We start from the raw sequence: 44,835 nt of genomic DNA, 5'->3' as shown, positions 1-44,835 counted from the left end.
GAAACACCTCCTCCTGTTGGACCCGGCATCCCGCTTTGCGCGAAGCCGGGCCCAAGGCGGCTAGCAATATTGGCGCAGCCAATGTTGCGCAGGCGCGGGAGCCTTTGCCCCGAGACTTCAGGCACCTTTGTTGAGATCATCAAAGCAGCGGTTCTCGGCCACCAGTTGTTCAAGCAGGGGTGCAGGTTGCCAGAAATAGGCATCTTCTTCAGCCCACTTGCGGATATCGTTCAATACGCCCGGCAAACCTTGCAAATCTGCCCATTTCAGCGGCCCACCCCAGTAGCGCGGAAAACCGTAGCCATAGAGCAGCGTAACGTCCACATCCAGCGGTCTACGCGCGATGCCGTCGCCTACCACCTTCGCCGCCTCATTCACCATCGCGACCATATAGCGACGGATGATCTCCTCATCCGTAAACGCGCGTGGAGTTATGTTCTGAGCCGCACGCTCGGCTTCGATCAATGATGTCAGCTCGGGGTTCGGCTCTCCACCCCGCTTGCCATTTTCATATATGTAATAGCCCTTGCCGGTTTTTTGGCCGAAATGTCCGGCCTCGCACAGCTTGTCGGCATAGAAACTGTCGCGAACGCGTGGATCCTGGCCTGCGGCCCGTTTCCGCTTGCGCGCCGCCCAGCCAATGTCCAATCCGGCCAAATCTGACACTGCATAGGGGCCCATCGCAAATCCAAACCCGGTCAGCGCAGCATCGATCTGGAATGGGCTCGCCCCATCCAGCACCATGTGATCAGCACAGTTCCGATATGTGCCCAAAATCCGATTACCTATGAACCCGTCGCACACACCTGCCCGAACGGCCACCTTGCCCAACCTCTTGCCCAACGCGAAACCCGTTGCCACAACTTCGGGCGCGGTGTGATCCGCCACCACGATCTCAAGCAGTTTCATCACATGTGCTGGGGAGAAGAAATGCAGACCGATGACATCCCGTGACCTTTCGGTCGATCCGGCAATTTCGTTGATATCAAGGTATGAGGTATTGGTCGCCAATACCGCACCGCTTTTGCAGACCGCATCCAGTTGCGCAAAAACCTTTTTCTTCACTGCCATGTCCTCGAACACGGCTTCGATCACCAGATCAACGCCACTCAGCGCGTCATAGTCGGTGGCCAGGGTCAGCCGGTTCTGCAGAATATCATCATGTTTGTCCTGGCTCAGCTTTCCGCGCCTCACGGCGCCAGCCAGATTTGCCGCGATACGATCTTTAGCGGACCGCGCTGCCTCGTGTGACATCTCAAGCAGCACGACAGGAAGTCCCGCCAGCAGAACTGAGGTGGCAATCCCTGCGCCCATCGTACCGCCGCCGATGACGCCAACCTGTTGCAGGTCCCGCGGCTCGACCCCATTCAACTCAGGCAATTTTGCAACCGCACGCTCCGCAAAGAATGCGTGGATCAACCCTTTGCGCTGATCCGAGGCCATCAGGTCCATGAATAATTCCCGTTCGCGTGCCAAACCGGATGCAAAATCCTCGGCCTCGCAACTGGCTTGTATTGCCCGCACTGCAATCGCAGGCGACAGTTGGCCCCGGCCCTTCTTCAGCACCGCGTTATAGGCCGCATCAAAATCGATTGGGGCGGGCCGGGCCATATCGCAAACAGGACGCCGTGCTGCATCAGTTGAAAGCAGCTCTCTGACATAGGCCAGGCCGATCTCGCGCGGATCACCATCCTGAACTTTGTCCAGCACACCCATCTCAAGCGCTTCTGGAGCTCGGACGTGCCGCCCCGTCGTGATCATGTCCAATGCAGCCTCGGCTCCGGCAACACGCGGCAAGCGCTGGGTGCCGCCAGCGCCAGGAATGATACCAAGATTAACCTCGGGCAACCCCACCTTCGCAGACGGCACGGCAACGCGATAATGACAGGATAAGGCAACCTCAAGCCCACCACCAAGCGCGGTTCCATGCAACGCAGAAACCACCAGCAAGGGCGACGCCTCAATCCGATCACAGAGTGCGGGCAGCCACGGGTCCTGTGGCGGCTTGCCAAACTCGCGAATGTCTGCGCCTGCAAAATAAGTCCGACCCTCACCATAGATCAAAACCGCGCGCGCGCCCTCTGTTTCGGCACGTTCGATCGCCGACAACAAACCCCGGCGCACATCCACGCCCAGCGCGTTAACGGGTGGGTTCTCAGCCGACAAAACGGCGATATCGCCCACTTTCTCATACCCGATGACTTGGGTCATATGATCGTGCCTCCTCAGACGAAATGCGATGCCAGTAGTAAATCGGGGAATCCCCGAACACGGCGCGATCAAAGACTGGCCCGGTCTGCGTTCGTATTCAACTATATTTTCGACCGATCGTTCGGTTTATTTGATTTTCTCGGATTTAGTACCATAATCACGCGGTTCATGCCCGGAACTAACCTTTTACGTTGCGGTAGAAATTGCTTCGCGGCCTCAGACCAACGAAGCGCAAAGAACTGCAGTGCTTGGTCTGAATTCGCACGGAACCCGAGGGCGCGATCCAAATGGAAACGCAGCTAACAGGGCCTTAGCACTTGTTTGGGAAGTTCTGGTAGCGGAGGAGGGACTTGAACCCCCGACACGCGGATTATGATTCCGTTTACCCTCTAACTTAGCTGGAAGTCTCTCGCGGTCTATGGCCATCCATTATTATCCAGTCCTACCCGATTGTACTGTGTAAAATCTTACCTTTTCATATTGTCCCCCGGGTAATTATTGTCTACAACTATCCATAACGGTCCGCCACAATCCAGTTGATTTTGTCCCCCATGAGTCCCCCAGACCGATGAAGAAGAAATTGACTAACAGATACCTTGAAAGCCTTACCCCGCCCGAGACGGGGCGTCTTGAAGTGTCTGACACAGAGCGCAAGGGGTTGAGATTCCGGCTTTCCTCTACTGGTAAGGCAGTATGGATGTATGAAAAACGGGTGAAAGGCGGGCCAAAGCGCAAACATACGCTTGGCCAGTGGCCCAGGCCCATTGGTCTATCAGAAGCCCGTAAGATGGCGTTGGAGATTGAAGCCGAAGCCGCGCAGGGAATTGACCGCATCGCGAACGCAGAGGAAAAGAGGCGCGAAAAGAAGCGTACACAGGCATCAACGCTGAACGTGTCGCAGGTGCTGGATATCTATGACACCATCCATCTATCCAACCTCAGAACGCGCAACGAAAGGCTGCGCCAGTTGCGCCAATCCCTAACTGAGCATCTGGAAAGCCCAATCACTGACTTGACGCGAAGCGATATTCAAAAAGCCGTGGACGCAAAAGCATCGGCTGGCCGAAAGGCGTACGCTAATCGTATTCGGGCTGCGTTGTCTGCGTTCTCAAATTGGGCATGGGTGCGCGGCTACATTTCCGAGAATATTGCCAGCGGCGTTGCGAAGGCCACGACCGAGCATGCGCGAGAACGGGTTTTATCGATTAGTGAGATACGGGCAATCTGGACGGCTACATTTCAGATGGGTCCTGTCTGGGGTCCGGTGTTTCGGCTCTTGTTGCTTACCTGTCAGCGTAGGGGTGAAATCCTGGGCCTTAGATGGGAGGAAATCACATTCGACACAGCGCGAATGACTAAGCCGGGATCTCAGACAAAGAACAAGAAACCGCACATAACCCATCTATCCAGCCCGGCCTTAACGGAATTGAAGGCGCTTCACCCCGAAGGCACCGATACCGGCTTTGTGTTTACCACAACCGGCGACACGCCTGTTTCAGGGATCGGCAAAGCAAAAGCGCGACTGGACAAACTTTTGCCGGATGAATTCGAGCATTGGCGGATACATGATATCCGAACCGGATTTGCGACAAAGATGGCCGATGTGGGGGAAAATGAGGCTGTTGTGGATCGCATATTAAATCACTCGGCAACAGCATCGGCCCCAACGCTCGTTGGGCGTGTTTACAATCAGGCCCAACTACTGGATCAGCGGGCTGTTGCGCTGGACAAGTGGGCCGAACTGGTGACGCAGGAGAATAGCCAATGATCTTATCCAAAGAGCTAAAGGCTTCTCTTCCTGGTTTGATCCGCGTCATTGAGAAGCATCTGCCGCAATCCATCGAAGAAATGTCAATCGGCGACCCAAAGTCAAAGGTAAGTCGGTTTTATGCAGATACGCTACTGCGTGCCATACGTTCGCCAGAGGAACATTTTGGATTTGTTGGAAAGAACCAAATGGACTCTCTTGCACGAGTAGCGCGGGCAGCGGTTGACCTTGAGAGGTCTTTGTCAATGTTGCCAGAACGAGAAGTCGAAAGACTGCGCGACCTTGTATCGATCCAAGAACATGTTGAACATCCGGTCGTGCAAGAGGCGTACTTCCTGGCCGGTGTAGTTGCGACAGCCGTAAAAAAACGACAAGGCGAGTTGAAATCCATCCCAGAGGCCAAAAAAAATCGCGATTGGAAAATGGCGGCATTAGCCGGAGTTTGCCGGGAGATTTGGGCGCGCGAAGAGTGGCGCATTCAGCCCGAGCGCTATGGCCCGGCTCCAATCCAAAACGCCTTAAATCTCTCATATGGTTCAGAAGGCAATATTTCGACATTAGGCCGATACAGGCACCACTTACAAAACTTCGCTCCAAAAAGCGAAAAGTTGGATGCACCTGGACCGATGGGGCGTTTTATTGAAGACATATTGAGAATTGTTGGTGGCTATGAAGAGGGCGCAGTTCCGTCAGCTCAAAGCGCACTGCGCTCTTGGAAACACGCAGTAGACAATTCTCCGTCTCAACGAAAATAACTGCTTATTGGTAACCACTTAAGGGCAAATGATTTCCTTCCTGACGGGCGAAGTAGGCGTAATCGCATCGTAAATTTCCTCATGTATCCACTGATGCACGAGGGCAAGATGAACTATCAGATTTCCGACATCTCGAGGAAAGAACAGGATTTGAGCATTGGGATTGGTCAGCCGCCAGCCCTGTACGTATGCGACAAACGGTTTTTTAAGATTTCAGAAGCTGTGCACTACAGCGGCCATAGCCGCAGTACGCTATATTGCGCACACAAACGAGGCGAGTTGGTATTCACAAAGTTTGGTAGCGCTACACGCATTGAGAAGGTTGATCTGGACGCCTACCTCGATGCCGTTGGAACTAAAGATGAAGTTGCTGCCTAAAAGAAACCCCCACCCGAGGCACGGGCGGAGGCGAATTCTTTTAGGTGGTACTGAGAGAATAGCCGAATGTCCGATGCCTTTCAACAAAAGAAAGGTAATATCGAATGATTATCGGGAATAACCAAACAACTAGTATCGAACACCCACCGTCAAACGCATTGCGCGTGTATCGCTGGGCAGACCTTCCCAACTTGACAGCCCCGGCGCTCTACAGGATCTCTGATCCGGGTCAGGAACCGCGCGAAATCTATGCATCGAAGCACAAGCGCCAAGTCCTTGAAGGCCTGATGCGGTCGCCGCTCTACGCGGCCAGCTACTGCCGCCTCTCGGATCAAGTGCTGCCCCTGCGGCGCGATGACGACGTGAACATCGAATGCAAGATGTACCGAGGCGATGCAGATACCGGACGCCAGAAGTACGGCATCTACTTCCTCGTTAGCAAGGTCGAGCTGATTCAGGCGAACGAGGTGGCGGCATGAGAACCGTTGACCTCCAGATCCGCACCATTCGCCGTAAACACGGCCTTTCCGAAGCCGCAGCACGTGTCGTTGCCGCCCTTTACTACGGGGGGCGTCGGTCATGATGGTAGTCGTTCAATGTAACGAGCGCGAGGAAATCCGTATCTCTCGCCAGCCAGTGGATGCGAAGCCTCATCCGGGGTGTGACGTTGTTGATTTCCGAGTCTGGTCCAAGACGAAGAACGGATTTCGCCCGACCAATCGTGGCGTCACATTCGATGCAGGTCTGTTGCACAACGTTCTACGGTCCCCGGTGGACATCACCAACCGAGCGCAGGCTGACTGATGGGCAGCGGTTATAAAGCAAACAAGCGTGGCGGCCCTCGCCACGTTCAATTAATGGAGTGGTTCCAGGCGTCACAAGCCTGGGCCACCCTCAAGCCAGGCCCACGTGCGCTGTATGTCGAGCTTAAACGCCGCTTCAACGGCGGCAATAACGGCAACATTTTCCTGAGCCACCGGGACGCTTCTGAGGTTCTGAACGTCAGCCGGAAAACGGTCGCCGGTTACTTCGAAACCCTGATCGAGCGGGGCTTCATTGTAGTCACCCGTGGGCACTGCCTTGGGCCATCTGGTATCGGCCAATCTGCCACCTACCGCCTGACCGAGGAGAAGACATCTGAGGGTTCAGCCACGAAAGAGTTCATGCGCTGGAATCCGGCTCCGAAAAAGAAAAAGCCCCGGGTAAAAACTACCCATTCCTTGGGGGAAAAATTACCCACGGATGGGATAAAAACTACCCATTTGCAAAATCAAAGGCGTAAAAATTACCCCGCTTTTGGCTCCAATCAGGCTTCTGCCGTGGGTAAAAACTCCCCCATATATACATCTAGCCATATACCCCTGAACGAAGTGGACGCTTTTGAGCGTGTCCTATTGGGGCTGGGGCTTTGCGGGCAAGCGACCCGAAGCAACGCGATTGCGGCACCAGAATTGCACCGTGTCGTGAACATCAACCAATCGAATGAGGAACGAGCATGACGGAAGAGTCCGAACGAAAAAACGTGGCCAATACGTACACGGACGAGAACGGCAAGTTTGCCCAAGGCAACCCCGGCAAACCCCGAGGAACCCGGCACAGGGTCACGCGGGCAGTCGAGGAACTACTCGAGGGCCAATCTGAGCAAATCACCCAAAAGGCCGTTGAAATGGCGCTTGAGGGCGACAGCACGGCCCTTCGTCTTTGCCTGGAACGGATAGCGCCCACCAGAAAGGACGCACCAATCAACTTCGAGCTTCCGCCTATCAGCACTGCTAGCGAGGCCTCAAAAGCCTCGCAGGCGGTGCTGAAGGCGGTTTCCGATGGTGAGATTACTCCGCTGGAAGGAGCAACCGTGATGGGGCTCGTTGAGCAGTACAGACGGATTCTCGAGACGACTGATTTGGAGAAACGTATTGCGGCGTTGGAGGCAAAGAAATGAGCATCAAAAACCGTGTCAACAAACTGGAAGCGAGGTCGCCAAACGTGCTCGAACTTCCCATCGTGTTTTATCGGATATGCGGCATCAAGAAGGGTACAGAGCATACCACCCGCACCATTGAAAGAGAGCCTGGCCCGGCGACAATTCCAGGCCTCGGTATTGGTCGGATATATCCGCACGATGGTGAAAGCCAAAGCGAATTCGAGCTGCGTGTTTTTGCCATCAAAGCAGGTGGAAAGCTAATCGAAGACATGACCAAGGAAGAGCGGGAAGCAGCATTCGCTGCGGCGGACATCGAAATGGAAGGAAGCAGTCGTGACGATAAGTAAACACATCAGCAAACTGGAGCAGGACTCATGAGCGTAAAAAGCAGAATTTCCAAACTGGAAGCCAAAAAAGGCACGAAGAAAAAAACGGCTATGATTTACTTGCCGCGAAACATGAAGGATGAGGATGATGTACGCGAATGGGTCGAGCGTCTTACTTCCCACATCACCGAACCTTTCGAGGAGATGGTCATTAACGAGCTAAACACCAAAGAACCAAGACTTGCGTGGTTCGGGGATCTGGATGAATTGCTTGCGTACATCGCGGCCAACAGCAAACGGATTGGTGTGGATAGGTGACCCTGGGACTACGACGCGTCTTGAAGGCTAAAAACGGGAACGGATATCCGAAGATCCCGGCACACTAACTTCGTGTCGGGTTTTTTCTATTCCGGGCATCCATAAGTTCGTCTGTGAACCTGCTTGTCATTGCAACAAGAGTTTCTTCCGTGCCGCGAATGTCGTGCAGCGTCTTGGTCGACTCCTGAATTCTGTGTTGCAGATTGAACCTTGCACCAATCATCGACCCTAAAGCTTGCAGTTGTTCTTCCGTGAATTTCTTGACTTCTTTTCCATGCTTCTCGTACCTGTCTAATTCTCGATGGTATGAATCTCGCAAATCTGATCCAGCCATCCCCGCAAGTGAAAAAACTGCGTCTACTGTTGGCCAAAGTTCACAAACCAATTGCTGGCACCTTCTGGCCCGCGCAGATGCCTCTGCCGCCAACGCCACCGCCTCCAATCGCCATTCTTTGCGCCGAACGCCTGCTGTTTGAACTATCGCGCTGAACGACACTATCAGCGCGAGACACGCAATGAGTATCGAAGCGTCATCGACACTAATCCCGGCGTTCTCCAATGTGGTTCTGAATAGGGACTGTTCATCAGCCATTATCAATCCTTCAAAAGGCCAAACTCAGGTACAATCACACTAGAGCTTAGATTACACTAGGGTGTGAATTGCTGACAGCGCGTCATAGCGGAGCGCTAAATTGCTGGTTGGCCGATTCTCAGCACAAGACTACCGACACGGGGCGGCTAGAACCATTACCCAGGTACTATCCGCCGCCTCGTACAGCGCAAACTCCTGGGCCTTGGATGACAGCATATTGGCACGATGCCCCCGTGACTGCGCCCAAGCCGACATCACAGCGTCCAGACCATTTTGACCTTTGGCAATGTTTTCCGCCACAAAACACCATTCGTAGCCTTCCTTGCGCACCCGCTTACCCACGTCAGAGCCGTTAGAGCCGGTATGCGAAAAGAACCCCTTCTTCACCATGTCTTCAGCATGAGACTTGGCGGCTTTCTCCAACTTCCGACTATAGACTAACCCTTGAAGACCTTGGCTTTTTCGAAACGTGTTCAGTTCGTCAGTCGCTGTGGGGTTTGCAGCGAGTCGCGCGGGCAAAAGAAACGCCAGTATTAACAACAAACGCGTCAGCATTTTTCCACCAGGTTTTTCCTATAATGGTTCACACGGATCCATAGATAGCATGTTGATTTCCCACCGGTCTTGATGAAACAACAATATCGCACCAAGGATTCTATTTGCATAGATAATAGCTTTGCTGGTTGGAGGTACGACGCGCCAAACTCGTACCCCCTCATCGAAATCGCTAATCCCATCACGACGCGCCGCACCTGCTTGGTATCGGTGCAGCGTGTTTGAATTGTGTCTGAGATAAGAAAATAAGGGGTCTACGGGAATCCCCCAATTTCGGACAAGGCGCTAACGGGGTAGATTGGGTTCAACGGAACAACACTACCACTCCGGATACCCCCTCAAGAGAGAGGGGCTGGCTAAGACCCCCTCATCCAGCCCCTCACCACCTTCACTCTCAATCATTTGTGAGACGGTGGGTTCTTCCCCTTCTCCCGAACCGGGAGGCCCGCACAGTATAGCACAAAAAACCCGTCATATTCAGCCCGCCATAAATGGGGGGTGTTCGGAAGACAAACTGTCGGCAAACTTTGAGTTCTGCGCCATCACACCGGTTTAGTCGGATGTCGGCTATTAGCCCACTACTAACGTCTCGGTGAATTTGCGAGCACGGTAGATACGGTGCGCGTCTTTCTACTTCTTGTAATCACGATTGCGCCCAACACTAAGGCACATGCCAAAGCTTGAAGCAAAGAGATGGCTTCTCCAAAGGCAAGAAATCCCACGGCAAACATCGTAGGTAACTCGATGCTCCCGACTACTGCAGTTTGGGAAGCTCCGATGACAGGTGAGCAAATCGTGTAAATTAGCTGGGGCACGAACGCGGTGACTAGTCCAATACCAGCTATGAGAAGCCAATCAGATTGCTCACGCGGGAGAAGCTCTCCGACGTCAGCACCGAGAATGAGCGGAGCGAGGCCAAGAACAGACCCTAGAGAAACTGACGCTATGCGCGCTAATGGCGCAATCCGTGACAACCTGTGCACCAAGACGCAAATTCCGAAGCCAAACCCGAATGGAGCGGCAAGTGATATAAGCAGCGTTGGTACATGCTCTGTAGGGACTGACGCGGGCGAACCAGCAATGACAGCCGCGACCACAATCAGAGCAGCGGCCAACATGGCGCGTCGCGTGGGTGCATCGCCAAACACAGCCCAGGCAATGACTAGGGTGAACACCGGATAGGTCATGTATAGCACACCCACTGTCGATGCGGGCAACTTCTCCAGCGCCGTCACATATCCGATCCAACCAAGTCCCATTATGGCTCCGGCTGACAGGCCCCAAGTTATCTCTCGCCATGCTTTTCGGTGCAGGATGAGAACAGGAAGCAGAAGGAATGCCGCAACAACATAGCGATAAAATGCGACAGCATAAGGCGCGACGCCCTGTTCAGTCAGGTTACGGCTAAAATAGGGAACCAGTCCGAAACAGATTGAAGCAAAAAAGGACACCAATAACCGCAAGTGCGTTAGGGATCGACGGTCGAATTCGCGCAGATGTCGTTGCCATAATCTGGAGCTATCACGCATTTGATAATTCGTCTTTAGATATTCGACGAGCCACAGCTTTGTCCTGCTTTGCAGCCTTAGCTCCGCTCCCGTCTTGCTGACTTCGAATGTCTGCTACGAGCCCCTAACGCCCCTTTTCCCGCCGACGACCTTCATCTGCCAAAGTGTTGACGACTAACAATAGCGCTACAAATGCGGCGCAGGCCAATAAACCAAGAACCTTGCTCCAAGTGAAGAGAAAGACTGAGACAAGCATCGTGAGCATTGCAGCCGTGAAGACAATCAATGAACTGATTACAAGTCTTAAGGTGGTCTTTGTGGCAAATTCCCAAATCCGTGAATTTTCGATGCTGAGACGAACTTGAAGATATCGGTGCAACAAAAGCTTCATCATATGACTGTGATATCCCTGCGACATTTATTCAAGGCAAAGCGGCTCGTTTGGTTTATTCGTCGGTTGTCCGTTTAGTCCGCACAATTGCCGCCAGTCTCGTCGCCAACCATCAAAAAGTTCACCAAACGTTCCCCCTGTTTTGCTAAGCTCACCGAATGTGCGGACGACTCGGCAGACCCGAAATGACGTGGGCGGAGCTTTATGCTCTGCAGAACTGGATCGTGAACGGCGTTCCTATCCCAACTGACCGCGATCCAAACGCCAAAGACCTGTCAATGAGCTGGAACGTCAAGCCAACTCAGATGTTGGATTTGGCGTTCATCCATGAAGAGCGACTGATTAGCTCCACGGCCCGCTGGTGGCTTGTACCGCACTGGTTCAAGGAAGACGTGAAACAGTGGAAGCCAACCACTTTCAACGCGAAGATTGAAACAGCGCATAAGCTAGGTTCATTCCGGGTCGCCTGGAAGAGCAGCAGGTGCATTATCCCGGCCAGTTTCTACTATGAATGGACAGGCCCTAAGGGGGCCAAACAGCCTTGGGTTATCAAGACAGATACCAATGACCCCTGCATGTATTTCGCAGGCCTCTACTCGCGCCTCTCGTCTGGTCTGAACACCTGCACAATTCTCACTCGCCCTGCGTTGCATCAAATCGAACACATACATGCACGGTCACCGGTAATTCTAACGAACGAGAACCTTGTGCCGTGGATGTCAGGCGAGATTGACCACGACGAAGCGCAGAACTTGGGCACGGAATGGGATGGGCGTATGCGTTATCACAAGGTCGCACCGATTGGCCGCGATGATGACGGGCCGGAGTTAATCGACGTTATCGAGGCGTAATGGTCACGCGCAGCAGATCACCGAAGAAAGCAGCGGATGAGAAGTACTTCCCAATCAGAGTGCGGGTTCAAGTTCCCGAAGAAGGGTTCGGCTACAAGCTTAGTGAGATACATTGCTGGCTAAATACTCATGCCGGACGGGGACGCTGGGGTTGGAATGCTGACAACGTGCTTTCTCGCGGCGCTCGGGATGCGGTGTCATTCTATATGCTGGACGAGCAATTGATTGCGCCGCTCATTGAGGCATTCGAACTGGAGCTTGCACAAGGTGAAGCGGACCTGTGCGGCAGCGGCTCATTCAAACTCATGGCTAAAACAAACTCGGAATGGTGTTCGTAGCTTCGCTGTTCTCTACTGTTTTGTCGGCGTCTTAGCGTATTTTCCCATCGCATAAGTTAGCAAAGAAAGGATCATTGATATCCCGATCCTCGCCACCACTGAACCGGCGGTGAAAGTATCACCAGCGCCTGAAAATAGAACTGCGCCGATTATCAAAGCCCCGGCCAATCCACCATAGACCAAGGCCTGCCGCCAACTCTTGGCGAAGCATCCAGCCACAACGGCGACTAAGAGGCCACCCATTCAACTACTCCTCATGATTTTCAACAATAACTGGCCCTCTTGATCCGTGACTTGGCCTCTATGGTTTCAAGGTGTTTGTAGCGGCCACCACTGTATTTTGGGCAATCCAATGCATGACCCGCGGCGATAACTGTTGCACTCAGGTTTTCACCGTCGACAAAGCATGTGCCGATATGGCGGTCTCCGTTCATCTCGCCGGTCAGGTCGCATCGCACGGTTTGACCCCGGAGGTAGTCTATCATCCACTGCTTGCTGACCTGTCCCTCTTGGGTTTCCAGTTCGGGAGCATCGACACCTTCAAAGCGAACAGGCGTCCCTTTCTTTCCAAATAGAACAATCGTATCCGCATCTCGGACATAGATATCGGAAGACACAATGCCGTCTGAAGCGCAGCCGGTTAGCAAGGCAATCAGGCAGATAAAGCGTATCAAGACGGTTTTCCTTGCTTTGCAGTATTAGACCGACGTTCTGCTCGCTGATCCAACTTCTTGTTTACCCACCAGGTAAGCACTTTCCCAATCGAGCTTCCGATGAAAACACAAAGCGCCAAAACTAAGATGAGTTCAATCATTGGCATTCTTTCAATGGCAATCGGCGATATACAGCTACGCCGCTAATCGCGCATGAGCAAGCCATTAGCACTAAAGGAATATTCTTCCTTCTTCCCAATGATAACATGGTCATGAATGACAATGCCCATTGTGTCACAGGCAACCTTAATTCGTTCGGTCATGACAATATCGGAGTTACTGGGCGTCGGGTCGCCAGATGGATGGTTGTGGACGAGGATGAGCGAACTGGCGTTCAGTTCCAAGGCACGTTTCACAACCTCACGCGGATAGACCGGAACGTGGTCAACTGTACCCTTGGCCTGTTCTTCATCAGCAATCAGAACATTCTTGCGATCCATGTAGAGAACCCGGAATTGTTCAACCTCGCGATGCGCCATTGCGGTTCGGCAGTAGGTCACCAAGTCTTCCCACGACGACACAACATCCCGCTTCATTATCTGTGCCTGCGCCATTCTGTGCCCGAAGGCTTCGACAACGCGCAGGTGATAGAAAACCCATTCGTTAGCCCCATCCACCTTCAGAATACGATGCTTTGATGCCGCAATAACCCCGTTTAGGTCGCCGAACTCTGCAAGCAGGCGTTTTGACAAAGGTTTGACGTCGATCCTCGGGATTGCGTTGAACAACAGCAGTTCCAGTAGCTCATATTCGGGCATTGGATCGTGACCGCCTTTGAGAAAGCGTTGCCGCAGTCGCTCTCGGTGCCCCCAATAGTGAGGCCGGTTAGCGCCGTCGTCGTCCTTAATCAGGCCACCACCAGCAGCATTCTTTCGTGAAAGTCGGTCTCGATACACGTATGACGGCGGGTGTGCAGGTTCAGTTATGGCGTCGGGTGGTGGGCTGCGTGCGTACAGCTCATCCAATCCCTTCAATTCTTCCTCAGAAAAGCCACCTCGCCCATCATGCTTAACTAGCTTGCCAAACCTCTTCCTATCGCGGCTTATGACCTCTTTGAGATTGTCCAGTATCGCAGTTTTCTTCATGGCTACCACTCCATGCACCAGTCCCTAGACCATGCTCAAAGGTTGGTTAACGAGTGGTAAAAACGTCAGATGTGGCCTGAAATGGAACCTATGTTTCAAGCACGCTGATTAAAGATAAACTCATCTACTAGCATGAACGGCTTCAGTTCGAACCGCCCGCTATCTGTCGCCCTTTTTGATTGCGATTTCCGGCGCTCAATCTCGTTCAACAGAAAAAAAACGCCAGCAGGCTTACCAACGAGGTCACGTGGAACCTCGATTGTTTTGAGCGTTGACCGTGTCTGAACGCGCTCCGTCAAAACTGCCTCCAGTACTTCGATCCTGCATTGGTTTTTGCGCAGCATCGCGTGTGAATGCTACGCAATTCCCAAAGAAAAAAGCAATGCCAAGCAGTTAGTCACCAAAACCATGCGTTAATTTTGTCGCTGTTGGGGAATTCATCCTAAGAATACCCTAAGGTTTTGACGCGGGTACGATTGCTACGACTTCGACAGGAAGCATAGCAAAACCACGCTCATTGCGTTTCAGCAGAACAACGAAACCGTGTTGCTCCATGAACTCGTTGAAGCGGACTTCTTGGCCTTTTGAAAGCCCCTCGGTCGTACCGAATTTCGTACAACGGTGACATATCGCAATGCCCCATTGGTTCCGTCCGTACCAAGGAGCGTCATCTTGTATCGGGCAATCGCATAGGTGGCATCTGGTATAGTCGGCCATTGGTTTTCTCCTCAGAATTGGACCGCTCACCAATAAATCCGATTGGCTTCCCGCCAAATGCACCGCGTCTTTTATATTCCGCAATGACGGAACGCCAGCACCGAGAATGAGCGATAATATCGCAGGGATACGGTGGTGCTATATTACCTCATACCCCCTATATGTTCCCTTATAATTCTTGTTTTGATCCATGAATTGTAGTACTTTTTCTTGACATTAATGGACGGGAAAAGGCGATGCTAAGCCCAGAACTCAGCGGGATACTTGCCGCAAGCATACAGAGGGCAAACGAGGAACGAGAGGTCTATCGTTGGCTGCACAGCGACCGCTCAAAACCACTGACGCCCGAACTGAAAGCTCGTCTGGTGAAAATGGCGGCTGAGCAATTCGGTGATGAACTTGCGGCAAAAGCCATGGACGAAATAGCAACCCAACATATGCCACAGGTAATGCAATGAGCAGGTTAGACCACTCGATTATTTTAGCGGGCCGACAGCCTAATATCGTCAATGCATTTGCGCAGGGACAGCAAGCCCGAGCCAGAGCAGATGAATACGACAGACGTAACGCACTGAGCCGCGTATTTCAGACGCAGGGAAAGAACATCCTTGCGGGTGATCCCAAAGCGCTTGGGGCCGTAGCCCAATACGATCCGGGTTTGGCCGTGAACATTCAGGGCCAGCATCAAGTTCAGACGCAGCGCGCGCAAAAGATGGACTATGACAGGCGTGAAATGGAGATGATCCTTCACGAGCGCATGGCGAAAATGGAGGCTGCTGATGTTGAGCGTGAACTTGCAGGTCTTCGTCAGGGCGTCGCTCAAGCCACCTTCCTTTACGAGCAGGGTGACTTGAATGGTGTAAACCAGATCCTGCAACGTGCAGAACATCCGCCCCTTCAGTCCCTGCAAGAGTTCCCAGCGGTTGTTGCCAAGTTCGGTGATGCTGAGGCGATTGTTGCTGACTTCCTGAAACCACCAGAGCAGAACTTTGACAACTTCAAGGTTGTTGGAAATCAGCTATATGACCTGTCCACTGAAGGCAGTCCAACAGTTGTCGGCAGCAGCCAGCAAACACCGGGATTCAGCGTAACAACCACTGACGGAACGGTTGTATCTTATGGCGGCGGTCAACAGGGGCCGGGGTTTGGCACAAAGGCCACCAACGAGATTGAGGGCCGCATTCTGGACTCGGGCGCAATGCTGGGGCGGCTGAATGATACTAAGGCTCTCTTCAAACCCGAGTATCTGGAGCTGGCCACGCGCATTGGTGCAAAGTGGGGTCAGTTGATGGACAAAATGGGCAGCGCCACGCCAGAGCAGCAAGAACTTGTCGCCAACTTCGCCCAGTTCAAAACCGAGGCTTTCAACAACCTCAATACCAGCCTGAAAGAGCTTTCGGGTGCTGCGGTCACGCCACAAGAAGCCGAGCGGCTGCTCGAGCAGCTTCCCAGTGTGGGAACTGGTATTTTCGACGGGGATAGCCCGGCAGAATTCCAGGCCAAGCTAGAGCAATCCATTCTGCAGCAACAGCGGGCCGTAGCGCGATACAATCTCTGGCTGGCAACTGGCCGTCAGGGCAAGCCGTGGGAGATGGGTTCACTGGATGACGTGGACAAGATGATAAACGCCCGAGGCGCGCAGATTGAGAAACAACTCAAGGCCAACGGCATTTCTGACCCAGAGGTCTTGCAGCGTCAGGTTTCAATGCAGCTTCGCAAAGAGGTGGGTTTCTAATGGCTGGATATGATTACGCATCTGAGATTTTCGGAACCAAGAAAGCCGCTGCTACGCCGCCCTTGAAGGATTACGCCAGCGAGATATTTGGCATCAGTCCGAAGCCTGAATCCGAAGGCGTTCAGCGAAATGCAGACGGCACCTACGGCACACCGCCTGAAGACATGATTTACAACCCAGATACGGGGCAAATGACCTCTCGTGACCTGCTGACGGAACACCACCGACAGACTGGCTCTCAGGGCGAGGCAGCGCTGCGTATGGCCCCGCATGGTGCAACTCTGGGCCTATCAGACGAAGCCGTTGCACTTGGCTCAATGGTTCGCGGTAAGGACGCTGCAAACTTCGCGCTAGAGAACGAGCGCGCCAAGATTGAGGCCAACCGCAGTGAGTACCCCGTTACGTCTATCGCTTCAGAGGTTGCGGGCGGGCTGGCTGTGCCTGCAACCATTCTCAGCAATTCGGGCAAAGCAGCTACGTTTGGACAGGCCGTCAAGCAGGGTACGAAGGCAGGGGCCGGAACCGGCGCAATATACGGACTTGGGGAAGGTGAAGGCGAAGGGAGACTGCGTAGTGCTGGCTTCGGCCTTATCGGCGGTGCTGTCGGTGGCGCTGCATCCGTGCCGGTTGCAAAGGTTGTTGGATGGGCAGCGAAAAAGATTGGCAAGCCTGTCGCCCGATTGCTCCGGGATCCCCGCTATTATACTGAGGAAGGTGGCATATCCCCGGCTGGCAGCGATGCTCTGAAACAACTTGGCTATGACGTTGATGAACTGAGTGATGCATTCGCCCGTGAATTCTCCAAAGGCATCGATGACGGCGTTGATCCCCAACTTGCAGCCCGTGCCGCAGAGATGGAGGAGTTCGGGATCCCAGCATTCAAGCACAATGTCACTGGCGATGTGAACGATTTTGCGGACTTCGAACGCGCCCGCCGTGGTGTTGGCCCTGATGCTGTCGTCTCCAAAGCTCAACGATTGAGTGACGGGCAAGAGCTATCAGCCCGCAGAGCCGTTGACGGCGTGGCTAAAGAACTGAGCGACGGAATACCCGCCGACCAGTTGGACGCCTCGCAGGCTGTAGCCGCCCGCCTGCAAACCATGAGCGCAACCGAGAAGGCCGCTGCACAGGCCATGTACAAGGCCGCAGACGATGCCGGGGTGTCTGTGCCCGGAAACGTGGCTAAGGGCGTCGTACAGCGCGTACAGAGCCGTCTAGCGGCGGAAGAAATCGACCTCACCAGTGATATCTACTCAAACGCCCGTGCCTACATGTCACGGCTGCAGAAACGCGGTGAGGGAGATGGCGGTGTATCGCTGCGACTGATTGAGACATTCCGTAAGGATTTGAACCAATCCCTGTCCAGAGCCAAGCCCGAGGACAAACGCGCTCTGTCCATCATCAAGAACGAATACGACTCCTGGGTTGATGATGTAGTTACGGCCAAACTCTTTGACGGCGACGAGGCTGGGTTCGGGGATCTGAAGGAAGCCCGCAGGCTGTTTGCACAGTATTCAGCAAAGTATCGAGGCAAGGATGCTGGCTCGCGGTTCCTGCAGGACATGATTGACGCAGATGCCAGCCCGGATCAGGTCATGCGCTGGATGTTCGGTGCGTCTAAACTGGGAAGCGGCAAGATGAACGCCCCGCTGGCGGCAAAGCTTAAGCACACACTGGGAAAGAGTTCGGATGAGTGGAATCTTGTCCGACAGGCGGCATTCCGTCAGTTAACCCAGAAATCCGGTACAGAAACTCCTGGTGCAACCGGGCCGATCCCATGGGGTCCGCAAAAGGTGTCGGAGAACATCCGCGCCTTCTTCAATAGCCCTCAGACAAAGCCCCTGGCTAACGTGTTGTTCACTCCGAAAGAACGCGGCCAGATGATCCGGTTATCAACTGCCTTGAACCGCATGGTCCCGCCTAAGGGTGCTGTGAATCACTCAGGCACGGGGTACGAGAACGCCCGAGTGGCAAAGAAGATGTGGGAAGGCGCGCTAATTCTTATTGGTTACAAGGCCGGTGGTCCTGCTGGTGCTGTTGCTGGCCGTGCCGCAGCCAAGGGTACTGAAAAAGGCGCAGGTTGGCTTCAGGCAGGCAAGATTGGTCAGAAAGTCAGAGGGCAGAAACCAATCGGACCTGTTGCAACTGGTGCGATACCGGGGGCTTCGGCTGGTATGTTCGTAGAAGACATTACTATGGGATTACTATTCCCAGGCCACCAAGAATGAGCGTCCCTCCAATCAGCACAGTAGCAGCGCCGATGAGAACGGCCATGTTTCCCTCCTCTCGCTGCCAATGTGCAACGGCACTCTTGGCAAAGAACACCACGCAGTAGGCAATCAATATGCCTGCTGCCACTTCCAGAGCTAACGGGGGATCGGCTGGGTTCATGGCAACAATCTAATCACCCCGGCACACAACGTCCAGACAGGAGGCACAGCAGTGGCAGGTTTGAGTTTTGCGAGGCCCTAAAGACAGGAGTTTCGGGACCAATACCCGCCCGCCCGCGCGCCATGGAGTTAAATACGATTACCCAGCAATATCAAAGGCAGTTCCCGGATAAGGTACACACATGACTGACCGCGATAACTCAACAATCTGGATTGAGGAACTAAACCCACTTCACGTGCGGCTCAGCTTCACCCACTTCCCGTGGCAGAATGCGCACAGGATAGAACGGCGCGCCCAAAAGCTGGCGCAGAACTATTCAAAGGGCTGGCACTGCGCATACTGTGGCAACCTCATGCCGGAATGGAAACGGGTGGACGCCAGGTATTGCAAAGAAGGCTGTCGCAAGATGGCCGCACGGAAGCGAAGGTCTAAACCGATTTAGTTCAATACCATGCCGCGAATAATTGCAGCGACACTATCAGTACTAATGCCGTTGCCAGAGCTTTCATAAATAGCTTCTCGAAGGGTGATGGCTCGCGTCCTGGTAGCTCTCCAATGCTTTCTATCTCTTCCTTCGCATCGTCCGATATTTCATGTCCATACAACGTGAAGGCGGCATGATATATTTTTTGTGCCGCTATAGTTAATCCGAATATAGCCAAAGAGCTTGCAAGCGTAAGAAAGATGCCGTTTCCAGAAGCCGCAACTAGCAAAAAAAATGACAATAATGAAATCACTATGAATTGCGTGATCGAAAACACAACTGCAGTTGTCATATCGGTTGAAACTAAGAAGAGGCCGAAATGGTAGATTGCGAATGCAATCAATACTAGCCACCACACGGATACCGGTGTCAGAAAAAGGTACGAAAACGCCGTATAAAACGCCCATACCAAAAGCACTAGCTCCAGCAAGGCCAAGAGCGATTGATGCCTTGGATTGCCAACAAAGCTCAATCGGAGCAAGGCGCTAGCGCAGATGGACGCAAGGGCCAAATCGAAAGTTAAGAATGCGATGTAGCCATTCAATGTCATTGGTCGCAGTTCCCGACACAGGCCGCTCTCCGGCGCTAAGAGCGCTATCCCTGCAACGCTGGCTCTGGCGTGTTTAGTTGTTCATATCGCTCAACGGCTGCCAGATACTCCAAGAGTTGCTTGCCTTCCTCGGTATCTGGTTCAGATCCCCACAGGTACTCAATTTCGCGTAGGGCGGCACGGTATTCAGTCGGGGTGCGTACAGTGGTCATGGAAACACCTCAAAGCTTAAATCAATGTCCAGTGGCATACCTGAAATTGCGCGATTCTGATAGGTAGTCACCGTCGCAGAATTGCACCCGCTGTTACAAAAGCTTCACTAGATACCAAAGAGAACTATCCAAACCCCGTAGAATGCGGGTCCAACTACTGCGCCAAGGAATACAAGCCCGACAATCACATATCTCGACCAAGATGGTTGTTTATCAGAGTCAATGATTACATTCATCAACGCCCAACAGACACCTGCAAGCAGCGAAGTTGAGGCAGCAATAACGCAATACAGTTCAAGGATCGTTAGTTCAGATATGGTCATTTATTAAGAATGCATCCCTACAGAAACAACTTGACCAAACTGAGTTAAACCCAACAAAAACACTCCGTTCATTCTAGGTTAACTTGCATTCGAACCGTCGTGCTCCTGGCTGGTTCTACCATAGGGCTAATTGTGCGTGTTGGATAACAAAGGCTTTGCAACAAAGTCATACGAGGGCGAAGATTGTTAACTGAATGTTAACGGTTTGTTTTTCACACATTAAACTGGGTTGTTGCAACTTGGCGCAGTCGCTGGTTCGAGGACACGGCGGCACACCTCAGACGTGTGAAAATGAGAGACAGTGTAACAAACCAAGTACTGAACGGCTCGGTTGCTGTGGCAGTGAAACTCATTGGTTTCAATGTGACCGTTAATCTCATCTGATGGTCATAGTACTGCTGTCGTGGCGAAACAGTCTCTTAACCTTCACTCTCACTGAAACAGCCGTGGTACATAACGCCCGGTTAAGCTCGGTGGGGCTGGCGCTACCCCCCGGCCAGCCCCACCAACCGACCAAATTTACACGAACATGGAATCTCCTGTGGCGAAACCCGAAAACAGCACACCAAGTAAATTCTTCAGGTTATCTGATTGTTAACCGCGTATTAACAGCGCGTTCTCTGTCCATTCAACAATGCTCTGCATACTAAAGGTGAACCTCCTTTGGCACATCACTGTCAAAACTATTCATTTATTGAGGCTTGAGAATCCAATGTTGAACCTAGTCCTAACACTCTCCACAGCATCAATGGGGATTATGTTAGGGTTTCTGGCAAGCTTTGTTTTTGTGTAATTACGTGTCGCACAACTCAAAATCCAAACACTCCACGACAGACACTGCGCTTGCGAATGCATTTAAACTGCGCAGAACATGGTCAGATTATGATGCCGCGATGTGGGCAGCATGCGCACTTTTTGCGCTACACAATGACAAGTCAGAGACGCTGAGAGCGTACGCGCACATTTGGGCCAGCAAGGTGAAATCAAATAGTTCAGAAAGAAATTGCGCCGGTCAGACTTGAAATGGGCGGCCAGCGCCGCCCACAAAGAAGTTCGATTCCGGTTGTGTTACCGTCCTTCGAACCTATCAAGCGCCGAAGGATAGTTTCTGTCGTTCCTCGAGCCGCCGTTTGTGCTCTTTGACGAACTGGTGCCGCCTGAGAAACTTCCGGCATTTGTCGTATCGGCACCGTTGCCCCAGCCGTTATCGCCTTTCTTGGTTTCAGACGGCGGCTCTGGGTCATCAGTTTCTTCGACAGCTAATACAGGTGCGGAAAAAGCTAACGACGCCGCTAAGAAACTGATGATAGTAAGTTTGGAATTTTTCATAATGTTTCCCCCAAAATGGTCATTCTAAGGTGGTCGAAATTGGGACCACCGAACCTATTCTACCCGAACGAGATTGAACCAATTGAGAATGCGCCGTTCACCTAGGATTAACATTCTTCGACATTCAATATTGAATGACATCTGTGGCGCGTGTTTTCATCTCTTTACCATGGAAAGAGGATCTCGTGTTTTGAGCTTCTCGGCCCAGATGTCAGCATGCTCCCGCAAAAGCACCGAGCGTGTATCGTAAAGCGCCATGAGTTGACTACCCGCCCACATTGCCATGCTCTTTTCCTGGTCGTTGGCAGCCAGCTCGTACGCGTGGACAACGACTGATTGGGCGGTTGCGGGGATAAACTTCATCTGGAACTTGCCTTGCTACTCATTCACTGCACTCAACCAACTTAATCGTTCAATCACAGTGAATTTTGTCACTCAGGAGACGTTGTTGGGGCAGAAACCTAAATTCCGCTTACGCCATTTAGCAGGTTTAGCGGTTATAGTAGAAGTCAGGTCCAAATCTGAGTTTTTAGTTGGCCTTTCCCTACGGCACGTTCCAAAGCAACCTCGGTTCGGTAACAGAGCTTTATCTTTTCTCCATAAGGTTGCATTCTTCTAATTGAGCTATTGATTGGGTTGTATATCGAGGGATAGCGCTTTGGCTTTCATTACGATTCTTGAAATTGACAATGATCCGTTAAGCTTCACAGACGTCACCGTGCTTAACTCTTATCAGGTAGAGATTATTGATAATGATGATGCGCTTGAAGATCCTGATGCAGATGGAAGCCAGCAGCTCGACGTTTCGGGGGTACCTAGTTTCTTAGGTGACTCTACAAACTTTCAAACGTTTGAAACCTATAGCGGTGACATAGGTGGGCAGCCTGTAACATTCACATTGGTTCAGTTTTCCAACCCCCAGTACATCATTGTTACATCTGGCGATGTGGATGTCGGTGACACGATAGAAAACACAAACAACAGCATCGTTACTGCACCTCCTTCAGATTACGACACTTTGCCATCCTTCGTATGCTTTACACTTGGGTCGATGGTTTTGACACCTCTGGGCTCAAAACCCATTGAGACTTTGCAACCCGGCGACCTAGTGACAGTTTTCGATGGAACAGCAAAGCCTGTTCGCTGGATCGGAAGACGACGCCTCACCGTTGGCGACTTACAGCAAAGTCCGCATCTCTGTCCGGTTCGTTTTCGTGCAGGTAGTTTCTCACGCAAATGCCCGACACGGGATCTGACGGTTTCGCCACAACATCGGATTGCTGTTACCTCGCCAGACATGCAGCTGTGTTTCGGCGAAAGCTTGATGCTAGCGCCTGCCAAGGGCTTGCTGGATGGTGAAATGGTTTTCCAACTCCCACCCGACCAAGAAGTTCATTATATCCACGTTCTCTTTGACCAACATGAGCTAATTTGTGTTGAAGGCGTGTGGTCCGAGTCCTTTTTCCCCGGCGATACTTCTCTAGACGCGATGGATCGCGCAACGCTGCGCGAGGTTTTCGAACTATTTCCTGAGCTGCGTCAGAGAAGAGAACGATTTGCCGAAACCGTCCTGCCCACACTGAAACCATATGAGGCAGTCTTACTGCGCGAAGGTCTCTATTCGCCCGATGAGATGTCATGCACTGTCAGACCCGAGCACAGGGGCCAGCAGCTTCATCTATGAATACCAGCAAAAAGATGTTTCTGAACAGCGTGTGCTAGTTAGAATCCTGGTTGTTTAGTACTTCCTTTGAAATTGGTTTATCCAACCAAGCCGGGAAGTCGTCAAAGAACTCCAAGCGTTCTTTTCATCAGTCACCCTTATTGACCAAAACCACCCCTACCCCATTAGCCGTGTCACCTTCATCCAGGAACTGAATGCCTTGGTTCTCCAACGCCTTGCGGATGGCTTCAATCGTCTCTTCTCTACCGCCAAGTTCCCCGGTTGAAGCCTCTAGCCGTTTGATTGTCGGAATCGATACTCCTGATTTGTTTGCTAGTTCGATTTGCGACCATTGCAACAAGGCTCGCGCTGCTTTTACTTGCTCTATTGATACTTTTAGTATTGACACCTATATGCCCCTTATGGTGATACTTTTAGTATTAACACTGAATTGGAGGAAACAGCAATGACTGAACAACGCGTTCGCGCGAACGGGGAAAGTGTGTCCGGGCCAATCTTCGACGTTCCTTCGTCGCCTGACACCTATGACAAGGCGCTGAAGATACTGGCCCTGGCCCGTACCGGCGTCGCGGCCTCCGACAGCGCAATGAACATTGACCTCACAGTCAGGGGATATGGAGAACTTCTCGAAGTGATTGGGCAACTGGCCTCTGACATCCTCGACATGCAGCCCGGCTTTGAGCCGCCAAAACCAGGAGAAATACAATGAACGCTGAGATCAAATCGACTGAATTAGACGCAAACCCCGATATCTTTGTTGCAGACTTTTCGGACTTGATTACTTGCCAGCAGCGCGTAACCGCCTTCTGCCGATGGTTCGACCTGCCGGACCCTGGTCTGAGTTTTGATGAGGATGGCGATATTCTTGTGGATGATGTCTTTCTGCAGTGGTGCAAAGAAGAAGGCATTTCTATCGACTGGCTGGCGTGCGGCGATCCGAAAGGTATGGCTGCGGAGTTCCGCAAGTCTTTAAAGAATGAGCATAAGTTCGCAGAGAATCTGAAACTGCTTGATGACCAAGAAATTCGAGCAATCGAGATTAGTATGAGGGCCTACATCAAGGGTCTGGCTCCGATGGAACAGACAATCAGGGCTGCAGAAAAGGCGCTGAAGGAGGTCAAAGAGGAAGCCGCGTGACCGGCATCTCCATCGGGCGCGGTATTCTCTGCGCCCGTTTTCTTTGTGAGAATTGATATGAGCTTTTACACCGTCAACCGGCACTGGTCCGACCAGTTCCTGCCTGAGATAAAGAGCATAATCGGCAGCCATATCCTACAGGCCGCGCCAGATCCGCTGGACCACTTTCAGGCCACTGACCTGTTGATGCTGGACGCCAAGGACATGCGGATAGCGGCCAGGGTGCGGCGATACGGTTACGCTGCCAGATACCCGCATCAATTTACCATCAGAGCCAAATTGCCCACAGGCGCTGAAACCGAGCTATCCAAGATAGTAAACGGCCATGGAGACTGGATGTTCTACGGCCACGCGGGGCCAGACGGGCAGACTATCCTGAATTGGTGGTTGATAGACCTCAGGGCCTTCAGAGCGGCGCTGATCCGGCACCGAACAGCAGGTTCATTCCTGCATATGGGTGACAAGCGCAACGCGGACGGGACGTGTTTCAAATGGTTTGATATTCGCTCGTTCCCGAAGGAGCCGCCTTTGGTGGTGGCGCAGAGTTGAGTAGTGGGTTGATTGATATCGTGGGGGGTTGCTTACTTTAAAAGGTTATTGCACGACAAACGACACCGTGACTCTCGTCCGCCTATTATTCTTCTCCTGTACAGAGAGACGCATCGTGTGACGCCCAACCGGCAGTTCAGCAGAACGTGCGAGCAAGCGTGAACCTTCGACTGAGGCGTGCTTCATTATTCGTTTGGTAACATTGATCCAAGCTGGTCCCATTTGATAGTCGATCCGAATTGAAGACATATCAACCGCCGCATCACCCCTCGGGCTAATGTCTACATCGATGTTGACTGGCGACCGCACAATATCCTTTTTGGGCGAATCGAAATTTACGAAGGGGCCATCGGATTGAGTAACGGTCAATCCTCGGTCTAGAGACTCAGTAATTTTAGGTTGGTTGTCGAGTTCTGCCATTTCGGCTGGCGTAAGCAGGAAGAACGCATCATGCTCGCTGTTCCGCGGAAGAAAATTCCATACGGAGAAGGTCACTACGAACAGTACTGCTCCAATCAACAACCATCTCGCGTGCGCCACTCTCACAAACAAAACCCTAAGCAAACCAGACTGTCGTTGAGATTATCACACAACGAGACAATCTCCCAATTCGCGGAACCTAGTATGAAATCGAGCCGATAATTTCTTAAAGGAAGAAATAGAGCACTGGTTGCCGCACTTAAGGCGGTCGCAGCCGGATAGCCCCAGCCATTTAACACGCTGCAGGAAGCCGCCCCTTGAACCGGATAGCTTCTCTTTGAGCAAGGTCAGCTCTGAGCCCACGGCGTAGATTTCTGCAACCTGAACGAAAGTAAGCCATCGCGAAAGTAGCGCTAGTCACTTAGGACAAGGGTTCGCACTCTGTCTGTAGTATCAAGAGCCAATAAGTCTTGTCGGCTTTCCAACAACGTGGTGAGGCATTTCTTTAAGTCGGCTAAAGCGCGTTCCCGAACGTCACGAACATCAATTTTACTCAGCTCTTTTTGGCTACCGTGAACAATCTTGCTTCTAGCATCATAAATCTGTTTAGTTGATTTAAACTTCTCTTCACGCTCGGCGGCATCTTTCCCGAGCAGTCGCGAAACGCCGGTCGAGACTTGGAAGGCAATCTCCGCTCTTGAGCCAAACAAGCTTTCCAAGCCAATCACTGCATCAATCAAACTATCCTCGACATCGGCCCTGTTTATCGATGCCCCGACAAATCGCTTTGCCGCAGTATGAATAGGTTTGGTGTCCAGCCCCTCCATCACACTTAAAAGGTCGCGCAATCTTTTGCATTCTTCAACACTGGCGAAATGGTGTCGCCCGAGGGATATAGATGAAGACCGCCAACTCTGACCAATGCCGTTCAGCGGATCTATGGTAATTATCGCTCTGGGTCGGGCCGCTGTTGCCTCGTCGAGCGCCAACCCTGTTGCCAACGAAACTACATCAAATTCGTCTTTCCTGGACCTAGTCATCGCGACCGGCCATTCGTCAACAGATTCTGGTCTGTGGTCGGTTGGAGCAATGAATGTCGAGAAAGTTGAATCTCTCAAGAGCATACAGCCAAATACTCCTTTCTCGAAATCTTTTGCTGGTTTCGAACCTCTTGGTAGGGTTTTGACGAAATCTTCGGGCATTGCTTTAAGGATGCCATCGCCCACTGGGATTTCAATATCGGCTGGCAAGCCCATCAAATCGTATGTCTCAACGACAGGCAACTTAACCACTTCTCCCTCAGCAACCTGTCTGAGCGCTCTAAGCATCTGGATTGCATTTTCCTGCAAGGCGGCAACGCTACTGAGCCCATGCAATTGCATTAACGCAACCGCCGCTTGGATTATCGGTACGTGCAGCATATCCAGTCGAATATTGCTTCCATCTCCAAACGAAGTGTAAACGTAAGGGCTAGTGGAATTGTCGTCGGGTGCCCCGTCAGGAAAAAGCTTCATTATCGAAGCATCAGCGCGAACGGCTGCGACGAAATCTGCTTTCAAGTGGGAAAAGGAAAAGTGATAAAGATTAAGCGCTTCATTAGACCGGTCCAAGGAGTTGTTTGGTAGAAGGGTGAAAGGAAAGTACTCGGCGCACATTTCTGACATCGTTCGCTCAACTGCATCGTCTACCGGGACCCCACACGTTTCATGCGATAGCTTCAGACCCGACAACGTAGTGCGCCCATCCTTTCTTCGAGATGTGCCTAATGCCATTACATCGTAGTCTTCCAAAACCAGGTTGCTAGAGCGGCCTTTGGCTATTTCGCTGAGCGTAGCCTCACATCTCAGTACGACAGCAATTTGTGTTTCAGTTAGAGCACACTCTCCGCGAAGTAATTTTTTCACCTGCTCCACATCAGTGCCAAGAATAAATGCAATGAGCTTAGGGCCAAGATTTTTTGTGCGTGGAGGAACTGTCGATGTCATTTTGGATTTAAGTGCTAATATGGCAATGCTTGGACGTTCGACCAATAAAAGCTATCAATCAAAAAGAAAACCTATATGTCCGCTTCACGAGGCCTGTTGGTCAGTCGATTCCCCATCACCAGCTATCCATCACTTCTTGCTGGCTGTCGGTAGGAGCCTGTACCTGAAAAACCTGAAATCAGGTCAGTGATATCTAATGGTGGAAAATGGGTGCTGGGCATGGAATCAAGCGGCAAGGCTTGCGGTGTATTCAGGGCAAAAATCTGGTCACTTGTCCCCCATATGTCTCCCAGAAATCAACCCAGAGAGCATCGGAAAAGCCAACAGTCATGTAAGTGATTGATTTTAATGGTAGCGGAGGAGGGACTTGAACCCCCGACACGCGGATTATGATTCCGCTGCTCTAACCAACTGAGCTACTCCGCCACGAGTGAGAGGCGATTTAAGCGAGGGGCCGGGGAGGGTCAAGAGGGAAAAGCGTGCCTGCCGAGATTCTTTATTGCGTTATTCAATGCGCGTCCTGCTCTGCCAGCCGGGTGCGGGAATTCTCGGCGATCTGGCGGATGAAACGCGCGCAGACTTCGGGTTCTGTGATGAGTATCATGTGACCCCGGTGTTCCATGACCTCAAATGTCAGGCCGAATTTCGTCATTGTGGCACCGTGTAGCTCGGCGGACAGGATCGGGTCCTCTGTCCCGAACAGAATGCCTCCGGGCACGCGCAGATCGTTATAGCGTGAAGTCAGGGCACCCATGCTGGCCTCTACCCCAACAACATCCTGTGAGGCGGTGATAAAGGCCGAGGGGCGAAGACCAAGGGCACCCCCAGCACGGTTCAGGAAGTCTGAGGGCGCGGGCTCGGGTGCGAAGACGTCTTTCAGGACGAGGGGTGCGGTTTTTCGGGCCATCGGGACGGCGATTGTATTGCCAATAAGGTTGCGCAGCCACTCGGTACGGATTTCAAGTGGTTTGAAAACGGCGGGCGGTTCCGGCATTTGTTGCGTCAAGGGGGCCAGAAGCGCCAATGCCGCCGTGTTGTCGGGATAATCCAGTGCCATCGCAAGAGACACGGCGCCACCTAGAGAATGACCGACCAGTGTGGCTTGATCGACGTTCTTTGTTTCCAGAAACTCGTGGATCATGCGGGCTTGTTCGGGCAATTCCGCCAACTGGGCAGCATCGCGCGTGGAATAGCCACAGCCCGGACGGTCAACCGCGAGAACGTGATAATCCTGAGCAAGATCATCCACTAACGCATACGTAAAATGCTGCAATTGGCCTGATAGGCCATGGATCATGACAATAGTCGGGTTGGAAGGGTCGCCTTTTTCGACATAGTGAATGCTGCCACCGTGAACGGGCACGATCCGCCCCAGTTGCGGCACCATTTCGGTGCCCTGCCGCGTTAGGCGGCGAGTCCAGATGTGCATCCCCAGCAAAAGGGACATCAGCAACAAGACAATCGTTAGCAAAATCGACATCACGGTTCTCCGGCAGGTTTGCACAGGCGATGGTATTGCCCGGAGCCCGATTGCACCATGCGTTTTCTGAACGGCTGAATTGGCAGGCAGATAACCGCAACCTAATTATTGGTGTGTAAATTGGTATGACTTGGTCAGAAAAGCTCCCAGCACCCGGTATGTGCGCCGCACTGATAATATGGTTGAACAGACCGCTCAGCGGTCAACTACTACCGCTCAGTACGTCAGCCGAGGGGCGTGGCAGCAGATCAAGCAGCCCGAACACGCTATCGCGACAAGCAGGGCCAGCCCAATCAACAGGATAAAAAGCCAAAGGTAAGTCCGGCTGGCGTAGCACGACGCGCCGCCACCGATGCACCAGCAGGGTGCGCAGTGTTGCGCTCTGCAAGGGGGTTGGCGCCCAGCCTTCGGGACGGGACTTTGCGGCGCGTACGACCGCGCCCAGAAGAGCCTTGCAAGAGGCGCGCAATTCGGGTGGACACAACCGATCCTGCACCCATTTGGGGGCTGCGTGCGGAGAGATGTCCAAGGCCAGCAAACCGTCCGACTGATCTGGAACGGGACCCGCACCCATCGCTACGTTGCGCCCAATAGGGATATAGTCGTCGCTGAGCATCACGTCTTCAAGCACTTGTGTGCCCGATCCATCCTCGGCGATCAGAAGATGCCAATTTTCAATGGGCGAAGGACCGCGCGCATATATGCGCGGCGTGACGGCGGCGGATTGCGTCCGGCCGAATTCCGAGAGGACATGGCGCGAGACGCGTCCAATCCGGTCACTTTCAATCCAGCCGTCCTTGCGCAGCCGGTGCAGAGCGACGCGGATCGCTTCGGGTTTGATGCCCATCGGCTCAATTATCCGGGTCAGAACACCGCCCGAGATTTGCGCGCCGGGCTCTTGTGCCATGTCACCAAACAGCGAGACGATAATCGACCAGACCCGCTGGTCTTGCGGGTCCGCCAGTTCGGCCACAGCCGTTTCGAACCACGAGGTCTTTTCGGTCATGGACCCAGTTTAACCCATTAGGCCCAATAAGAAAAACAGGTAGTACAGCGGGTCAGCGGGCGTTCATGGTCAGAAGCTCGTATTCTGCGACCGGTTCGTCATCTTGATTGGTCAGGGACACGTGCCAGCGAACTTCACCATAGTCGTCATTGCGTGGGGTTTTCTGCTTTACCGTCAGGCGCACCTTGATGCTGTCGCCAGCAACAACGGGCTTCATGAACCGCAGCCCGTCCAGCCCGGTATTGGCCAGCACCGGCCCCTCGTTCGGCTCGACAAACAGACCAGCCGCAAAGCTGAGCAACAAATAACCATGCGCCACACGACCGGGGAAGAACGGATTTCGCGCCGCCGCGTCCTCGTCCAAATGCGCATAAAAGGTATCGCCGGTGAAATTGGCGAAGTGTTCGATGTCCTCCAGCGTGATGGTTCGCGAGGCTGTGTGCAGCGTCTCGCCGACCTGCAACTCACCAAATTTACGGGTGAACGGATGTGCCGGACCTTGGATTTCGGGCGCTCCGGGCACCCATTTGGTGCTGATACCACTGAGCATGCGCGGGGAGCCCTGAATGGCCGTGCGCTGCATATAGTGTTTCACACCGCGCACGCCGCCCATTTCCTCACCACCGCCCGCACGGCCCGGCCCACCATGCACCATATGGGGCAGCGGAGATCCGTGGCCGGTCGATTCAGCCATCGAGTCGCGGTCGTTGATGTAAATCCGCCCGTTATAGGCTGCGGCCCCCATCACTACGTTGTGCGCGACCTTTGTGTCGTGAGTGATCAGCGACGTGACCAGAGACCCCTGCCCGCGATTGGCAAGTGCCACCGCATGATCCAGATCGCGGTAGCCCATGAGGGTCGAAACTGGGCCGAAGGCCTCGGTATCGTGCACGCGCTGCGCTTTGTCGGGGTCAGCACAGTAAAACAGCATCGGGGGAACGAATGCGCCGGTCTCAGGGCCGTGCAGGTCGAACGCGTCGGGGTTGCCATAAACCCGTTCAGCCTCTTGCCCGATCAGAGCTGCCTTTTCCAGAACGTCGGCTTTCTGCCCGTTCGACACCAGCGCGCCCATGCGAGTGGTGTCGGAACGGGGGTCGCCGATGGTGATCCTTGCCAATCGGTCAGACAGCGCGGCAATTATGGCGTCGACCTGCGGCTGGGGCGCGATGATGCGTCGGATGGCAGTGCATTTCTGGCCCGCCTTTGTGGTCATCTCGCGCGAGACTTCCTTGACGAACAGGTCAAATTCGGGCGTGCCGGGCGTGGCATCGGGCCCGAGGATGGAAGCGTTCAAGCTGTCCTGCTCGGCCACAAACCGGACCGAGTTCTGCAAGATCGCAGGCGTCTGCCGCAGCTTCAACGCGGTGTTCGCCGAGCCTGTGAAGCTGACCACATCCTGACAATCCAAGTGATCGAGCATGTCGCCCAACCCGCCCGAGACCAGCTGTAGCGCACCGGCAGGCAGGATGCCGCTATCCAGCATGATCCGCACTGCCAGTTCGGTGACGTAGCAACTGTTGGTAGCCGGTTTGACGATTGCAGGCACGCCAGCCAGCAGCGTCGGGGCCAGCTTTTCCAGCATCCCCCAGACCGGGAAGTTGAAGGCGTTGATATGAACCGCGACCCCTTGCAAGGGCGTGCAGATATGCTGCCCCAAAAAGGTGCCATTGCGTGACAACTGCTCGATTTCGCCGTCCAGATAAACCTGCGCATCCGGCATCTCGCGCCGGCCTTTTGAGGCAAAGACAAACATCGTGCCGATGCCACCATCGATATCGATCAGGTGGTCCTTCTGCGTGGCTCCGGTTTCGAAACTCAGGTCGTAAAGGGTTTGTTTATGCGCCGAAAGCTCTTGCGCCAGCGCCTTGAGCATCCGGGCACGATCGTGGAACGTTAACTTGCGCAGCGCGGGGCCACCGGTATTGCGCGCATAGTCAAGCATCGCCTGTACGTCGAGCGCGGCATTGCCAGCGCTGGCAAATGGTGCGCCGGTGATGGCGGATGCGATGGTGCGTGCGCCTTCTCCAGGCGCGACCCAAGTACCAGCGGCGAAGCTGGAAATCTGATGCAGGGACATGGTGTTCTCCTGTTTGATGCGGTGGGACTAGTGTCCCAAAGCGCCCATTTGCTGCGGCAGATACAGCACCACGATGGGCACCAGCACGATCAGCGCGAGGCGGAAGATATCGGCGATCCAGAACGGAGTGACGCCACGAAATATGGTGCCGGTCGAGACGTCACCCACCACGCCTTTCAGAATGAAGACGTTCAGGCCTACGGGTGGAGTGATCAGCGAGATTTCGGTGACAACCACGACGACGATGCCAAACCAGATTGGGTCATAGCCCAGAGACGTGACCAACGGGAAGAAGATCGGAACCGTCAGCAACAGCATCGAGAGAGATTCGAAGACGCAACCCAGAATGATGTAGATACCAAGGATCATCAGGATCACGACAAACGGAGCCACATCATAGGCGGTCACCATCGCGATCAGGGCTTCGGGCAAACCGGCCAGATTGATGAAATTTGAGAATATCTGAGCGCCAATCAGCACCGCAAACAGGGCAGACGCGGTAAAGCAGGTCTCTTTCAGCACCTCGAATGTCGAGCCAACCGTGAGACCCCCACGAAAGAGTGCAATCAGAAAGGCCCCAGCGGCCCCCATACCTGCGGCCTCGGTGGGTGAGAATGTCAGGTTTAGGGGCTCAAAATCGAAGGCTCCATAAAGCCCGCCAATAACTAGGAAGAACAACAACAGCACAGCCCAAACCGAACCCAGCGCGCGGATGCGTTCGGACCAGGTGGCGCGCTCGCCTGCGGGCCCGGCTTCGGGGTTACGCCAGACGGTCCAGCGCACAGCAAAGAGGTAGAAGAGGATGCCAAGGATGCCGGGGATGATGCCCGCCATGAACAATTTCCCGATCGAGGTCTCGGTCAGCAACCCGTAGATGACCAGAATGACCGATGGAGGGATCAGAATGCCAAGCGTACCACCGGCGGCAATCGAGGCGGTCGAGAGTTCATCGGAATAGCCGTAACGCCGCATCTGCGGCATCGCGACCTTTGACATCGTGGCGGCGGTTGCCAGCGACGATCCGCAGATAGCCGAAAATCCGCCACAGGCCGCAACCGTTGCCATGGCAATACCACCGCGCATGTGGCCAAGAAAGGCGTTGGACACCGCATAAAGCTCGCGCGCCATGCCGCCCTTGTTCACGAACAGGCCCATCAGGATGAACAGCGGCACAACCGACAGACCATAGTCCTGCGCAGTGTCGGTGATCTGTCGGCCCACCATGGACATGGCAGCCTTCATCCCGCGCTCATCAAAGATTGAGCCGCCACGCTCATAGGCAAATCCCAATGTGCCGACCAGACCCATGGCAAAGACGATAGGAAGGCGCACCAGCACCAAGATCAATACAATCGCAAATCCGATTAGCGCTGCGGTCATTACATAGGCTCCGACAGTGTATTTGGGGCGAAGGCCTTTAGCAGCCCAGTGGCGATCATCACCAGTGCAGTGATGGCAACAGACAGGGTAATGAACCAGCCGATCAGGTAGGTGGGGATTGAAAGATATTCGGTTACATCCCCATAATCCCGCGCACGCTCGGCCAGGACCCAAACGCGTTGGACCGGCCAGAACAGCATGATGCCGCTGACCACATAGATCACAACGTCCCGCGCACGCGACAGATGCAGACGGTGGAAGAACCCGTCTGTCAGATCGACCGCGATATGGCCATTGGTGGTGGAGACGATCGGGAGGACAGAAAACACCAGAATTGCCATCAGAATGCGCGTCAGCTCGGTGGCGGCCTCAATGGGCGCATTGAAGACCGAACGCAGGATCACGTCGCAAAAGGTCATTACCATCAGGATAAACAGTGCAATGCAGGCCACGATCACTGGAAGGGCGCTGGCACGGCGCACAAGCTGAATAATAGGGGTCATGGGAAACTCGCGCAGGGTAAGTCAGGGCGGCGCAAGAGCCGCCCTGCAGTCGGATCAGTTCGAGGACATTTCCGATTTGATCATGTCATATGCGGCCTGAGCGTCGACACCTGTTGCGTCAACCTCGGCGATGACCTTGCCGCGGATGTCTTCGGCGATGGCCGAGAACTTCTCCATATCCGCATCTGTGGCAGCGTTGATGGCATTGCCTTCTGCCGCCTCGGTTGCCTCACGTCCAGTGGCGTCGATCTCATCCCAGATTTTGCCGATCTCACGGCTCAGCGGTTCACCGAATACGTTTTCTTCCAGCGCCGTCTGCAGCTCGGGTGGCAGATCTGCGAAGGTGTCTTCGTTCATGATGAATGCAAACGAACCACGATAGAGGCCACCGGGCATCTCATAGACGTTCTGCGCAACCTCGGTCAGCTTGAAACCCTTGCGCGATTCCAATGGCATGACCACGCCGTCAGCGGCTTTCGATGCCAGTGTTTCATAGACTTTCGGAGCGGGCACCTGAATGCCGGTCGCGCCAAGCGCCGCACCAACGTCTCCGCCAACGCCACCCGGGATACGTACTTTCAGGCCCGAAACCTCATCCAGAGTGGTTACTGGCGCGCTGGAATGCAGCTGCGCGGGTCCATGCGTGTGCAAGGCGATGACTTTGACACCACGATGCTCGTCAGCAGCTTTCAAGTACTTGTCGTAGGCGCGCCAGTAGGCAACCGAAGCGTCCTCGGCCGAGCCTTCGTAACCAGGCAGTTCGATCAGCTTGGTGGTGACGAAGCGTCCCGGTTGATAGCCGTGAAAGATAATCGAGGCATCGGCCGCGCCATCCATAATCAGGTCCATCTGCGCAGGCGGTGGAGCGATACCCAGCTTAAGCTCTGCGGTGACCTGCCCGTCAGTGGCCTCCTCTACCATTTCGACGAATTTGGGCCACATCTTTGCGTTGATGCCGTGGGTGGGTGGGGCCCAGCTGGAAATTGTCAGGGTGTAGTCAGCCGCAAAAGCAATGGTGCCGGACACCGCCAAGGTTGCAGACGCCAACAATGTGGTGAGCTTGGTGAATTTCATGACCGGGTCTCCTCCTCAAAATCGCAAGTCGTGAATGTGTTAATGGTACGTTTTGTAACTATCAACGACGAGAAATGCTGTTCCGCCCGCTGGCCAAATGGCATTTCCGATCGCCGAGTCACAAACGGCTATAGAATTTATTGACCAACCGTTCGGTTTATGCAAGAAGTTTGTTGTAACTTATGAAAAGCGAACCGGGCATGTCCGACACGATTATTTCGCAGAATATGGGTCAATGGGTTGAAATTACACTCAATCGCCCTGAACGCCTGAACAGTTTCACGGATGAGATGCACCATGCCCTGCGCGCTGCACTTGAGGCCGCGCGTGACGGTGGTGCACGAGCGGTGCTGTTAACCGGCGCGGGGCGCGGGTTCTGCGCAGGGCAGGATTTGGGCGATCGAAACCCTGCCACGATGGAGGGTCCGCCGGATTTGGGCTATACGGTTCGCACGTTCTACGCACCTTTGGTCCGCCTGATCAGGTCTTTGGAATTACCTGTTGTCTGCGCCGTCAATGGCGTTGCCGCCGGGGCGGGTGCGAATATCGCCTTGGCTTGTGATGTGGTACTTGCCGCTGACTCTGCCAAGTTTATCCAATCATTTTCCAAAGTGGGCCTGATACCTGATACCGGCGGCAGTTGGCATCTGCCACGTTTGCTGGGTGAAGCCCGAGCCAAAGGGCTGGCCCTGACTGGGCAACCCCTGCCAGCAAAGCAGGCTGCGGATTGGGGGCTGATCTGGAAAGCAATTCCAGACGCTGAACTAATGACCGAGGCGCGCGCACTAACGGAACAGTTCGCCAATGGTCCAACGCTGGGACTTGGCCTGACGAAACAGACGATACAGGCGGCTGCCACGAATACCCTGACCGATCATCTCGAGATTGAGGCGGACGCAATGAAAACCTGCGGCGAAAGCGTCGACTATGCCGAGGGCGTTACTGCGTTTCTGGAAAAGCGCGCGCCAGAATTTCGGGGAGAATGAGATGACGCCGAAGGAACGCGCCCAGAAAGCCGCTGCTGCCATGTGGGGGCGGGACAATGCCTCGAAATGGGCAGGCATGGAACTGGTCGAGATGGATGAAGGCGCTGCGACGCTGGCGTTGCAGGTGGCTGACCATCACTGCAACGGGCACGGGATCTGCCATGGCGGCGTGACATTCATGTTGGCCGACAGCGCCTTTGCCTTTGCCTGCAATAGTCGCAACCAGTCCACGGTCGCCCAGCACAATGTGATCAGCTACGTCGCGCCCGCGCGATCCGGTGATCTGCTGACGGCCCGCGCAACGGAACTGAGCCTGACAGGGCGCAGCGGTATCTATGACGTATCCATAACCAACCAAGCCGGACAAAAGATCGCAGAATTTCGGGGCTTTTCCCGCGCGGTCAAAGGTCCGGTGTTTGACGAGACCTGAGATGAGGGGGATGGCATGAAGGATCTTACTCCGAACAAGGCGGATCTTGATCCGATCGAGATCGCCTCGATTGATGAAATCCGCAACCTACAGTTGGATCGGCTGAAATGGTCGCTGCGCCATGCTTATGACAACGTGCCTATGTACCGGCAGCGGTTTGATGAGGCCGGTGTGCATCCTGACGACCTTCAGTCCCTCAGTGATCTGGCACGGTTTCCGTTTACCTACAAAAACGATCTGAGGGAAAACTATCCCTTTGGTCTGTTTGCAGTCCCGCGTGAGCAGATCATTCGTGTTCATGCCTCGTCGGGAACCACGGGCAAGCCAACCGTCGTGGGGTATACGCAAGGCGATATCGATAATTGGGCGGATCTGGTGGCGCGGTCGTTGCGTGCCAGCGGCTTGCGCCGGGGCGACATGGTGCACAACGCCTATGGCTATGGCCTGTTCACCGGCGGTCTGGGCGCGCATTATGGAATCGAACGTCTGGGGGCCACGGTCGTCCCGATGAGCGGTGGGCAGACCGGCAAGCAGGTCGACCTGATCACTGACTTCAAACCTGACGGGATTATGGTAACACCATCCTATATGCTGAACATTCTTGAGCAGTATCACAAGATTGGACTCGATCCGCGCGAAAGTTCCTTGGCTGTCGGCGTCTTTGGCGCTGAACCTTGGACGGATTCGATGCGCTCCGAGGTTGAACAAGCATTCGATATGCATGCCGTCGATATCTACGGCCTGTCCGAGATCATGGGACCGGGCGTCGCCAATGAGTGCGTCGAAACCAAAGACGGGCCCGTGATCTGGGAAGACCACTTCTACCCCGAAATCATCGACCCGCAGACCGGCGAGGTCATGCCTGATGGTGAGATTGGTGAACTGGTCTTTACCACGCTGACCAAAGAAGGTCTTCCGATGATCCGCTATCGCACCCGTGACCTGACGCGGCTTTTGCCCGGCACGGCGCGGTCGATGCGTCGGATGGAAAAGATCACGGGCCGCTCGGATGACATGATCATTCTGCGGGGTGTCAACGTCTTCCCCAGTCAGATCGAGGAGCAGGTTCTGGCAACCGGCGGTCTGGCGCCCTACTACCAGATCGAACTTTATAAAGCTGGCCGGATGGACGCGATGCGCGTGCATGTCGAAGCAACGCCGGATGCAGCCGATGAGCTGAGCAAAACCGCCGCTGCTCGGATGCTATCTCGCCGGATTAAAGAGGTGGTTGGCATCTCGACCGAGATCGATATAGGCGAGCCGGGCGAGGTTGAACGCTCACAGGGCAAGGCCCGGCGCGTGATTGACAATCGGGACAGCTAAGCGACAGACGGAGGGTCAGGATTTGGCGCGCACGATAGCAAAAGACCACGACCATAAACGAACACGCATCCTGAAATGCGCCGCCCGCGTCTTCGCGCAGGAAGGATTTGATCGGGCGTCAATGTCTCAGCTGGCGCGGGAGTGCGGGATATCCAAGGCCAATATCTATCACTACTACGACAGCAAGGACGCCATTCTGTTTGATATTCTCGACAGTTACCTGCTGCAATTGCGTGACCAGGTTTGCGGCTTGGACCTTGACGGGATGGAACCCGCGGATCGCTTGAAACGGGTGGTGCGGGAAATCCTACTGGCCTATCAAGGCGTGGATGATGAGCATCGCGTGCAAACCAGCGGCATGTCCGCATTGCCCGAAGAGCAGCAGAATCTGCTGCGTGACTATCAGCGGGATCTGGTGGTGTTCGTCAGTGACATCATCGCCAGCATCTCGCCTGCAACTTTCAAGGATGATGCGGCCAAGCTTCGGGCCACGACCATGTCCGTTTTCGGAATGTTGAACTGGTTCTACATGTGGAATGCCGGGGCGGATGCCAACGCGCGCAGCGATTACGCCGCGTTGGTAAGCAATCTGACATTATCAGGTGTTGATGGCCTTTGAACCCTTGTTGGCACAGAGTTGATTTGGCTCTGCGGTCAGGATGAGGTTCAATAAGGGCGGAGGTTACCCATGCAACGCCCTGATCGTTTCGATAAATTCTATTTCGCCAAAGTAGGTCTGGGCGAAGCCTGTGGCTGCGCCGAGCGGGTGATTGACGTTTTTGAGTTCAATCGGAAATGTGGTGCTAAAGCCCGGCAGTCATTGAAGAAAGATCGGCGAAAGCGTCGCACGCTTCGCGGTTTGGCCGTGAAGTATGGGTTGCTGAGCCGCAAACGCCAACCTTGAAAGCTAGGGTACTTCAAGTCCCAGCTTTTCGACCTGTTCGGTCGCTTTTACTGTCCACTGATCTTTCATCTCAATCCCGGTTAATTGCCGCAGCCCCAGCTTGCGGAGCGTTTCGGTTTTCTCGGCTGTGCCCGCCCCAAAACTTGCCGCGACCCGGGGCCACCAATAGTCGACCGACGCTTGCATTTCTGCAGCCTTTCCCTGTTCGATCAGCTTGCCCGCACCCTCAAGCGCAAGCTCCCCATGGCGCGCCTCGATCGGGGAAATCTCGCGGAAGGCCTCGGCCAGAGGCTGATAGGATATCTGCGAAAACTGGGCGAGTTGGACGTCAACCGCCTGGCTCATCAGCAGGTTCATAACCACGGCATCTTCCCATCCTTCGATCGGATAGTTGAATACAGCAAGGCGCATGTCGTGTTCGGACCGCGTAGCCCCGATATCCGCATCACGATCCAGACGTGTGGTCCAGGGATGGTGATTTGCATAGCGGTCAGTGTTGGCTCCGAACTCGCCCATGATTTTCAGGACACGATCTGCGTTGTCGGTCTTTTCCAGCACAATCTTGGCCGCCGCGATGCGTTCCTTGATGCCCGGGCCCAGATTTATGATGTCGGCAAAGCCCGCTGCGCCGGCCAGTTCGCTGTCCACGAAGGTCGCCATCAGTTTCATGAGCTCTGCACGATAGCGCGGAGGCACGTTAGTTGGATTACTCAGGACACCACCCGCTGCCAAATAGCTCTCGATTGTCATGTCTTCAGCCATCATTCCCTCCGTCTACTGATCGTAGTCCACGACAACGGTGTCGGTCATCGGATAGGCCTGACAGCTCAGGACGTATCCTTTCTCGACTTCGTAGTCTTCCAATGCGTGATTGGCGACCATCTCGACCTCGCCCTCAAGCACTCGGCAGCGGCAGGTTGAACAGACCCCGGCCTTACAGGCGTAAGGCGCGTCCATCGCATTCTCCAACGCGGCATCGAGAATCGATTGATCCTTCGGCATGGTGATCGTTTGCGTTGCCCCGTCCATGGTGATTGATGTTTTGGTCTGGTTGTCCTGAGATGCCGTGTCCGCCCCGCTTACTTTGCGCTTGACCCGACCGGGTTGAGCGCTGGCGAAGAGTTCAAACTTGATCTGCCCGTCGTTCAGCCCATGCGCCCGCAGGGCTGAGGCAATGCCCAGCATCATCGGCTCGGGGCCGCAGATAAACGCCGTGTCGACGTTCTGAATATCGATCCAGTGTTCAAAAAGTTCGGCACATTTGTCTTGCGTGACCAGACCGGTAAAAAGCTCGATTTCCTGCGCGTCTGTTTCCAGAATATGGATCACGTTCAGACGCCCCATATAGAGGTTCTTGAGGTCCTCAAGCTCCTCTCGGAACATGATCGTGTTCACGCCCTTGTTGGCATATACCAATGTGAACCGCGAATGTGGTTCTCGGGCAAGCGTCGTCTTCAGGATCGAGAGAACCGGCGTGATGCCCGACCCACCCGCAAAGCCCAGATAATGCTTTTCGGCGGAGGGATCGATTGCGGTGTAAAAGCTGCCCATCGGCGGCATCGCCTGCACCGTATCGCCCACCTTTAGATCGGAGTTGGCCCAGGTCGAGAACGCGCCGCCATCCACGCGCTTGATCCCCACCTGCAGAATGCCCTCATCCTTTCCCGCGCAGATCGAATAGGACCGGCGCAGTTCTTCCCCGTCGAAATCGCGGCGGAAGGTCAGGTACTGGCCTTGGGTAAAGTCGAATTCATCGGCTGAACCGTTTACAGGTTTCAACGTCACGACCACCGCATCGCGGATGGTTTTGTGAACATCGGTAACTTCCAGATCATGAAAGCGTGCCATCCGGTGATCCTCCCTCAGATGCACTTGAAATAGTCAAAAGGTTCCAGGCAGTCGGTGCAGCGCCAATGGGCCTTGCAAGGGGTCGAGCCAAACTGGCTGACCTTTTCAACCGCCTTGCTACCGCAATGTGGGCAGCGTTCAGGTCCACCTGCAGGCTGCGGCGGGGCGATGCCGTAATCCTCGAGCCGAGCACGGCCCTTGTCGCTGAGCCAATCGGTGGTCCAAGCCGGTGCGATACTTGTCTCGATCCGCAGATCGTCGATTCCATGATCACGCAGCGCAGTTTCGATATCCATGCTGATGACCGAGGTCGCCGGGCAGCCTGAATAGGTCGGCGTGACGGTAACCGTCAGAGTGTTTTCATCCCATCGCACATCGCGTACAATGCCCAGATCGACGACCGAGATCACCGGAATCTCAGGGTCTGGTACAGCGTCCAGCCATTCCCAAACCTGATCCGTTGAAGCCCGCATTGATCCTTACCACTTCGCGCCGGGATATGCGCGCTGCAACCACTGCATCTGTGTCAGAAGATGGCCCAGATGCTCGGTATGCATGCGACCGTCGCGCCCGCCCTTATGGGCAAAGCGGCTTTCGGGAATGGTTAGTGTCGCCTCGGACAGCACACGCTCGATCAGAGCGTCATATTCTGCGCGCAGATCTGCCGGGTTCGGGGCAATCCTCGCCGCAACCATTTCTGCATCAACATCGTCACTGGCAAACATCTCGCCGACATATGGCCAGAGATAGTCCAGCGCCTCTTGCATGCGGGCATGACTTTCCTCGGTCCCATCGCCGAGGCCAACAACCGTGTCGCCCGAGCGTTCGAGGTGGTAGGTGACCTCTTTGCTGGCCTTGGCGGCAATCGCCGCGACCCGGTCGTCAGAGGATGTCATCAGACGCCCCAGCATGATCGAATGCCACGCATCGAACAGGAACTGACGCATCAGCGTGCGGCCGAAGTCGCCGTTCGGCACTTCGACCAGCAGCACATTGCGGAAATCCCAGGCGTCGCGCAGAAAGGCCAGATCATCGGCGGATTTGCCGCCGTCGATCTCACCCGCAAGACCTAGCCACATCTGAGTCTGACCGATCAGGTCCAGCGCGGTATTGGCCAGCGCGATGTCTTCCTCCAGCACAGGCGCATGACCGCACCATTCGCTGACGCGATGGCCGAGGATCAAGGTATTGTCCCCCATCCGAAGCAGAAACTGCAGCAAAGCGTCATTGGAAACCGGAACACTCATTACATCGCCCCCACTTCTTCGGGAATATCGAAGAAGGTTGGATGGCGATACACTTTGCTTTCGCTGGGCTCGTACAGCGGACCTTTGTCGCTGGGCGTTGAGGCCGAGATGTTGTTGGCCTCAACCACCCAGATCGAAACGCCTTCGTTGCGGCGCGTGTAGACATCGCGCGCGTTCTTGATCGCCATTTCCGCGTCCGGGGCGTGTAACGACCCAACATGGCGGTGGCTCATGCCATGTTGTCCGCGGATGAAGATTTCCCACAGGGGCCATTCGTTGTTCATTTGGTATCCTCCTCAGGGCAGTCTTATTCTGCAGCCAGATTTGCGGCGCGTTTCTTGCGGGCATGAGCCAGCAGTCCGTCGCGAACCCATTTACCGTCGTCCCACGCCTTGTTACGCGCGGCCAGCCGGTCGACATTGCAGGGGCCGTTGCCCTTGATCACATCGAAAAACTCGGACCAGTCCGGGTCGGTGTAATCATAATGGCCCCGTTCTTCGTTCCATTTCAGGTCCGGGTCAGGGATACTCAGACCCAGATATTCGGCCTGAGGCACGGTCTGATCCACGAATTTCTGGCGCAGCTCGTCATTGGTGTTGATCTTGATCTTCCACGCCATGGATTGCGCCGAATGCACGCTTTCCTTGTCCGACGGCCCGAACATCATCAGCGACGGGTACCACAGTCGATTTATTGCATCCTGCGCCATCTTACGCTGCTCTGGCGTACCCTCTGCCATCTTGCGGATCGCATCATAGCCCTGGCGCTGGTGAAAGCTCTCTTCTTTACAGATGCGGATCATTGCGCGCGAGTATGGTCCGAAGGACGTCCGCTGCAGCGGAACCTGGTTCATGATCGCAGCGCCATCGACCAGCCATCCGACCGCGCCTATATCGGCCCAGTTCAGTGTCGGGTAGTTGAAGATCGACGAATACTTCATGCGCCCGTCCAGCAGCATCTCGGTGATCTCATCCCGGCTGACACCCAGCGTTTCTGCCGCGCAATAGAGATACAGCCCATGCCCGGCCTCATCCTGCACCTTGGCCAGCAGGATCGCCTTGCGCTCCAGCGTTGGCGCTCGGGTGATCCAGTTTCCTTCGGGCAGCTGGCCTACGATTTCAGAATGTGCGTGCTGGCCAATTTGACGGATCAGTGTCGCGCGATAGTCGTCGGGCATCCAATCCTTGGGCTCGATCTTGATATCGGCGTCGATCTTGTCCTGAAACGCGCGCTCCTGCTCGGTCATCTCCTCGCGGGATTTCACGCCGGATCCGGCTGTTTTAATCATCTGAGCGTACATGTGAGGTCTCCTCCCTTACACACGTTCAAGAATAAGTGCGGCACCCTGCCCTACCCCGACACACATGGTACAGAGCGCGTAGCGGCCTCCGGTGCGGCGCAGTTGATAGGCAGCAGTCATCACTAGCCGCGCACCGCTCATTCCAAGCGGGTGGCCAATTGCGATTGCCCCGCCATTTGGGTTCACATGCGGCGCATCATCAGGCACCCCGAGTTCGCGCAGCGTGGCTAGGCCCTGCGAGGCAAACGCCTCGTTCAATTCTATCACATCCATCTGATCGATGCTGAGCCCAGCCCGTGCAAGCACCTTACGGCTGGCTGGAACCGGGCCGATGCCCATCACGCGCGGCTCCACTCCAGCAACGGACATGCCAACCACACGGGCAATCGGGGTCAGGTCGTTCTTTGCCGCAGCAGATTCATTTGCCATCAGGATCGCCGCCGCGCCGTCGTTAACACCCGAGGCGTTTCCAGCGGTCACAGTCTTGTCCACCCCGTTGATGCCCTTTAGGCCAGACAGTTTCTCTGCTGTAGTCCCCGGACGTGGATGCTCGTCGGTGTCGACCACTACCGGGTCACCTTTGCGCTGGGGGATTGTGACCGGGGTGATCTCCTCCTGAAACACCCCGGTCTGGTGCGCCGCGGCCCAGCGGGCCTGGCTGCGTTCGGCAAACGCGTCCTGATCGGAGCGACTGATACCATAAGCTTCCGCTACGTTATCCGCTGTTTCGGGCATCGAGTCGATACCAAATTCCTTTTCCATTTTCGGGTTCACAAAACGCCAGCCGATCGTGGTGTCGTAAACGGCATTGGTACGAGTAAAGGCGGATGTTGCCTTGGGCATCACAAATGGCGCACGCGACATGCTTTCGACCCCACCCGCGATCGCCATGTCATAATCCTCAGCCTTGATGGCGCGCGCAGCCATGCCCACCGCATCCATGCCAGACGCGCAGAGCCGATTGATTGTCGTTCCCGGTACATCCACCGGCAGCCCTGCCAGCAACGCCGCCATCCGCGCCACATTGCGGTTGCTTTCACCGGCTTGGTTCGCATCGCCATAAATCACGTCGTCCAGACTGGACCAATCCACCTGTGGGTTACGCGCGACAAGCGAAGCGATTGGCAGGGCGGCAAGATCATCTGTGCGCACCTGGCTTAGTCCACCACCATATCGTCCGATCGGGGTGCGCTGGGCGTCGCAGATAAAGGCGTCCATAGGTCGATTACTCCGAATTTGAATTCACATCATTAAGTGACCGATAGGTCGGTTAATAAGCCTCTCATCGATTCGCAGCAAGCATTATGTTACTTCAACTACGTTTTCTTGATTTTTCCGTAACGCATTGACTCGCTGCGAGTAACTTGGTCGTGTGAAGTGTAGTCTCTGCCGGCTTACCACCTGCGCCAATACCGTCTCAGACCTTTGATAAGGGTTCCTTCAACACAAAATTTGACAAATCGAAAGCGTACTTAGACCGCTTCGAATAGGCAGTTTGAAAGGTTGCCATTCTCAGATTGGAGTTCCAGTAAACGTCAGTATCTGCAGCAGACATCGCACCGGATTGGCTGGTTTTGACCTATAGCGTTTAATGAATGACACTTAACCGCTTTCGTCCCAACAGCTGCCTCCAGTCATCGCCAATCATCAAGTTAACTTTGAAAAGAAGCGTTGAATGATCTATACACAAAAGCCGAGGTGATGACGATCATCCGCTGCCTTCTGTCGGAGACCCAGTAGGTCCCCGAAGAACGGAAGTATGCGATTAAACTTGTTGGGGAACTTGCGGATTTGCTTACTTTGGGGGCGTCCCAGAATGAACAAAACCGCCCTAGGGCGGTGCGTAAACATCTGATGTTGCACGGTGTTTTTTGTTTGCGGGAGTAGGATTTGAACCTCTGAGTTTCAGGTTATGAGCCTGACGAGGTTTGATCGTTAATCGAACGGTCCGGTGGACTGTTTGTAGTCTGCGCGGGCTGCTCTGGGATTTTCTAAAGTTGGTTGCGGGAGCAGGATTTGAACCTGCGACCTTCAGGTTATGAGCCTGACGA

Annotated in this window: 52 protein-coding genes and 1 tRNA gene; 23 read left to right on the top strand and 30 right to left on the bottom strand. The window is 54.3% G+C overall.

What is annotated here, in order from left to right; all coding sequences use genetic code 11:
• Positions 1 to 117 precede the first annotated feature (117 nt).
• Positions 118 to 2,211, bottom strand: coding sequence for a 3-hydroxyacyl-CoA dehydrogenase NAD-binding domain-containing protein (locus tag ACR0CZ_RS20210; RefSeq protein WP_170397688.1), 2,094 nt, complete (start codon positions 2,209 to 2,211; stop codon positions 118 to 120).
• 568 nt (positions 2,212 to 2,779) lie between these two features.
• On the opposite strand from ACR0CZ_RS20210, the gene ACR0CZ_RS20205 reads away from it, so the two are divergent.
• From ACR0CZ_RS20205 to ACR0CZ_RS20165, 9 genes are all read left to right on the top strand, one after another.
• The gene (locus tag ACR0CZ_RS20205) at positions 2,780 to 3,979 is read left to right on the top strand and encodes a tyrosine-type recombinase/integrase (protein ID WP_480537302.1); all 1,200 of its coding nucleotides are present in this window, start codon (positions 2,780 to 2,782) and stop codon (positions 3,977 to 3,979) included.
• Complete coding sequence (locus ACR0CZ_RS20200; RefSeq protein ID WP_480537301.1) at positions 3,976 to 4,734, top strand: hypothetical protein; 759 nt, start codon at positions 3,976 to 3,978, stop codon at positions 4,732 to 4,734. Before ACR0CZ_RS20205 ends, ACR0CZ_RS20200 begins: the two co-directional genes overlap by 4 nt.
• A gap of 108 nt (positions 4,735 to 4,842) precedes the next feature.
• The gene (locus ACR0CZ_RS20195) at positions 4,843 to 5,112 is read left to right on the top strand and encodes a helix-turn-helix domain-containing protein (RefSeq protein ID WP_480537300.1); all 270 of its coding nucleotides are present in this window, start codon (positions 4,843 to 4,845) and stop codon (positions 5,110 to 5,112) included.
• 104 nt (positions 5,113 to 5,216) lie between these two features.
• The gene (locus ACR0CZ_RS20190; RefSeq protein ID WP_480537299.1) at positions 5,217 to 5,591 is read left to right on the top strand and encodes a hypothetical protein; all 375 of its coding nucleotides are present in this window, start codon (positions 5,217 to 5,219) and stop codon (positions 5,589 to 5,591) included.
• Between the two features lie 100 nt (positions 5,592 to 5,691).
• Positions 5,692 to 5,916: a hypothetical protein gene (locus tag ACR0CZ_RS20185; protein WP_480537298.1), complete on the top strand. Its 225-nt coding sequence runs from the start codon at positions 5,692 to 5,694 to the stop codon at positions 5,914 to 5,916.
• Positions 5,916 to 6,611 (top strand): hypothetical protein, encoded by a 696-nt coding sequence (locus tag ACR0CZ_RS20180; RefSeq protein WP_480537297.1) that lies wholly within the window; start codon positions 5,916 to 5,918, stop codon positions 6,609 to 6,611. Before ACR0CZ_RS20185 ends, ACR0CZ_RS20180 begins: the two co-directional genes overlap by 1 nt.
• Positions 6,608 to 7,051 carry a DUF5681 domain-containing protein gene (locus ACR0CZ_RS20175; RefSeq protein WP_480537296.1) on the top strand — a complete coding sequence of 148 codons (444 nt, stop codon included), beginning with the start codon at positions 6,608 to 6,610 and terminating at the stop codon, positions 7,049 to 7,051. The genes ACR0CZ_RS20180 and ACR0CZ_RS20175 overlap by 4 nt, the downstream gene beginning before the upstream one ends.
• Positions 7,048 to 7,380, top strand: a complete 333-nt coding sequence (locus ACR0CZ_RS20170; RefSeq protein WP_480537295.1) for a hypothetical protein — start codon at positions 7,048 to 7,050, stop codon at positions 7,378 to 7,380. The genes ACR0CZ_RS20175 and ACR0CZ_RS20170 overlap by 4 nt, the downstream gene beginning before the upstream one ends.
• Positions 7,381 to 7,407: 27 nt before the next feature.
• Entirely contained in the window at positions 7,408 to 7,677 is a 270-nt protein-coding gene (locus tag ACR0CZ_RS20165; protein ID WP_480537294.1) for a hypothetical protein, read from the top strand.
• A gap of 64 nt (positions 7,678 to 7,741) precedes the next feature.
• On the opposite strand, the gene ACR0CZ_RS20160 is transcribed toward ACR0CZ_RS20165, so the two are convergent.
• From ACR0CZ_RS20160 to ACR0CZ_RS20145, 4 genes are all read right to left on the bottom strand, one after another.
• Entirely contained in the window at positions 7,742 to 8,269 is a 528-nt protein-coding gene (locus ACR0CZ_RS20160) for a hypothetical protein (protein ID WP_480537293.1), read from the bottom strand.
• A gap of 129 nt (positions 8,270 to 8,398) precedes the next feature.
• Positions 8,399 to 8,824 (bottom strand): CAP domain-containing protein, encoded by a 426-nt coding sequence (locus ACR0CZ_RS20155; protein WP_480537292.1) that lies wholly within the window; start codon positions 8,822 to 8,824, stop codon positions 8,399 to 8,401.
• Between the two features lie 581 nt (positions 8,825 to 9,405).
• Positions 9,406 to 10,353, bottom strand: coding sequence for a DMT family transporter (locus tag ACR0CZ_RS20150; protein WP_480537291.1), 948 nt, complete (start codon positions 10,351 to 10,353; stop codon positions 9,406 to 9,408).
• Positions 10,354 to 10,456: 103 nt separating this feature from the next.
• Positions 10,457 to 10,723 (bottom strand): hypothetical protein, encoded by a 267-nt coding sequence (locus ACR0CZ_RS20145; RefSeq protein ID WP_480537290.1) that lies wholly within the window; start codon positions 10,721 to 10,723, stop codon positions 10,457 to 10,459.
• 158 nt (positions 10,724 to 10,881) lie between these two features.
• On the opposite strand from ACR0CZ_RS20145, the gene ACR0CZ_RS20140 reads away from it, so the two are divergent.
• Positions 10,882 to 11,574, top strand: coding sequence for an SOS response-associated peptidase (locus tag ACR0CZ_RS20140; protein ID WP_480537289.1), 693 nt, complete (start codon positions 10,882 to 10,884; stop codon positions 11,572 to 11,574).
• Positions 11,574 to 11,912: a hypothetical protein gene (locus ACR0CZ_RS20135; protein WP_170398054.1), complete on the top strand. Its 339-nt coding sequence runs from the start codon at positions 11,574 to 11,576 to the stop codon at positions 11,910 to 11,912. Before ACR0CZ_RS20140 ends, ACR0CZ_RS20135 begins: the two co-directional genes overlap by 1 nt.
• Positions 11,913 to 11,924: 12 nt before the next feature.
• Here the strand turns inward: ACR0CZ_RS20135 and ACR0CZ_RS20130 are convergent, their stop codons facing one another.
• The 4 genes from ACR0CZ_RS20130 to ACR0CZ_RS20115 form a co-directional block, all read right to left on the bottom strand.
• Positions 11,925 to 12,155, bottom strand: coding sequence for a hypothetical protein (locus ACR0CZ_RS20130; RefSeq protein ID WP_170398051.1), 231 nt, complete (start codon positions 12,153 to 12,155; stop codon positions 11,925 to 11,927).
• Positions 12,156 to 12,175: 20 nt separating this feature from the next.
• Positions 12,176 to 12,586: a thermonuclease family protein gene (locus ACR0CZ_RS20125; RefSeq protein WP_223117741.1), complete on the bottom strand. Its 411-nt coding sequence runs from the start codon at positions 12,584 to 12,586 to the stop codon at positions 12,176 to 12,178.
• Between the two features lie 182 nt (positions 12,587 to 12,768).
• Positions 12,769 to 13,710: a RadC family protein gene (gene radC / locus ACR0CZ_RS20120; RefSeq protein ID WP_480537288.1), complete on the bottom strand. Its 942-nt coding sequence runs from the start codon at positions 13,708 to 13,710 to the stop codon at positions 12,769 to 12,771.
• A 453-nt stretch (positions 13,711 to 14,163) separates the two neighbouring features.
• A complete protein-coding gene (locus tag ACR0CZ_RS20115; RefSeq protein ID WP_480537287.1) occupies positions 14,164 to 14,427 on the bottom strand; it encodes a hypothetical protein in 264 nt (87 codons plus the stop codon).
• Positions 14,428 to 14,663: 236 nt separating this feature from the next.
• Between ACR0CZ_RS20115 and ACR0CZ_RS20110 the strand changes: the two genes are divergently transcribed.
• Genes ACR0CZ_RS20110 through ACR0CZ_RS20100 form a run of 3 tightly spaced genes read left to right on the top strand, consistent with a single transcriptional unit; the run spans position 14,664 to position 18,390 of the window.
• Entirely contained in the window at positions 14,664 to 14,885 is a 222-nt protein-coding gene (locus ACR0CZ_RS20110; protein WP_480537286.1) for a hypothetical protein, read from the top strand.
• The gene (locus ACR0CZ_RS20105) at positions 14,882 to 16,162 is read left to right on the top strand and encodes a hypothetical protein (RefSeq protein ID WP_480537285.1); all 1,281 of its coding nucleotides are present in this window, start codon (positions 14,882 to 14,884) and stop codon (positions 16,160 to 16,162) included. Before ACR0CZ_RS20110 ends, ACR0CZ_RS20105 begins: the two co-directional genes overlap by 4 nt.
• On the top strand, positions 16,162 to 18,390 hold the full coding sequence (locus ACR0CZ_RS20100) for a hypothetical protein (protein WP_480537284.1): 2,229 nt from the start codon (positions 16,162 to 16,164) through the stop codon (positions 18,388 to 18,390). Before ACR0CZ_RS20105 ends, ACR0CZ_RS20100 begins: the two co-directional genes overlap by 1 nt.
• Positions 18,391 to 18,996: 606 nt before the next feature.
• Here ACR0CZ_RS20100 and ACR0CZ_RS20095 read toward each other — a convergent pair.
• The 4 genes from ACR0CZ_RS20095 to ACR0CZ_RS20080 form a co-directional block, all read right to left on the bottom strand.
• Complete coding sequence (locus tag ACR0CZ_RS20095) at positions 18,997 to 19,587, bottom strand: hypothetical protein (RefSeq protein WP_480537283.1); 591 nt, start codon at positions 19,585 to 19,587, stop codon at positions 18,997 to 18,999.
• A 44-nt stretch (positions 19,588 to 19,631) separates the two neighbouring features.
• Positions 19,632 to 19,799 carry a hypothetical protein gene (locus ACR0CZ_RS20090; protein ID WP_480537282.1) on the bottom strand — a complete coding sequence of 56 codons (168 nt, stop codon included), beginning with the start codon at positions 19,797 to 19,799 and terminating at the stop codon, positions 19,632 to 19,634.
• Between the two features lie 1,391 nt (positions 19,800 to 21,190).
• Positions 21,191 to 21,451: a hypothetical protein gene (locus ACR0CZ_RS20085; protein WP_170596594.1), complete on the bottom strand. Its 261-nt coding sequence runs from the start codon at positions 21,449 to 21,451 to the stop codon at positions 21,191 to 21,193.
• Positions 21,452 to 21,607: 156 nt separating this feature from the next.
• Positions 21,608 to 21,814 (bottom strand): hypothetical protein, encoded by a 207-nt coding sequence (locus ACR0CZ_RS20080; RefSeq protein ID WP_480537280.1) that lies wholly within the window; start codon positions 21,812 to 21,814, stop codon positions 21,608 to 21,610.
• A 295-nt stretch (positions 21,815 to 22,109) separates the two neighbouring features.
• On the opposite strand from ACR0CZ_RS20080, the gene ACR0CZ_RS20075 reads away from it, so the two are divergent.
• On the top strand, positions 22,110 to 23,135 hold the full coding sequence (locus ACR0CZ_RS20075; protein WP_480537279.1) for a Hint domain-containing protein: 1,026 nt from the start codon (positions 22,110 to 22,112) through the stop codon (positions 23,133 to 23,135).
• Positions 23,136 to 23,262: 127 nt separating this feature from the next.
• Here ACR0CZ_RS20075 and ACR0CZ_RS20070 read toward each other — a convergent pair whose 3' ends face one another.
• Entirely contained in the window at positions 23,263 to 23,523 is a 261-nt protein-coding gene (locus ACR0CZ_RS20070) for a helix-turn-helix domain-containing protein (protein WP_480502218.1), read from the bottom strand.
• A 57-nt stretch (positions 23,524 to 23,580) separates the two neighbouring features.
• Between ACR0CZ_RS20070 and ACR0CZ_RS20065 the strand changes: the two genes are divergently transcribed.
• The 3 genes from ACR0CZ_RS20065 to ACR0CZ_RS20055 are packed head-to-tail and all read left to right on the top strand — an operon-like array spanning position 23,581 to position 24,821.
• Positions 23,581 to 23,844 (top strand): hypothetical protein, encoded by a 264-nt coding sequence (locus tag ACR0CZ_RS20065; protein WP_480537278.1) that lies wholly within the window; start codon positions 23,581 to 23,583, stop codon positions 23,842 to 23,844.
• Positions 23,841 to 24,272: a hypothetical protein gene (locus ACR0CZ_RS20060; protein ID WP_480537277.1), complete on the top strand. Its 432-nt coding sequence runs from the start codon at positions 23,841 to 23,843 to the stop codon at positions 24,270 to 24,272. Before ACR0CZ_RS20065 ends, ACR0CZ_RS20060 begins: the two co-directional genes overlap by 4 nt.
• Positions 24,273 to 24,329: 57 nt before the next feature.
• Positions 24,330 to 24,821, top strand: coding sequence for a hypothetical protein (locus tag ACR0CZ_RS20055; protein WP_480537276.1), 492 nt, complete (start codon positions 24,330 to 24,332; stop codon positions 24,819 to 24,821).
• Between the two features lie 45 nt (positions 24,822 to 24,866).
• On the opposite strand, the gene ACR0CZ_RS20050 is transcribed toward ACR0CZ_RS20055, so the two are convergent.
• From ACR0CZ_RS20050 to ACR0CZ_RS20010, 9 genes are all read right to left on the bottom strand, one after another.
• The gene (locus tag ACR0CZ_RS20050) at positions 24,867 to 25,340 is read right to left on the bottom strand and encodes a hypothetical protein (RefSeq protein ID WP_480537275.1); all 474 of its coding nucleotides are present in this window, start codon (positions 25,338 to 25,340) and stop codon (positions 24,867 to 24,869) included.
• A 314-nt stretch (positions 25,341 to 25,654) separates the two neighbouring features.
• Complete coding sequence (locus tag ACR0CZ_RS20045; protein WP_480537274.1) at positions 25,655 to 27,226, bottom strand: hypothetical protein; 1,572 nt, start codon at positions 27,224 to 27,226, stop codon at positions 25,655 to 25,657.
• Positions 27,227 to 27,575: 349 nt separating this feature from the next.
• A tRNA-Met gene (locus ACR0CZ_RS20040) sits at positions 27,576 to 27,652 on the bottom strand.
• Positions 27,653 to 27,734: 82 nt separating this feature from the next.
• A complete protein-coding gene (locus tag ACR0CZ_RS20035; protein WP_170397690.1) occupies positions 27,735 to 28,706 on the bottom strand; it encodes an alpha/beta fold hydrolase in 972 nt (323 codons plus the stop codon).
• A gap of 202 nt (positions 28,707 to 28,908) precedes the next feature.
• Positions 28,909 to 29,712, bottom strand: coding sequence for a PaaX family transcriptional regulator C-terminal domain-containing protein (locus ACR0CZ_RS20030; RefSeq protein WP_170397693.1), 804 nt, complete (start codon positions 29,710 to 29,712; stop codon positions 28,909 to 28,911).
• A 52-nt stretch (positions 29,713 to 29,764) separates the two neighbouring features.
• Complete coding sequence (paaZ, locus tag ACR0CZ_RS20025; protein WP_170397695.1) at positions 29,765 to 31,789, bottom strand: phenylacetic acid degradation bifunctional protein PaaZ; 2,025 nt, start codon at positions 31,787 to 31,789, stop codon at positions 29,765 to 29,767.
• A 27-nt stretch (positions 31,790 to 31,816) separates the two neighbouring features.
• Entirely contained in the window at positions 31,817 to 33,169 is a 1,353-nt protein-coding gene (locus tag ACR0CZ_RS20020) for a TRAP transporter large permease (protein ID WP_170397698.1), read from the bottom strand.
• The gene (locus ACR0CZ_RS20015) at positions 33,169 to 33,672 is read right to left on the bottom strand and encodes a TRAP transporter small permease (protein ID WP_170397701.1); all 504 of its coding nucleotides are present in this window, start codon (positions 33,670 to 33,672) and stop codon (positions 33,169 to 33,171) included. Before ACR0CZ_RS20015 ends, ACR0CZ_RS20020 begins: the two co-directional genes overlap by 1 nt.
• Before the next feature lie 54 nt (positions 33,673 to 33,726).
• Positions 33,727 to 34,746, bottom strand: coding sequence for a TRAP transporter substrate-binding protein (locus ACR0CZ_RS20010; protein WP_170397704.1), 1,020 nt, complete (start codon positions 34,744 to 34,746; stop codon positions 33,727 to 33,729).
• Positions 34,747 to 34,946: 200 nt separating this feature from the next.
• Here ACR0CZ_RS20010 and paaG point away from each other — a divergent pair, with 200 nt between their 5' ends.
• From paaG to ACR0CZ_RS19985, 5 genes are all read left to right on the top strand, one after another.
• Positions 34,947 to 35,732, top strand: a complete 786-nt coding sequence (gene paaG / locus ACR0CZ_RS20005) for a 2-(1,2-epoxy-1,2-dihydrophenyl)acetyl-CoA isomerase PaaG (protein ID WP_170397706.1) — start codon at positions 34,947 to 34,949, stop codon at positions 35,730 to 35,732.
• Between the two features lies 1 nt (position 35,733).
• The gene (paaI, locus tag ACR0CZ_RS20000) at positions 35,734 to 36,162 is read left to right on the top strand and encodes a hydroxyphenylacetyl-CoA thioesterase PaaI (protein WP_170397710.1); all 429 of its coding nucleotides are present in this window, start codon (positions 35,734 to 35,736) and stop codon (positions 36,160 to 36,162) included.
• Positions 36,163 to 36,177: 15 nt separating this feature from the next.
• Positions 36,178 to 37,485: a phenylacetate--CoA ligase PaaK gene (gene paaK, locus ACR0CZ_RS19995; protein WP_170397713.1), complete on the top strand. Its 1,308-nt coding sequence runs from the start codon at positions 36,178 to 36,180 to the stop codon at positions 37,483 to 37,485.
• A gap of 22 nt (positions 37,486 to 37,507) precedes the next feature.
• Entirely contained in the window at positions 37,508 to 38,104 is a 597-nt protein-coding gene (locus ACR0CZ_RS19990; RefSeq protein ID WP_480537273.1) for a TetR/AcrR family transcriptional regulator, read from the top strand.
• Between the two features lie 69 nt (positions 38,105 to 38,173).
• A complete protein-coding gene (locus tag ACR0CZ_RS19985; RefSeq protein ID WP_170397719.1) occupies positions 38,174 to 38,389 on the top strand; it encodes a hypothetical protein in 216 nt (71 codons plus the stop codon).
• Positions 38,390 to 38,392: 3 nt separating this feature from the next.
• Here ACR0CZ_RS19985 and ACR0CZ_RS19980 read toward each other — a convergent pair whose 3' ends face one another.
• Genes ACR0CZ_RS19980 through pcaF form a run of 7 tightly spaced genes read right to left on the bottom strand, consistent with a single transcriptional unit; the run spans position 38,393 to position 44,002 of the window.
• Complete coding sequence (locus ACR0CZ_RS19980) at positions 38,393 to 39,151, bottom strand: Phenylacetic acid catabolic protein (protein WP_170397722.1); 759 nt, start codon at positions 39,149 to 39,151, stop codon at positions 38,393 to 38,395.
• A gap of 12 nt (positions 39,152 to 39,163) precedes the next feature.
• Positions 39,164 to 40,237 (bottom strand): 2Fe-2S iron-sulfur cluster-binding protein, encoded by a 1,074-nt coding sequence (locus ACR0CZ_RS19975; protein ID WP_170397725.1) that lies wholly within the window; start codon positions 40,235 to 40,237, stop codon positions 39,164 to 39,166.
• 14 nt (positions 40,238 to 40,251) lie between these two features.
• Entirely contained in the window at positions 40,252 to 40,710 is a 459-nt protein-coding gene (paaD, locus tag ACR0CZ_RS19970; protein WP_170397728.1) for a 1,2-phenylacetyl-CoA epoxidase subunit PaaD, read from the bottom strand.
• A 6-nt stretch (positions 40,711 to 40,716) separates the two neighbouring features.
• Positions 40,717 to 41,484 (bottom strand): 1,2-phenylacetyl-CoA epoxidase subunit PaaC, encoded by a 768-nt coding sequence (paaC, locus tag ACR0CZ_RS19965; protein WP_170397730.1) that lies wholly within the window; start codon positions 41,482 to 41,484, stop codon positions 40,717 to 40,719.
• Positions 41,484 to 41,768 (bottom strand): 1,2-phenylacetyl-CoA epoxidase subunit PaaB, encoded by a 285-nt coding sequence (paaB, locus tag ACR0CZ_RS19960; RefSeq protein ID WP_170397734.1) that lies wholly within the window; start codon positions 41,766 to 41,768, stop codon positions 41,484 to 41,486. The genes paaC and paaB overlap by 1 nt, the downstream gene beginning before the upstream one ends.
• A gap of 23 nt (positions 41,769 to 41,791) precedes the next feature.
• Positions 41,792 to 42,784 (bottom strand): 1,2-phenylacetyl-CoA epoxidase subunit PaaA, encoded by a 993-nt coding sequence (gene paaA, locus ACR0CZ_RS19955; RefSeq protein WP_170397736.1) that lies wholly within the window; start codon positions 42,782 to 42,784, stop codon positions 41,792 to 41,794.
• A 15-nt stretch (positions 42,785 to 42,799) separates the two neighbouring features.
• Complete coding sequence (pcaF, locus tag ACR0CZ_RS19950; protein WP_170397739.1) at positions 42,800 to 44,002, bottom strand: 3-oxoadipyl-CoA thiolase; 1,203 nt, start codon at positions 44,000 to 44,002, stop codon at positions 42,800 to 42,802.
• Positions 44,003 to 44,835: the final 833 nt, after the last annotated feature.

It is taken from the genome of Ruegeria sp. H9, from assembly GCF_056532915.1.
Note: the sequence above shows the minus strand (reverse complement) of the source record. Positions and strands in the feature narration are given on the sequence as shown.

What these genes read in the sequence shown, in the direction of transcription:
- ACR0CZ_RS20065 (WP_480537278.1), top strand. Translation starts at nt 23,581, where the DNA reads ATGACTGAACAACGCGTTCGCGCGAACGGGGAAAGTGTGTCCGGGCCA.
- ACR0CZ_RS20060 (WP_480537277.1), top strand. Translation starts at nt 23,841, where the DNA reads ATGAACGCTGAGATCAAATCGACTGAATTAGACGCAAACCCCGATATC.
- radC (WP_480537288.1), bottom strand. Translation starts at nt 13,710, where the DNA reads ATGAAGAAAACTGCGATACTGGACAATCTCAAAGAGGTCATAAGCCGC.
- paaD (WP_170397728.1), bottom strand. Translation starts at nt 40,710, where the DNA reads ATGCGGGCTTCAACGGATCAGGTTTGGGAATGGCTGGACGCTGTACCA.
- ACR0CZ_RS20080 (WP_480537280.1), bottom strand. Translation starts at nt 21,814, where the DNA reads ATGAAGTTTATCCCCGCAACCGCCCAATCAGTCGTTGTCCACGCGTAC.
- ACR0CZ_RS20170 (WP_480537295.1), top strand. Translation starts at nt 7,048, where the DNA reads ATGAGCATCAAAAACCGTGTCAACAAACTGGAAGCGAGGTCGCCAAAC.
- pcaF (WP_170397739.1), bottom strand. Translation starts at nt 44,002, where the DNA reads ATGGACGCCTTTATCTGCGACGCCCAGCGCACCCCGATCGGACGATAT.
- ACR0CZ_RS20110 (WP_480537286.1), top strand. Translation starts at nt 14,664, where the DNA reads ATGCTAAGCCCAGAACTCAGCGGGATACTTGCCGCAAGCATACAGAGG.
- ACR0CZ_RS20185 (WP_480537298.1), top strand. Translation starts at nt 5,692, where the DNA reads ATGATGGTAGTCGTTCAATGTAACGAGCGCGAGGAAATCCGTATCTCT.
- ACR0CZ_RS20020 (WP_170397698.1), bottom strand. Translation starts at nt 33,169, where the DNA reads ATGACCGCAGCGCTAATCGGATTTGCGATTGTATTGATCTTGGTGCTG.
- ACR0CZ_RS20150 (WP_480537291.1), bottom strand. Translation starts at nt 10,353, where the DNA reads ATGCGTGATAGCTCCAGATTATGGCAACGACATCTGCGCGAATTCGAC.
- ACR0CZ_RS20055 (WP_480537276.1), top strand. Translation starts at nt 24,330, where the DNA reads ATGAGCTTTTACACCGTCAACCGGCACTGGTCCGACCAGTTCCTGCCT.
- paaB (WP_170397734.1), bottom strand. Translation starts at nt 41,768, where the DNA reads ATGAACAACGAATGGCCCCTGTGGGAAATCTTCATCCGCGGACAACAT.
- ACR0CZ_RS20155 (WP_480537292.1), bottom strand. Translation starts at nt 8,824, where the DNA reads ATGCTGACGCGTTTGTTGTTAATACTGGCGTTTCTTTTGCCCGCGCGA.
- ACR0CZ_RS20035 (WP_170397690.1), bottom strand. Translation starts at nt 28,706, where the DNA reads ATGTCGATTTTGCTAACGATTGTCTTGTTGCTGATGTCCCTTTTGCTG.
- paaG (WP_170397706.1), top strand. Translation starts at nt 34,947, where the DNA reads ATGTCCGACACGATTATTTCGCAGAATATGGGTCAATGGGTTGAAATT.
- ACR0CZ_RS20085 (WP_170596594.1), bottom strand. Translation starts at nt 21,451, where the DNA reads ATGAAAAATTCCAAACTTACTATCATCAGTTTCTTAGCGGCGTCGTTA.
- ACR0CZ_RS20090 (WP_480537282.1), bottom strand. Translation starts at nt 19,799, where the DNA reads ATGACCACTGTACGCACCCCGACTGAATACCGTGCCGCCCTACGCGAA.
- ACR0CZ_RS20115 (WP_480537287.1), bottom strand. Translation starts at nt 14,427, where the DNA reads ATGGCCGACTATACCAGATGCCACCTATGCGATTGCCCGATACAAGAT.
- ACR0CZ_RS20145 (WP_480537290.1), bottom strand. Translation starts at nt 10,723, where the DNA reads ATGAAGCTTTTGTTGCACCGATATCTTCAAGTTCGTCTCAGCATCGAA.
- ACR0CZ_RS20140 (WP_480537289.1), top strand. Translation starts at nt 10,882, where the DNA reads ATGTGCGGACGACTCGGCAGACCCGAAATGACGTGGGCGGAGCTTTAT.
- ACR0CZ_RS20210 (WP_170397688.1), bottom strand. Translation starts at nt 2,211, where the DNA reads ATGACCCAAGTCATCGGGTATGAGAAAGTGGGCGATATCGCCGTTTTG.
- paaZ (WP_170397695.1), bottom strand. Translation starts at nt 31,789, where the DNA reads ATGTCCCTGCATCAGATTTCCAGCTTCGCCGCTGGTACTTGGGTCGCG.
- ACR0CZ_RS20180 (WP_480537297.1), top strand. Translation starts at nt 5,916, where the DNA reads ATGGGCAGCGGTTATAAAGCAAACAAGCGTGGCGGCCCTCGCCACGTT.
- ACR0CZ_RS20165 (WP_480537294.1), top strand. Translation starts at nt 7,408, where the DNA reads ATGAGCGTAAAAAGCAGAATTTCCAAACTGGAAGCCAAAAAAGGCACG.
- ACR0CZ_RS20095 (WP_480537283.1), bottom strand. Translation starts at nt 19,587, where the DNA reads ATGACATTGAATGGCTACATCGCATTCTTAACTTTCGATTTGGCCCTT.
- ACR0CZ_RS20015 (WP_170397701.1), bottom strand. Translation starts at nt 33,672, where the DNA reads ATGACCCCTATTATTCAGCTTGTGCGCCGTGCCAGCGCCCTTCCAGTG.
- ACR0CZ_RS20190 (WP_480537299.1), top strand. Translation starts at nt 5,217, where the DNA reads ATGATTATCGGGAATAACCAAACAACTAGTATCGAACACCCACCGTCA.
- ACR0CZ_RS20030 (WP_170397693.1), bottom strand. Translation starts at nt 29,712, where the DNA reads ATGACCGAAAAGACCTCGTGGTTCGAAACGGCTGTGGCCGAACTGGCG.
- ACR0CZ_RS20200 (WP_480537301.1), top strand. Translation starts at nt 3,976, where the DNA reads ATGATCTTATCCAAAGAGCTAAAGGCTTCTCTTCCTGGTTTGATCCGC.
- ACR0CZ_RS20195 (WP_480537300.1), top strand. Translation starts at nt 4,843, where the DNA reads ATGAACTATCAGATTTCCGACATCTCGAGGAAAGAACAGGATTTGAGC.
- paaA (WP_170397736.1), bottom strand. Translation starts at nt 42,784, where the DNA reads ATGTACGCTCAGATGATTAAAACAGCCGGATCCGGCGTGAAATCCCGC.
- ACR0CZ_RS19975 (WP_170397725.1), bottom strand. Translation starts at nt 40,237, where the DNA reads ATGGCACGCTTTCATGATCTGGAAGTTACCGATGTTCACAAAACCATC.
- paaC (WP_170397730.1), bottom strand. Translation starts at nt 41,484, where the DNA reads ATGAGTGTTCCGGTTTCCAATGACGCTTTGCTGCAGTTTCTGCTTCGG.
- ACR0CZ_RS19985 (WP_170397719.1), top strand. Translation starts at nt 38,174, where the DNA reads ATGCAACGCCCTGATCGTTTCGATAAATTCTATTTCGCCAAAGTAGGT.
- ACR0CZ_RS20045 (WP_480537274.1), bottom strand. Translation starts at nt 27,226, where the DNA reads ATGACATCGACAGTTCCTCCACGCACAAAAAATCTTGGCCCTAAGCTC.
- ACR0CZ_RS19980 (WP_170397722.1), bottom strand. Translation starts at nt 39,151, where the DNA reads ATGGCTGAAGACATGACAATCGAGAGCTATTTGGCAGCGGGTGGTGTC.
- ACR0CZ_RS20135 (WP_170398054.1), top strand. Translation starts at nt 11,574, where the DNA reads ATGGTCACGCGCAGCAGATCACCGAAGAAAGCAGCGGATGAGAAGTAC.
- ACR0CZ_RS20160 (WP_480537293.1), bottom strand. Translation starts at nt 8,269, where the DNA reads ATGGCTGATGAACAGTCCCTATTCAGAACCACATTGGAGAACGCCGGG.
- ACR0CZ_RS20010 (WP_170397704.1), bottom strand. Translation starts at nt 34,746, where the DNA reads ATGAAATTCACCAAGCTCACCACATTGTTGGCGTCTGCAACCTTGGCG.
- paaI (WP_170397710.1), top strand. Translation starts at nt 35,734, where the DNA reads ATGACGCCGAAGGAACGCGCCCAGAAAGCCGCTGCTGCCATGTGGGGG.
- ACR0CZ_RS20175 (WP_480537296.1), top strand. Translation starts at nt 6,608, where the DNA reads ATGACGGAAGAGTCCGAACGAAAAAACGTGGCCAATACGTACACGGAC.
- ACR0CZ_RS20205 (WP_480537302.1), top strand. Translation starts at nt 2,780, where the DNA reads ATGAAGAAGAAATTGACTAACAGATACCTTGAAAGCCTTACCCCGCCC.
- paaK (WP_170397713.1), top strand. Translation starts at nt 36,178, where the DNA reads ATGAAGGATCTTACTCCGAACAAGGCGGATCTTGATCCGATCGAGATC.
- ACR0CZ_RS20105 (WP_480537285.1), top strand. Translation starts at nt 14,882, where the DNA reads ATGAGCAGGTTAGACCACTCGATTATTTTAGCGGGCCGACAGCCTAAT.
- ACR0CZ_RS20130 (WP_170398051.1), bottom strand. Translation starts at nt 12,155, where the DNA reads ATGGGTGGCCTCTTAGTCGCCGTTGTGGCTGGATGCTTCGCCAAGAGT.
- ACR0CZ_RS20100 (WP_480537284.1), top strand. Translation starts at nt 16,162, where the DNA reads ATGGCTGGATATGATTACGCATCTGAGATTTTCGGAACCAAGAAAGCC.